The organism is Oscillatoria sp. HE19RPO (assembly GCF_024220515.1).
GTDB lineage: Bacteria > Cyanobacteriota > Cyanobacteriia > Cyanobacteriales > Laspinemataceae > Laspinema.
The window spans coordinates 1-57,671 of the sequence record NZ_JAMXOT010000019.1 but is presented as its reverse complement, the minus strand read 5'-3'; the positions used below and the strand labels follow the sequence as shown (position 1 = coordinate 57,671).

Genomic DNA, 57,671 nt, shown 5'->3' with positions numbered 1-57,671 from the left:
GGGCCGTCGTTGCCCGCACGGAAATTCTCGGCAAAGAAGCGGGTGAAATTCGTGGGATTCGCGAAGGGGCAGAAGCCATTCGCCGGGTGCTGGTGGTCCGGGATGATGATGTGATGACCGTGGACACGGCGGAAGAACCCGCCGTCAAAGTGGGGGATTTTGTGGTGGAAAACACCGAAGTCGCCCCCGGGTTGCGGATACCGGATTCAGGTCAGGTCGTCGAAGTGACTGCCCTGGAGCCTTCCGATGACTCCGCCTTGTCCCAGGGGAATTACCGCATGAAGTTGCGACTGGCGCGTCCTTACCGGGTGTCCCCAGGGGCCGTGCTTCATGTGGATGATGGCTCCTTGGTGCAGCGGGGGGATAACCTGGTGCTGCTGGTGTTTGAGCGCACCAAGACTGGGGATATTATTCAAGGGTTGCCTCGGATTGAGGAATTGCTGGAGGCCCGTAAGCCGAAAGAGGGCTGCATTTTGGCCGCGTTGCCCGGGGTGGCCCAGGTGGTTTATGGGGATGATGATACGGTCATTTTGAAGGTGGTGGAAGAGGACGGGGCCGTTACGGATTATGAGCTTGGCCCTGGTCAGACCCTGCTGGTGAGTGATGGTCAACGGGTAAAAGCCGGGGAACCGCTCACCGATGGACCGAGCAATCCTCATGAGATTTTGGAGATTTTCTTCAATCTGCCCGGGGAACGGAATTATGAGCATACGCTGTTGAGTTTCCAGCAGGTGCAAACGTTCTTAGTGAGTGAGGTGCAGTCTGTATATCTGTCCCAAGGGATTGATATTAGTGATAAGCACATTGAAGTGATTGTGCGTCAGATGACGAACAAGGTGCGAATCGATGATGGCGGAGATACAACCATGTTGCCTGGGGAGTTGATTGAACTGCAACAGGTGGAACGGGTGAATGAGGCGATGTCGATTACCGGCGGTGCGCCTGCGAAATATACTCCGCTGTTGTTGGGGATTACTAAGGCGTCGTTGAATACGGACAGCTTTATTTCGGCGGCTTCTTTCCAGGAGACCACTCGGGTGCTGACTGAAGCGGCGATCGAGGGCAAATCCGACTGGTTGCGCGGGTTGAAGGAGAACGTGATTATCGGACGTCTGATTCCTGCCGGGACTGGGTTTAATGCCTATGAGGATATGATGCTGCTTCCGGATGATAGTGCTTATGATGGGGTGCTAGAGGAGGAAGAGGAGGAGTTTCCTGATGTGGTCCTGGATGACCATACGGCCCGGGCTTACCGGAATACGGGGATGGAGTTAGAGGAGGAGATTTTGACTCCTGATGATGAAGAGACGGACGATGAGTTTGCTCTACCGGATTTGGGGGTGAAGGCAAGCAAAGATGTGCGATCGATTTCTATCCTTGAGGAAGATTTCGAGGATGATGATGATTTTGATGATGATGATGACATTGATGATGATTTTGAGTAGGGGAGACCTCTCCCCCCTAGCCCCCCTCTCCTAAGAGGTGAGGGGGGGATAAGAGGACCTCTCCCCCCTAGCCCCCCTCTCCTAAGAGGTGAGGGGGGGACCGGAAGTTTTGACCCCCCTGGAGAGGCGATTCTCGAATCGCCCCTCCAGGGGGGTTTTTTTAGCTAGGCATCCGGTTTTAACCGAATGATTGATTCCAAATCCGGTGATCAACAGTCGGGTTTCTCTCGAAGAAAAGCGCTTCTTGGGGTACGTCCGCAAACGCTTTAGCCCTTAAGGATACGGGTTTTTACTGGGGCTATTTATCTGCCGAATGGTGAACCTTGAGGCATTTGACGCTCACCCTTGACAACTCAAAACGAGCTACGTTAGAATCGATTCACCTAAGATGCAGATGTTGCGAAGCAATTCTGAAAACGTCAGCGTTGAGCACTTGCGGAGTAAGTCTGAATTGCCAAAAAGCAGGCGCTTAGAGCGGTAAGGCTTATTATCCCTTGCTCGCTCTCCTTACCTCTGATTGCCTTTGGGCGTTTAACACATGAGTAGAAATGCCTGGAATCATCGTTTTCAGGTATTTCCCTTGTCAGTTTCCTTTTAAAAAAATATGTTGCGAAGTAAATCTGATAAGCAAAACGATCCGGTGCTAGAGTCGCGTTTTGGAGTCCAGGGAGTCGGGGGAGAGTTATGGCCGAGTGATAGCAATTACGGGTTCTACTCCGCCTTGATTCATCAAATCCCAGAACTGCGGCAGCTTGACCACTGGGGTTTGCTGACGATTCCAGGCATTCCAGAACAACGAGGAAAGATTCTACTGACAGAGCGATCGCATTTTCGGATCCGAATGCGTGCCTCTCAAAGTCATCTGGTGTATCAGCTTGCCGGGAAAATCCTGCGGGTTGGGAAACATCAAATGCGCGTAGGGATTCCCACCCGAACACTGCTGCAACCGGCATCGACCCTCAAGGCGCGAATTGTCACCATTAAAAATGGCATCGATGTCGAGTCGTTTTTAAACACAGCGCGACGGCAACTGGAGGCTTTAGGGGTGAAAGGCAAACTCTCGGTAGTAACGGATCAAGATGGAACCCCCAGTCGCAAAACTATCAAAATTCAGCGATTTACCATCGTCGGTTTTACGACCCTCGTCACCGGATTAAGTGACGAAGACTCCTTGATATTACAAGAGGAAGGAATTGGGGGCCGTCGTCACATGGGTTGTGGGTACTTTTTACCAGCAACGCGATAGATCGGGTCATTCATTGGTATCGAAGGAGAATCATGTTACAAAATCATGGTGAACTCTCGGTTCTGCGTCGCCTGCATCGAGAGAATCAGATCATTATCGATTTAATTGAAGCTGAACAAGAACACAATGCCGTTCAAGATCAGCAGATTAATGCCTTAGAGCAGAAATTTTCGAGGCTAGGTCACTGGTTGCAAATCCAGCAAAATCGAGATTTCGATGTTCAAGAGCGGGTAGAGGCTGTGGAAGCACAAGTGCGAATTGTTACTCATACCCAGGCGGATAAAATTGCCGAACTTGAGTGTTTGGTGCATCCTGATTCCTTGGATGGGGATGCCGTTTGCAATTTTGAGGATTCGCGTTAGAGGCAAATGATGAAATCTCATGAATTTCCCAAACTGCTGGCAAAGTCATTGCCGAAGCAGAAAGAGCGGCATCCGAAAGTTGAAGGTGCCGCTACCTATACAGGTCACATTCATGCAGTGTTCAAGTCTGCTGAGGTGCTGGTCGAGAAATTAGGAGCCAGGATTTTAGAACAATTAGATTTGAACGACATTGAACCAGACCGCTTTGCAGCGACGGTGAAATTAGGCGCTTATCTGCATGACTGGGGGAAGGCGAATCAGCATTTTCAGGAAATGGTGCATCTGAAATCAGAAGATGACAAAATTCCCCAGGGTCGAAAGCAACTCCTAAAGGCATGGAAAGAACATGGGGAAAGACAAATGATTCGCCATGAAGTGATTAGTGGCATTTTGGCGCTGCAAGTGGAGGGTTTTCGAGACTGGTTAAATCATTGTCCGAATGCTGATTTGCGTCTGGCGGTTTGGGCGGCAATGGGACATCATCTGAAAATGGGGGGTCAGGTTACCGAAATTCGAGAGGAAACTGGAGATGGCTTAAAAATTTACACCCATCACCCTGATTTTAAAAAAGTCTTAATGATGGGCCATAAGTTTCTAGGATTGCCAAAAAGTTGTAAAAAACCACCCCCGGAATATTGGTCAATTTCTCAACTGCAAGAGGCATTAAATACGCTAGTTAGGGACTTTGGTGAAGCTGAAGAACAAATGGACTGGCAGCAGCATAAGTTTATTGCGGCAGTGAAAGCGACTGTTCTAGCGGCTGATGTTGCCGGTTCAGCATTAGCGGGGGGAAACTATGAAATTGAGCAGTGGGTTGAAGAAGTCTTATCCCGGGTTTTGTCTGAGGAAGAGTTGCAAAATGTCCTGACCGATCGCCTGGAGGGTCAGGAGTTACGAGAGTTTCAAAAGAAAATTGCTGCACCGGGTAGCCGGATTAAACTGGTAAAAGCCGGATGCGGAACGGGTAAAACCATTGGCGCTTATGCTTGGGCGAAAACCCGAGCATTAAACCACAAACTCTTTTTCTGCTATCCCACGATGGGAACTGCCTCTCAAGGGTATTTAGATTATGCCCACGATAGCCAGATTGAGGCGACTTTAATCCATTCTCATGCGGATATTGATTTAGAGGAACTCTTAACCACGAATGAAATAGAGGAAACCGAGGAGGAAAAACAAAAGAATGAAGAATTTCGGGAGGCTCAGGCTCGATTAAGTTCGTTGTTGGCTTGGCAAAATAAACTGATGGTTTGTACGGTAGATACGGTTTTGGGTTTAATGCAAAATAACCGAAAACCTTTATATTCGTGGCCTGCGATTAGTCTAGGGTCGTTTGTGTTTGATGAGGTTCATGCGTATGACCCGATGTTATTTGGGACGTTGTTAAGATTTCTCAAAACGTTTTCTCGGTCCGAAATTTTATTAATGAGTGCCAGCATAACCCGAGAACAAGAACAAGCCATTCGCCAAGTGGTAGAAGATGAGTTGGGAGAAGAGATTACCGTTATTCACGGACCCCAAGAACTGGAAGAACTGAAACGATATCGGTTACAGTATCTTCCCCAGGTATCAGATTTAGAAACAGCGCCGGAAGTTTGGGATTCGATTTTAAAGACATTGCATCAGGGGAAAAAAGTGCTATGGGTCACTAATTCGGTGCAAAGTTGTATTGATTTATATCGGTTAGCCGAAAATCAACTGACGCAACATCTGCCTGGAGTGGCAGTGAAGCGATTGATTTATCACAGTCGGTTTCGCTATAAAGATCGCAAAGTGAAACATCAAGAGGTGATCGAGGCATTTCAGGGAAGCGATCCGGTGTTGGCAATTACTACCCAAGTGTGCGAGATGTCGCTGGATCTGAGTGCTGATCTGCTGGTGTCGGCGATCGCACCGGCACCGGCTTTAATCCAACGTCTGGGACGTCTTAACCGGCGAGTGAGGCAAGATGAAACGACGGGAGAATATCACCTAGTTTCGGGTCAAGTGTGCGATGGAATCATTTATGCTTGGGATGCAAAGCAACCCTATAAACAGTCTGAACTGGAGACGGGAAAGCAGTTACTCGATCGCCTCGCCGGAGAGGAAATTTCCCAGGCGGATCTATCCCGCGTGGCGGCAGAACTCGGATCGATGACTTACTCACCTGTTGACTGTGAGTGGTTGGATGGCATCTGGTGTACTCAACCCGGTAATTTACGGGAGGCGGGTTATACGATTACGGTTTTACTAGCAGATGACATCCCCGCTATTCAAAAAGCGGCGAAACAAAGCGATCGCTCGTTTATGAAAGAGGCTCAAAATTGGGCCATATCCATACGAGCAACTCCAGGATTTCAGAAATGGAAGCGCAAGAAGTTTTATCGTTGCGCACCCTCTGATGTCATTCAATATAGCGAAGAAACCGGGGCAGAACCATGCAAACCATCACCTTAAATTTGGGTAATCCCCACCTCACTGGGTTGCATCGGGCGGGAATGGCGGGATTATGGATGACTTTACAGCAGTTAGGCAAAGATATCCCCAAAGGCGATCGGCCCGGTCAACTGGATTGGCAACTCAATCCTCGTCAGATTTTAATCAATTGGCAAGGCCATGATTTTGAAGTATTGGATTGGTTATTGAAACAATCTTTTCAAACCAGTCCAGAGGGATTTATCAGTTTGCGAGGATTGAATTCAGACACCTTACCACCGGACCAAAAATGGGTGCTGCATCAAGGAATGCTGCGAACCTTTTTGCAACATACCAGCACTCACAAGTCTGATGGAAAAGTCTCAATCGTATTTACAATAGATGAGGTAGAAATTCCTCTTTCTTACAAATCTATCAAAAGTTATGCTCATCAGGACTTTGCCAAGAATCTCTGTGATAAACAGGGCAACCTGTTGAATAAAACGATTGGCGTGGCGGGTTGGTTGAATCCTGGGGCCGTGGTGCGACATACGGCCTTTAGTTCCTCCACCAGTTTTGAAGAAAATCCCACGGATGCTTTGCTGTTGCTATTTGCCCCGGTTGCTTGCTATTATTTTTTGCTTCGCTCAAAATTGCGAGATAAACGGGCGCAATATGCTTTAGTCGTTCCCGAAATTGTGGATTTAGAAGCATTTGCTAGAATCCGACAACATCGAGAGTGGAGAAAATCCGGCTATAAAGATTTCTGTGCAACGGGGTTGGGGGATGCGGGATTACAGTTTTTAACCCATGAATCCGTTGCTCAAACTGCTCAACAGTATCAAGTGAAGTCCTGCCAGGTGATTACCTTTGGCTCAGTTGCTTGGTCCAGTCAGCAGATGACACGAACGGAATTGCATCTCATTGAAGCCAGCGATCGCGCTTGTGAAAACTACCAGATTTTGCGTCAGATTCCTTTTTTTAAAAACCGAGTCAGACCCGGAGATAAAGGCGGATTTATTACTGTCAGTTTTGCCCGGGAGTTGATTACGGAAAATCTGGCTCACTCGCACGAGTGGTATCAAGGCTTTTCCACAAAAGTCAAGAGCTGGGAATTGTTTCAAAAATTAACCTACGACCGAGAAGGATTGTACCAAATGGTTCAAAAATCGAAATGGGATACCGAGTCTAAACAGTTATTTGTTCAAGCCTGTCATCAAGCCATTGGCAATACTTATGGAAAAGCGGCAGGACGGGCAGAAGATAGCAAGAAAGAACCAGATTTTGACCGAATTAATGTCAAAATCCGGAGCAAGTTAGGACGGTGCAAAAATGCGGCATCTTTCCGAGCTTTTATTACAGATTTTTGGTGGAGGGCAGGAAAGGTCAGCCTCGTCCAAGACAATTGGAGAGAGTTAATGGAGTTAATTACCGGGGAAGATAACTGGAAATTAGGCCGAGATTTGTTTTTGTTAGCCCTAGCCAGCTATAAGAGTTCTAAGAAAAAAAGCTCAGAGCTAGAAGAAGACATGGAAGAAGATGACATGACTGGTACTGATGCTTATGAACCGGAGGAAGAAATCGATGAAGAAGAGGAATTTAATTTTGAGGAGTAAATACGGGTTAATCGTCTAAGTTTGTCACTTGTCTACTTGTTGTCATTATTTTGAGGAAATTTAATCATGTCTTTTCACTTGTTTGGAAACATTTTAACTGCCTACGGTACAGCAGCCAACAATCGCGGTGAAAATGAAGGGAATATCACCACCCTGCAAAAGTTGTTCTGGAAAGGAGATGTTCATACGACCGTTTCAGCAGAAGCCATTCGCTGGGCATTACGCTATTACTGGCAAACCTGCGGAAATGGCTATCAGGTCAATCGTCAATGGAATGATGCTAAAAATGATAATATTTGGCAGAATGATAATTTTGATGAGGAAACCTATATTGATGATGATGTCTTGGGATATATGAAAGCAGAGGCAGCCAAGTCAGAAGGGTCTGATGAACCCAAAAAAGGGAAAAAGCGAGAGAAGGGAACCACCACAGCAAAACGAGGAGTGTTAGAAGTGACTCGGGCCGTTTCAATGGTTCCTTTTGAAGGGGATATTACCTTTAATGCCAAAAGTGGTCAAAAAGGAACAACCTCATTGTATGGAACCGAAGTTCATGCGACTCGTTATCAATATGGGTTTGCTTTAACCCCCGATCGCCTCACAGATAAATCCCGGATTATCGGGGTTTTAGATGGATTAACCTCGATTGGAGAAGTGGGGGGGAATCAAGCGCGGTTTTTGTATGATTTCTCGCCAGAAAGTTTAGTGTTGCGCTGGACCCATGATTTTTCTCCTCGGTTTTTATATTGCTTCCAAGAAGAGGATGGGGAGATTTCCATACCGGATTTATTGCGCCGGGTTCAGGCGGGAGATATTGAGGCGAATGAGTTATGGATTGCCGGTGCGATCGCCCAATCAGATGCGGGAGAAATGCTAGAAGAATTGGGGGCCAATGTATTTGTAGGCCTTAAAACCGCTGTTCAAAATGTGAAACGAGTCATTGCCGAAGATTTGGATCTGGAGGATTTAGCATGACGATCGCCTTACAAGTAGAAGTCCCGATCGCCTGCTTTCGCCAATCTCGGGCGCGGGAATATGCCGAAACCTATCCCGTCCCTCCACCATCGACCGTCTATGGAATGTTACTCTCAATGGTGGGCGAAACCGATCGCTATCAACATTGCGGCATTCAATTGGCGATCGGCCTTTTGTCTCACCCCCAAAAATCCCGAGTCATTCGCACGTTTCGCCGATTCAAGAAAAAAGATATCCATGACCCCAGCAATGCCAGACCTGACTATCAAGAACTCCTGACGGATATTCAGTTTATCGTCTGGATTGCTACGGGTAAAGATAAAGCCAAGCCTACCTTAACCGAACGCCTCCAACAAGCCCTTGCCAACCCCCAGGCCATCACCCGCTTTGGTGGATTATGCTTAGGAGAAAGTCGGGATTTAGTCAATGCAGTGACTTTATTACCCCCAGACTATACCGGCGAGTCTTTATCCTGGATTGTCCTAGATGAAAATGGCTTGCTCACTTTACCCTATTGGGTCGATCATCTAGGGTCTCGGGGAACGCGCTGGCAGAATTATCGACTACTCGACCCCTCCCAACAATGGGAACCTCCCGATTTAGCTTGGACTGTCATCAAGTCAGATTGAATCGATAAAGCAGGTTCGGAAGCGATTAAGCATTAACGGTCGAGCAAGTCGTCCTGTTTAACCTCAGATGCCGTTAGGCGTTGAAAACTAAATTTCATCTCAACTTATCGGCATCTTTACTATGCAATTAATCGACAATAATCCTGTAACTCAATCAGAAACCCTGCGCGTTTCTGCCCTCCATGCCCTTGCCTATTGTCCTCGCCTTTTCTATCTGGAAGAAGTGGAGGAACTCTATACCCAAAATGCTGCTGTGTTTGCTGGACGAAGACTGCACGCGGAACTGGAAAAACAGGAGGATGAAACCTGGGAAGAATTGTTTCTGGAATCCGCAGAATTGGGATTGCGCGGGGCGGTGGATGCTTTGCGGACTCGGGATGGGGAGACGATTCCCTATGAACATAAGCGGGGACGTTGTAATCGGGATGCTGACAAAAAACCCATTCCCTGGGAGAGCGATCGCCTGCAAGTCCTCGCCTACGCCTATCTCATCGAATCCGCCCTCAAAATTCCCGTCAAAGAAGGACGGATTCGCTACCATGCCGATAACGTCCTGGTTCATGTTCCCCTGGATGATGCCGGACGTCAAACGGTTCGGGATGCCATCCACCGGGCGCGAATCCTGCGGGTCTCCCCTCAGCGTCCTCCTGTCACCGAAAACGAGCGGTTATGTGCCCGATGTTCCCTGGCCCCGGTCTGTTTACCGGAAGAAGCAAGGCTCGCACATAACCGCGAATGGCAACCGATTCGCCTCTTTCCCGAAGATGATGACCGCCAAGTGCTGCATATTCTCGAACCGGGTACGGCGGTAGGGCGCACCGGAGAACAACTGAAAATTACCCGCCGGGGTCAATCTCCAGAAACCCTGCCGGTGCAGCAAGTCGGGCAACTGGTGATGCATAGTTTCTCACAATTGTCAACTCAAGCCCTGCATTTTTGCGCCCATCATGGCATTGGGGTACATTTTGTCTCTGGGGGTGGCCGGTATATTGGCAGTTTCGACAGCCGTCAGGGCAGTATCCAGCGGCGGATTCGCCAGTATAGCGCCTTATCCGATGGGGGATTTTGTCTGGAATTGGCCCGGAAACTGGTGCTGTGTCGGGCTCAAGGACAGCGTAAATTTTTGATGCGCGGGAAACGGGGTTTAAAGCAACCTGCCGCGCGGTTGAATGAGACCATCATTCAGATGAAGAAAGTCCTCAAGCAAGTTCCCCAGGCGACTTCCCTAGAATCCCTGCTGGGGTTAGAGGGGAACTTAGCCGCCCTTTATTTTGGGGCCTTACCTTGCCTGATTTCCACGGAAGCGCCTGCAGAAATGGGGTTTTCCGGGCGCAACCGTCGTCCGCCCAAGGATCGGTTTAATGCTTTGCTCAGTTTTGGGTATGCGTTACTGATGAAAGATGTGATGAATGCCATCCTCACCGTCGGGTTAGAACCGGCCCTGGGATTTTACCATCAACCGCGCACCCAAGCGCCGCCCCTGGCCCTGGATTTGATGGAGATTTTTCGGGTGCCCTTGGTGGATATGCCGGTGATGGCATCGGTGAATCGCCAGCAGTGGGAGGTGCGAGAAGACTTTGAGGTGCGCGGGGAGCAAGTGTGGTTGAGCGATTCCGGACGGCGCAAGTTGGTGAATCTGTACGAACGGCGCAAGGAAGAAACTTGGAAACATCCGGTAACGGGGTATTCCCTCACCTATCGGCGGTTGTTGGAGTTAGAGGTGCGACTTTTGGAAAAAGAGTGGTGCGGGGAAGGGGGGTTATTTGGTCAATTGGTGTTGCGTTGAGGTGTGGCGATGAGTGAGGCTCACAATTGGTATTTGGTTTGTTATGACATCCGGAATCCGAAGCGTTGGCGGAAGGCATATAAGCTGTTACAAGGCTATGGGGAACGGATCCAATATTCGATGTTTCGCTGTTGGTTGAATCAACGGGGACGGGAGAAATTGCGCTGGGAGTTAGAGAAGGTGTTGGCAGAGGAGGATAGTTTGCTGTTGATCCGGTTACCGAACCAGTGCGTGCAGGGCCTTGCCGCTTATAACCGTCCTGGCTCCTGGCCCTTGCCGGAGGAGTCCCATCGGGTGATTTGATGCAAGCACCTGGGGTTGTGACCGGGTGTTGTCTGCTGGGATGCGGTGAAAGACTGATGGGGTTTAGATTGGGAGGTGGTTTCAGGGTGGTGATGATGCTTGAATTTGGGTAGAATGAAGGGAGGGTAAGGGTTTGAGGGATGGGTGAACACAGAGGTTCGAGGGATGGAGGTGAAGGGATGATGATTCAGTCCAGGGTGCGTGTAAAATCGACTCAGAGCAATGTCCATCTGAGGACTCTGGGGCGCGCCCCGCTCGAACCTCTGATGCCGCAAGGCGTTGAGCACTGGTACAACCCCTCTCGCCCTCTCGGATGTTCCACGACCGCTCGAACCTCTGATGCCGCAAGGCGTTGAGCACGGGTTGGCACTTACGCGGCTCCTTTGATTACTTTCCGCTCGAACCTCTGATGCCGCAAGGCGTTGAGCACTATCCCAGATGGTCAGTTCTGGGTGCATCATATTAGTCCGCTCGAACCTCTGATGCCGCAAGGCGTTGAGCACATGAATTTTTATGAGTTGGGTTGGCAAATCGGAGAGGCCGCTCGAACCTCTGATGCCGCAAGGCGTTGAGCACATAAACTGCTAAAGGGGACTAAAAAAGACCCGTCAACCACCGCTCGAACCTCTGATGCCGCAAGGCGTTGAGCACATAGCGGTTTACGTTTCTGCTAAAAATCACTGCTACCGCTCGAACCTCTGATGCCGCAAGGCGTTGAGCACAGGAATGATTTTGCGGAAGCCTTCCTCATTGCGGTCCGCTCGAACCTCTGATGCCGCAAGGCGTTGAGCACTTTGTAAATCCGGCATTGGACTAGATACAATCCTAAACCGCTCGAACCTCTGATGCCGCAAGGCGTTGAGCACGTTCCAGAACGCTCTAGATCTTATAGATCTTAAAGACCCGCTCGAACCTCTGATGCCGCAAGGCGTTGAGCACATCACAGAGTGCGATCGTGCGATCGCATCGCGTGACCGCTCGAACCTCTGATGCCGCAAGGCGTTGAGCACTGGGAATCAGGGCGACACAGCGCCAATGGCCTTTATACCGCTCGAACCTCTGATGCCGCAAGGCGTTGAGCACTAATTCAATTATGTCACAAAGCAATGCATTCTACCAACCGCTCGAACCTCTGATGCCGCAAGGCGTTGAGCACTGATTGTAACTGAGACCCCAAATAATCCGGGGATGTCCGCTCGAACCTCTGATGCCGCAAGGCGTTGAGCACGTTTCAACCGCCCCAACACTTCCCGAGATTTGGGAAGACCGCTCGAACCTCTGATGCCGCAAGGCGTTGAGCACATTACTTGCGATCGCAATGGCTGGAGTATGGACACCCGCTCGAACCTCTGATGCCGCAAGGCGTTGAGCACCGTCGTCACCGGGTGAACCTGACAGTTTCTAGCTCCGCTCGAACCTCTGATGCCGCAAGGCGTTGAGCACCAACCCAATTTAATATTTCTTTACAATATTTTTAACCGCTCGAACCTCTGATGCCGCAAGGCGTTGAGCACCGAGATTTGGAAGAATCAGCATCAGGAACTCAGTCCCGCTCGAACCTCTGATGCCGCAAGGCGTTGAGCACCGGTAGAGGCTGCTGAGAAAAACGTTGATAGCATTCCGCTCGAACCTCTGATGCCGCAAGGCGTTGAGCACATTATAGCGAAGTTGAACGTGCTACCGAGTTCGACCCGCTCGAACCTCTGATGCCGCAAGGCGTTGAGCACTCTGGATTCTCCGAATGGATAGCGGGTCAACTGCCTCCGCTCGAACCTCTGATGCCGCAAGGCGTTGAGCACTTCGTGAGCATCGTTAGCGACACCTTCACAATCAAAGCCGCTCGAACCTCTGATGCCGCAAGGCGTTGAGCACTTGAATAAAACGCTCTCCACAAGCGCTATCAACACCGCTCGAACCTCTGATGCCGCAAGGCGTTGAGCACGAGTTAATCGTATTTCGGGCTGATAATTCGATACTATCCGCTCGAACCTCTGATGCCGCAAGGCGTTGAGCACATCCTCAAACCAGACCCTAGCACTCGTTTGACTAAACCGCTCGAACCTCTGATGCCGCAAGGCGTTGAGCACGCGAGAGGGTCCCGGGTTTCCGGTCAACTCACCAAATTCGACCGCTCGAACCTCTGATGCCGCAAGGCGTTGAGCACGCCCCGCGATCGCAATATGCAGCCAGAAGAAAAGAGCCGCTCGAACCTCTGATGCCGCAAGGCGTTGAGCACATTCTCTCTCGCCGGAGGGTGATTCGGCTCATCACCGCTCGAACCTCTGATGCCGCAAGGCGTTGAGCACACTTCTTACAACGAATACACTTTTGTTATAACCGCCGCTCGAACCTCTGATGCCGCAAGGCGTTGAGCACTTCCGATCATCCTGCTGATCGCGGCGGTAGAACCTACACCGCTCGAACCTCTGATGCCGCAAGGCGTTGAGCACCCAACCTGCGAACGGCACAAGCCGCAGGGCGATATCCCGCTCGAACCTCTGATGCCGCAAGGCGTTGAGCACACAAACTTCGCGCCATGCTTGTCAGCATGATTGACCGCTCGAACCTCTGATGCCGCAAGGCGTTGAGCACGTAACTGATTTTTAGTGTTGACGATTACGAAAATTCCCGCTCGAACCTCTGATGCCGCAAGGCGTTGAGCACGTAGATAAAGGGATGGAGATTGCGGGCAAATATTTCCGCTCGAACCTCTGATGCCGCAAGGCGTTGAGCACTCCCTCGGGCAATGATGCAATTCCCGCCTGGTTGCCGCTCGAACCTCTGATGCCGCAAGGCGTTGAGCACTTTCTCAATCAGTTCCTTGATGGCGTCGGGGATCCCCCCGCTCGAACCTCTGATGCCGCAAGGCGTTGAGCACTTTCCCAGTCGTTGCGCTGAGGCATTCCCAGCGACCGCTCGAACCTCTGATGCCGCAAGGCGTTGAGCACAAGATATCCGTAAAAAGCAAGAGACGCTTATGGGTCAGACCGCTCGAACCTCTGATGCCGCAAGGCGTTGAGCACATTGCGTTGCAAGCAAGTCTACTGCAAGCAATCCGCCGCTCGAACCTCTGATGCCGCAAGGCGTTGAGCACATAAGATTGCCTCTTTTTACCGAGTATTCTGAACTCCCGCTCGAACCTCTGATGCCGCAAGGCGTTGAGCACACCGATGAAACTGACTATCAATTCAGGGTTAGAAAAACCGCTCGAACCTCTGATGCCGCAAGGCGTTGAGCACTGTTGACCCGTCAAGAGCGTATCTTGGCTGATATCTCCGCTCGAACCTCTGATGCCGCAAGGCGTTGAGCACGACCGGCGGTCAGCCTGAGTACACGGCGGGTATATACCGCTCGAACCTCTGATGCCGCAAGGCGTTGAGCACACTCAGGTATTTCAATGTAAAACCCGCTTTTCCGCCCGCTCGAACCTCTGATGCCGCAAGGCGTTGAGCACCCATGCTTTCAGCATTGGTTAGTACCGTATCGCTCCCGCTCGAACCTCTGATGCCGCAAGGCGTTGAGCACCTCCGGATCTGCTCCGGGTCCGCGCGCTTTCCCAGACCGCTCGAACCTCTGATGCCGCAAGGCGTTGAGCACGTTAGTCAACAATGATTGATGCCGATCGCCCATAAATCCGCTCGAACCTCTGATGCCGCAAGGCGTTGAGCACTGTTACTTCCCCTGATTATTACTTCGTCGCCACCCCGCTCGAACCTCTGATGCCGCAAGGCGTTGAGCACCTCAGGAGGCACGCCAGCGGTATCCCGAAGGTATTCCGCTCGAACCTCTGATGCCGCAAGGCGTTGAGCACCACCCAGTAGCCGGACAAATTAGCTACCACTATGAGGACACCGCTCGAACCTCTGATGCCGCAAGGCGTTGAGCACAGATACATAGATGAGATACCAGGGATAGGAATATCCCGCTCGAACCTCTGATGCCGCAAGGCGTTGAGCACGCTCTAGTAGTGTAGCAGCAGGGAAAGGGAGAGAATCCGCTCGAACCTCTGATGCCGCAAGGCGTTGAGCACAATACGGGGAAGCACCCCAGATACCAGATAAACCCCGCTCGAACCTCTGATGCCGCAAGGCGTTGAGCACAACTGGGTAGTTTTCAGGATTGGCCCAAGCAAACCCGCTCGAACCTCTGATGCCGCAAGGCGTTGAGCACTGTTAGGTCGTTGTTCATATCCGATCCGCATGGCCCCCGCTCGAACCTCTGATGCCGCAAGGCGTTGAGCACTATCCCGGGAAGTGGCAAGAAGCGGCGCTGGCTTCCCCGCTCGAACCTCTGATGCCGCAAGGCGTTGAGCACGATATCAAAGAAATTATCAGTTCCGCGTCTGTGGTCCCGCTCGAACCTCTGATGCCGCAAGGCGTTGAGCACTCCAAGCATTGCCCACCCTCTCGTTCTGGAACGGCCGCTCGAACCTCTGATGCCGCAAGGCGTTGAGCACGTAAATAAGCTGGTAATTTCCCCAATGCTAATTCCCCCGCTCGAACCTCTGATGCCGCAAGGCGTTGAGCACGAAAACCCGTGATTCTCTGAGATCACGGGTTTAGGACCGCTCGAACCTCTGATGCCGCAAGGCGTTGAGCACGTAACGAATGCAGTTAAGGCGTACCGCGAGACGATCCCGCTCGAACCTCTGATGCCGCAAGGCGTTGAGCACTATGTTTCGGCAGACTTCGATTACGACGCGATCGTTCCGCTCGAACCTCTGATGCCGCAAGGCGTTGAGCACCAGCACCCGGGATAACTCGGCGAGAACCTAGCTCTCCGCTCGAACCTCTGATGCCGCAAGGCGTTGAGCACGGTTTTTTTATGGGAGTCTGCACAACCGCACTAACCGCTCGAACCTCTGATGCCGCAAGGCGTTGAGCACTCTACAGTGCCGCTCAAAGTGCGGCGGGTGTTGTAGCCGCTCGAACCTCTGATGCCGCAAGGCGTTGAGCACGTGGTGTCGGAACCGGACCGGACGGCCCCAGCAATCCCGCTCGAACCTCTGATGCCGCAAGGCGTTGAGCACGGATGCGCTACCCCGACCTTATTAATGCTTACAAAGGCCGCTCGAACCTCTGATGCCGCAAGGCGTTGAGCACGGTCCAAATATACTGGGTTCTCCACGAAGCATCCCCGCTCGAACCTCTGATGCCGCAAGGCGTTGAGCACGGAACCAATGGACCCAAGTTCATCAAGGCATCGTACCCCGCTCGAACCTCTGATGCCGCAAGGCGTTGAGCACACGGGTTTATATGTTGACCACAGGTAGCGCTTGGAAGCTCCGCTCGAACCTCTGATGCCGCAAGGCGTTGAGCACAGCGGAAAATTAGATTCTGTGGGATTGACGCTCCTGACCGCTCGAACCTCTGATGCCGCAAGGCGTTGAACACCGACTACAAAACCAGATGTGGCGACACATCAAGTCCAACCGCTCGAACCTCTGATGCCGCAAGGCGTTGAGCACAACTGGATCGAACGGTCTCACGATGTTCTAAACCCACCGTTTGAACCTCTGATGCCGCAAGGCGTTGAGTACCTGGGGCTGGTCATTGGTCATTGGCTATTAGTCATTTGTTAATACTTGTGCTGAGGGGGGGTGTGAGTTGCCCTCTGGTTTTGCTATGCTCAGTTTCGAGAGTTGTGGGGGGGAACTGAGGCTTTTGTATAAAATTTAACCTGGATGAAACCTGAATCTTATTTGAGCAGTATTGTGATTGAACGAATATACTTTACACCTATCTGATGGCCTGAGTTTCAACTCATCTCATGCGGACATCAGGTGTTCCATCGCTTCGATTTGAATTTTGACGCCGGTTTCTCCGTCGGGGATGTGCCGCCAACTGCCGAAGGGAATCTGTTTGAGGCTGTCGGATGAGAAGATTCCGGCACTGACTAAGGCATCGCACACACTGCCGATCGCATTGTCCCCATCTCCTCTATGTTTACCCCGTAAGATAATCCGCACGGCTGCTCGTTCAAGAGGTAACTGCGGTAACGGATTCATCTGATGCACTTGCATGATGATCTCCCCTTCCGCACGCAGTCTCCATTCCCGATATCGCTTGGGTAAATAGGTGCCGTTGGCAGTTACCCGAGGACGCGCTTTGGGAATGACGGGCCCGGGAATCCACAAGGTCAAGGTTTTCCGGATATTTACACTCTCCGGTTGCGTCTCTTTCTGGACTTCACTGGGTTTAGCTTTTCTCGGTTCGGTTCGCAAAATTCGCGATCGCCCTTCCGGTTTGGAGCGTTGGAGAAGGGACACAAAAGTGAGCCGCTGTGCTGTCTCTGACATCAGTTGAGCATTCACGATTAAAGGCGGTTCTAACTCTTCTTGCCTGAATTCGCCCCGGGTTTGTGAATCTTCAGTTTCCTGGGTTTCCTCTGCGATCGCGTCAATTTCCCGTCTGGGAGCGATCGCCGGGTCGTCTTTCACGGAGGGCCATCCCTGAGCCATTTCCATATAGGTTTGTGCGGTGGCCTCGGGAACGTTACAATAACCGGCTAACCAGACCTGCCATTTTTGCGCGGGGACCCGAAGTTTGGCCTGGATCAGCAGTTGTCCAGCGGTGCAAGCGTGCAAAAGTCCGATCGCCACCGATTGTTGACAGCGTTCGTGTTCGCGATTAATTTGGGCCGCTAGTTCTCTTAAGGGGACCATTCCTGGGGTGGATTGTCCCTGGCGATCGCCTTCTAAGGGCAGCGGTTGGCGGGTTTGCGAATCGATTCGGTGGGAGATGGAGCTTGTCGGTGGCATGAGAGAATCGCTTGGGGGTTAGGGGCATTGGTTTCCAGAGGCATCCGGATATCTTAACCTAGAGTTGAGATTCCTTTCAAAATTTAACCTCTGGAATAGGCGCGATCGTCCGGGGGACTCTGCGGGAATTGACCGGATAGACTCTGGTTTTCACGGAGTCGTTCCTTAGAAGTCTTCCACAGTTAACCTCGGGAATCCGCACAGTCTCAGGATTTATGCAGATTTTACGAATCCACCCCAAATAATGTAGAGGCGATTCGCGAATCGCCTCTACATTATTTGGGTAATATCGAGTAAAAGGTATATATAGAACGTCATAAAGAAAGCGAGCATTTTGCTCGCTTTCTCTATGACAAATTCTTCCAAAACTGGCTATATATATTTGGGCGACTTGGGGATGGGCGGAGGACCGGGGACCTGGATGCAGGATTGCCCGCCGATCGCCCTTTCAAAGCGGCACAGTCTTCTGTCCAGGTTCCCCCAAATCCAGCACTTCTCAAGGTTTTAACTCCTCTACGAAGGCGATCGCCTCTGCATTGGCATTCGCCCAGGATTCGCGATCGCGCCGGATCTCCACTAAGTGTTCCTCGACATTTTCTGGGGTCAGCAAGGGTCCGAAATCCGGGGGAACTGAGGCGGGTTCATAGTCAAACAGGCGATTGAGGATGAGATTGCCGACTTCTTGTCGATAATGGGAACTGTCCCAATAATAAGTCATCTTTTCGCTGATGGGTTCCGTGGAAATGGAATGATAGCCGGAAAAATCCCAAACTGGAGCAATGGCAACCAGTTCCCGTTTCCACTGTTCAAACTCCTCCCAATGTCCCGCCATCCGTAAGGCTTCCCATTGGGTGGCATGAGAGGGGGAAATAAATATTTTTAAGTCGATATTTCGGCTTTGACAAATGGCGACTAACTCTCGCAAGTCATTTAAAAACCCTTGGGATAATTTGAACTGAGGATAATATCCTTCTTCTCGGAAAAATCCATGAATCATGTTTTTAAATTCCTGGGGCAGGGGATTGTCCGGTTCGTTATTATGAACGTAGCGAAAGCCATTGTCATGGTAGAGAAAATTCGCTTGCGATCGCCAGCTATTTTTGATTGTCCCTAAACTGGACCGCGTTGCTCCTAAAGATAGGGTAACATTCAGCAATTCTTGGGGGGTGAGAGTCTCTCGTTCTAAGCGGGCTTCTTCAAAGTCCGCTGGATGGGTTTTATATTCATTGAACATGAAGAAATCCACCCCCAGAACCACCGTTTGCAACTCCGGTTGAATGGCGAGGGCATGGTCAAAATAGCGTTTGACTTCATACATATTCGGACCCACCAGCCCTAAATTGTAGGCGGGTTTTCCTTCAGCCAAGGCCGGATGTTTCGGGTCCAGTCCTAAATCGGTGCGGGATGAGCCTAATAATACAGTTTTCGGGGCGATGCGCGTGACTGAAGTGGCTTTAAACAGGCGAACATGATTAAATTGTTCGGTTCTTAAGCGATTCAGCCGCCATTGAGGACTATTCATCACCCCGTAGGGATCAACGCCAACATTGAATAAGCCAACGGCTAATAATCCGGGTATGGTGAGGCCAAAAAAGGCGCGGTTAAATCGACGATAGGTTTTCATGAGAAGCCCCCTGGATTAAAACTGGAAGTAGAGAAATTCAGAAATTCGGTTTAGGGAAAGTAGACAGGCGATCGCCACTGCACTGAGTCCCATAGCCCAGGCGGTAGTTGGTTTAAAGCGTTCAACTATTTGTTGGGTATTGGGTAACAAAACCGCTCCCATTAATACTACTGCCAAAATTACAAAGCTTTGGCGGTAATTGGGTGGGAGTGCAGGGAGTTGCGCGACTTCCCGAAACTGGACAACGGATTGAGGTAACCAGCCTAAGAGGGGTTGAAAATCTGGGGTTAAAACAATTCCTTTTAAGCCCACGGCGGCTTGGATAAGTTGTCCAGCTTGGGTGATATTTTCAGCCCGAAATACGACCCAACTCAACACCACGGCGATAAAGGTAATTGCCCAGGCGATCGCCCCGGGCATTTTCAGTCCCAAGCGTCGCCACCCGTGATTGATGACGAGGAAACTGCCATGCAACCAGCCCCAGAGAATATAGGTCCATCCCGCCCCATGCCACAATCCACCGAGTAGCATGGTGAGCAGCAGATTGATATATCGGCGTACTTCTCCTCGACGACTGCCCCCGAGAGAAATGTAGAGGTAATCTCGCAGAAAGAAAGATAAGGTAATGTGCCACCGTCGCCAGAAGTCTACGATGGAGGTGGATTTATAGGGAGAATCAAAGTTGATGGGGAGGCGGAAGTTGAACATCCATCCTAATCCGATCGCCATATCGGAATAGCCCGAAAAATCAAAATACAGTTGGAGGGTATAAGCGATCGCCCCCACCCAAGCTTCGATAAAGGTGACTGAATCCGCTTGAGCAAACACGGTTCCCACCCAAGGGGATACGGTATCGGCAATCAGCACTTTTTTACCCAATCCTAGGATGAAAAAGCTTAAGCCAATGGCAAAATTTTTATGAGAAAATACGAACTTGCGGAGTTTTTTAAATTGTGGAATGAGTTCGTTATGTCGTAAAATCGGCCCCGCAATCAGTTGGGGAAAGAAGGTGACAAATAGGCTATAGGACGCCAAGTCATATTGATAATCTTTGGTTTGTCCCCGATAAGCATCGACGATATAGGCAATTTGAGTGAAGCTGTAGAAGGAAATTCCTAACGGCAATTCAATGTCAGGAACGGGAAACTGAGTCTGAAATAGTCCATTGATAGAGGCTATCAAAAACCCTGCATATTTGTAATATCCCAGAATTCCTAAATTAAAGAGAATTCCGCCCCATAATAAGGTTTTGGCTTTTGGAGTTCCAGGTTGTACCCCGTCTATCCACCGCCCAAAGTAATAGTTACCCAGGACAGAAATCACCAATAGGGGAATGTAATTGATTCGCCAGTATCCATAAAACACGAGGGAGGCTAAGAGGAGCCAGAGGGTTGCAGCCTTGACCTGACGATAGGCGCTTAAACCGAAGAAAACAATCAGAGCAAGGGGTAAAAAGATAAAAATGAATTCGTAAGAGTTGAATAACAAGGTTTTTTCCGATGTTTTTTTTCAACAGGTTTATTGTGTCTGAAATTATTTAGATCGTCATCCGCTCTCAGGGGTTGTTTGGTTGGAAAGTTTGGAGTAAACTATTAGTTTTGGGGGGAGCATCTCAATTTTGCCTAAAAGGGGAATTGACAGGTCTTGCTCCCCCTGACCTCGTAGGGAAGGGGGTTGGGGGGTTAGGTCTCTTGAACAAATTGAGATGCTCCCGTTTTGGGGCTTTAACCGGATCTAGCAAGTCTTGCAGCAGTCTGACTACAGAATTGAGGAGTGGGAGCATCTTACTCCCGACTAGCAGTAGGGAGCAAGATGCTCCCACTCCGCCATGAGGAATTGTCCAATTGATTTAGATTCGCAATTGTTTGTTGCTGAAGCTACAAAACACCAGGGGATTGATTAAACGAGGATGAAATCATCAGGGTTAATCATGGTGGCATCGATGTCGAGGAGGAGTGCTAGGGATTCCCCGGTATCGGCGATCGCAATTTGAGTCTGATTGGCATCACTCCCGGGAGAAATCAGAAGCTGCTCAAACTCTAATCCGTCCGATAGTCCGATGCGATCGATGCCGGTTTCAAAATCAGCGATCGTATTCGTTCCTTCCCCGGACGCTAAAATAAAGGTATCTTCACCAGCATCCCCGAGCAACCAGTCATTCCCCTCACCACCTCGGATGACATTGGATTGGTTATCGCCGATGAGGGTATCATCATAAGCGGAACCGATGATATTTTGAACATCGGTGAGGGTCTCTTCACCGCTCGGTAACATCCGAATCTCGGAATACCATTCATCCGCTAGTTTATCATACCCACTAGCTTTTAGGTGAATGCCATCGTTGGCATAGTCTCCAGCAACGAACGGCAGATTAAATATATCTACAAACCGGATGTTCGGGTTAGTATTGGCTCGGGGTGTTACAACAATTTCTTCCACTTGTTCACTAAACTCGGTGGTTCGTTGTTGTCGAGCTACATTACTAGACGTATTGGGAATAATCGAACTAACTAGCACTTGTGTATCTGGCATAGTTGCAACAATCCGATCTACCAAAATTCCCAAATCGGTGAGGGCTGTTTCTACAGGTTTATTCTGTAGAATATCATTGGTCCCCGCCATCAATAAAACGGCATCGGGTTGAGCATAATTTAATACATCTTCTATGGTCGTGTAAAGAGGTGCTGTAGGCTGATTATAGCCGGAAAATTTTTCGCTATTATCAATGAGTTCCGTGATGGTAAAGCCACCTCTGCCTTCATGGTCTCTATCAATATCTCCCGGTCCACTTTGAGCTTGACCTACAAAGTCAATATTAAACCCATTATCTTCCACTAATCTTTCCCACAAACGGGTTCGATATCCTCCAATACTCGCCTGATTCGGAAAACCCCTGGTATTGGAATCTCCTAAAGGCAAAATCTTAAAAGGAACATCCGCATCGGTGGTAAATAAACGGGTCACACTCCCTTCTGACAGGTTGGCAATAATCCCACTCGTAGCATCAGAATAATTCACGGTGACGCTGATTTGACTGTCATCACCACTACTATCTTCCCCGTCCTCATCCAGCGGTTCATCTTCTATTTCACCACTATTATCATCCCCCTGTACATCTTCAATAGGGGGAGTTTCATCCTCGTCAGGGATGGGTTCTTCTGCATCCTCCTCCTCTTCTTCTGTTTCCGTTTCTGGAGGAACATCCGGTTCCAACAAATCTGAGGGTTCCTCTTCTTCTGTTTCTGAGGGAACATCCGGTTCCAACAAATCCGAGGTTTCCTCTTCCTCTTCTTCTTCTTCTGTTTCGGTTTCCGGAGGAACATCCGGTTGCAAATCCGAGGGTTCCTCTTCTTCGGTTTCTGGAGGAACATCCGGTTCCAACAAATCCGAGGGTTCCTCTTCTTCGGTTTCTGGAGGAACATCCGGTTGCAAATCCGAGGGTTCCTCTTCTTCGGTTTCTATTTCTATTTCTATTTTTGTTTCGGTTTCTGAAAGAACATCCGGTTGCAAATCCGAGGGTTCCTCTTCTTCGGTTTCTGTCTCCAGAGGAACATCCGGTTGCAAATCCGAGGGTTTTTCTTCTTCGGTTTCAGGAGGAACATCCGGTTGCAACAAATTCGACGATTCCTCTTCTTCGGTTTCTATTTCTATTTCTATTTCTATTTTTGTTTCGGTTTCTGAAAGAACATCCGGTTGCAAATCGGAGGGTTCCTCTTCTTCGGTTTCTGTCTCCGGAGGAACATCCGGTTGCGAATCTGAGGGTTCTTCTTCGGTTTCAGGAGGAACATCCGGTTGCAAATTGGAGGGTTCCTCTTCTTCTGTTTCACTCAAGTTGTCGTCAGGGAAGATAATCGAGTCGGGTTTTTGCTGTTCTGGGAGGGTGCCAAAAATGGGATGATTTAGAGCAATTTGAACCCGAGAAACTTGTTCTTGAAACGGAGAAGTATCCTCCACAGTTGCAGGGGGGTTAATCGGCGGATTCGGAGGGGGTACTGAGGGGAGGGGGGGTTGAGAAGTTGGCCAAAAATTATCTCGGACGATCGCCTCGGGAGAGATATTTTTGACAATGGCTAAATACTCTTGAGTAATTGTATCTTGAATGATAGTATCCCCGGCGTTTTCTCCGGTTCCGGCGAAAATATTCAATTCATCAAAGCTGAGTCCCCCCTGCAGTCCAATTAAGTCTTGACCCGGGGTAAAATCCATAATCCAGTCTGCATCAGCTAGGGTCGGTCCTCCTGTACTGAGAAATCCAGGAACAGCGAAACGTCTGCCGATTTGAAAGCGATTTTGTCCTTCACCTCCCCAGAGGGTATCGCTTCCTAAGTCACCAAAGAGGACATCATTTCCGCCATTTCCCGATAAGAAATCCCTATCTTTACCGCCATACAGAGTATCGTCTCCATCACCGCCATAGAGGGTATCATCCGCTTGATTTCCAAAGATTAAATCTTCTCCCAAACCCCCTACTAAAAAGTCCTGTCCTTCCCAATCTTCGACGATTATATGACCTGTTCCTCCAAACAGGGTGTTATTTCCTGCTCCCCCATAAATGGTATCGTTGCCGATATCACCAATTAATAGGTCATTCTCAGGACCTCCCAATAGCAAATCATGGCTTGATTCACCGCCGATCGCCTCTTGGGTTTCCACTCCGATTTGGATAGACTTCCCGACTAGCGATCGCAAGATATCTGCTTGAGACAGTCCCGCTAGAATTTGATAAATTGATGAATCGAGGCTCCATACCATCCTAATTGTCTCCCGGTTATTTCAAGTAGTGGTTTTAACAGATAAGTGTGAAAATTTAATAGTCTGTCATTTTTTATAACAAACTATCAACTTGAGCTAGGTAGATTTAATTTAGAGGGAAATTAGATTTCCCGGTTGAGTTGCCCGTCTATGCTTTTCCATGTAAACCCATATAGAATTAGTCTGTATCTATCTATCGAAAGATTGCTAAAAATCGCCTAACAACATTTCCCCTTGAAGTCGGAAAAAGCCGATTGGCTCAATCATCACGAAAGATTGCCATGAATCAACCGACTAGCCTTATCTGGCGGTTTTTAATTAGTTATCAATTTGAGAGATATTTTATATAAATTTTTGATAAAGTTTAAGATGAATTTTTTAAATTTTTGGTGAATGGAGGAAAATCCGCCCGGAATAGCGAAAAAAAAAGTTTTTGTTTACAGCATTTATCAACAACAGGCGGCAATTCAAGAAAAGGGAATGGAGAGAGGGGATCCGGTTAAAACCTAGAGAATTCGAGGGTTTTGGCCCGATCGCAAAGGATAAATTCCTCCAAATCCCAGGGATTGCATCGATCAAAAGGAGTAAAATCCTGAAAAATTGCGGCGATCGCCCCTGGATCACAAACCCGAAAGCGTCACCCTCGGATATTGCCTCCCTGTTTTTACGTCCATAATAGGGAGTCAAGATTGAGAAAAATCATAACCTTTAGCAATGATACCTATTGATGATAATCTCCCCAATCGTTATCCCCCCTTGGCAACCTACGGCCTGATTGGGTTAAATCTGGCCCTGTTTGTGATGGAACTCAAATTAGAGGCAACGGGCCAACTCGGGGCCTTTTTGCAAAGTTGGGGGGTCGTCAGCGATCGCATGACTTCGGTTGTCACTGATGCGATTCGCAATCCTAGTCCTGCCGCCTGGGTTGCCTTAATTGTCATGTCTGCCGGTCCCTTACTCTTCTCCATGTTTCTCCACAGCAGTTTTAGTCAAATTTTGGGGAATATGCTGTTTTTGTGGGTGTTTGGCAAGCGGATTGAAGAGATTCTCGGACATGGCCGGTTTTTCCTGTTTTATCTCGTCTGTGGCATTCTCACGGCGATCGCCCAGGTGGCGATCGCCCCGAACTTAGGGGTCCCCGTTATCGGGGCCAATGGGGCTATTTCTGCCATTCTGGGCGCTTATTTGTTGAACTTTCCCAAAGCTAAAATTGAAACTCTCTTACCCTTACTCATCCTATTTATTCCCATCGAAGTTCCCGCCTTGTTTTATCTAATGTGGTGGTTTATTCAACAGGCATTTTATGGCATTGGTCAACTCACGGTCCTGAGAATGGTCAATCCCACCAGCTTGGGTTATTGGGCGAATGGAGTCGGATTATTCATCGGAGCGGGATTAGTTTCCCTGTTGGTTAAATATAAACCCAAGACCGCTATTTATTAAACAAAAAATTGACTAAACTGACCGGGAATGCCGGAAAACAAAAGGAGGATGGGCAATCCTTATCCTCCTTTGAGATATAAACCGATTTAAAAGTTGGAGAATTTATGGCTTTTTAAAGTTGGCTGATTCAAAGGTTTTGTCTGAAGATTTAACCGGAAATCTGGGCAACTTTCCGAATTGGGACCTTGGGGATGGACGGCACAGAGTAAGTGTGGATCTCCCGAGTAAAAGTGACAGCGATCGCACTCTGTTAGTTGTCCGGATAAGTCCCCTTGTTGGAACTGCCAAGACTTACCCCGATAGGTTCCGGAAATTTCCCCCGGTGGTGTTTTCACCGGAGGAGTTAAATCATAGCTGACACCACGATAATAAAGTTTCATCAATCTCACCTGTTAGCGATCGAGCATTTCATGAATTCCTAGGCAAATGATTCTTCAACCCAACTCTACCCAATGGTAGATGTCAAAAAATTGGAATTGAGGTAAACTGCCTAAATCTGCAACTCATTTCTTCATATCCTCGATCCTGACATCAGGAAACTGGCGATCGCACCGATCCCCAGTATGAGTTTCACTCAACTTTTTGGAAAAATTGCCACCAATCCCGGAATTTTTGCTCATCCCGGGTGCGACGGGTCCCGAAGTCAGTGCATTCTCAATCCAGAATGCACCGAATGACCCAGAACCCTCAAAATAGCACCGTCATTAAATTCCGGCGATAAACCTTCGTCAGAGGATGGTCATTTCCCAATAAGTCAAAAATAGACAACATCGCCTTTCTCCCGCCATCCTTTTTATAACTGCGATCGCTTTCCACAATCTTGAGGAAAAGTTGCAACGCTTCCTCATAATTCCCCGCTACCGCCAAACAAGATGCCTGAGTAAACATCTGGTCCAATTCACCCTCTCCTGACGGATGATTGCATTCCCTCTTAAACTCAAGTAACGCCTTCACCGCTTGCGCTTCGGCAAAAAATTCCGGTTCATCTGCTTGAATGACCCCTAAAAGTTCCTCAACTTTTGCGAATTCATCCTCACTGATATAAAACTTGGCCGCTTCTAATCGCAACCGTCTATTCTCTGGATATTTTGTTAGTAGGGATGCAAACATCGCCTCAGCTTCGGCGTGCTTTTCTCCTAAAAGTGCCTGACGAATTGCCTCCAACCCTTCATCTAAACCGGACTTAATATCACAATTTGCCAAAAATTCTCGCAGTTGCGGTTCGGGTAACACCCCCACAAACCCATCCAACACTTCCCCATTCCGGATAATTTTCACATCCGGAACTCCCTCAACCCGAAAGGCTTGTGCTAAATATTGATTTTCATCAATATTCACCTTCGCCACTACACAATCATATTCTAGGGCGACCTTTTCCAACATCGGTTTTAACATCTGACAAGGACCGCACCAAACCGCATAAAAGTCTACGATCGCCGGAATTTCATAAGACTTTTCTAAGACTTCTTGCTCAAAGTTGTGGTCATAGACCTCAATCGAATATCCCATCGTCTCTTCTGAAGTTGCTAAACTGCCAATCTTCCCATTGTAGTGAAACCCGGGAAAGCAGCAAAGCAACTCGCCACCCTCGGCGCCAGTCCTAACATTCAATCAAACAAAAAGCGGGCGATGGGACTCGAACCCACGACGTCCAGCTTGGGAAGCTGACATTCTACCACTGAATTACGCCCGCATCTCAGTCCTCGTTACAACCTGTGCTCTTCGGCACTTAACGGATAACGATGAGACTAGAGAACTATTATATAACTCCTGTCCCGGGGTTTGTCAAGGGGTCAGTGAAATTTTTCCTCCCAGATACCGCCCAGTCCAACCCGAGGCCCTCCCCTGTTCACCGTCCCGACTGAAGTCGTTCCCCAATGTTTGTAGTAACGACTTCAGTCGTTCCCCCCCACTTCGCCGTTTTAAAGTTCATCCAACATCAGAATTAGGGAACTCCAAAAAATAAAATCTCCAAAACGTTCGTTCGTAGTGAATGCTCAACGGAATAGCACCGTCAATGTAGGGGCGTATTGCATACGCCCCAGGGCGCAAGCATTTACTCCGACAGATACCTTTCTTTCAGTTGAACGGTTGGATGATTTATATTTTGCAATCCCCTTATAACTGTCATCAACTGAACACCTTAATCCGCTCTAATCCCCTCAGCATAATCGGCATCAGTTGACACCCTGCTTGCCTAATTATATCGGTATTCAAACTCTAAATTTTTATCACAAATAGGGCCTATATGGGCGCAAAGTTTTTATTATTTATATTGTAGGGCAAATCCCAGAAAAAGTTAAGAGCAATCGCGTTTTTTTTTTACAAAGTTAGAGAACAATGATGAAAGGGGACTGCCTCTGATGCCTACCCTTTCCCTAACTCAATTCCCAGGAAAATAGGGCCAGGACTACTCATTTTGGGGACCTCCACAGGAACGGCCATCCCTTGATAGATTCTGTTATCTCCGCTCACCGATCGCCCCGGAATGTTAATCAACCCGGGAGTAACAGCCCGTCATCATCAAACCTATCTTTCACGGGGTTAGTCAGCAGTTAAAACCTAAAAATTATAGACTGAACCCGTCAAGACATATTTCCCCCATCTCCCCCATCTTCGCCATTGATAGGCGGTGCAGTCGCCCATCCGGAGGCCAAGGAGGGATGAAGGGAGTTGATGGCGATCGCCCGCCCTCAATGATGGCGAAATTTATTGCAAAAAAAACGACAACTCAACCCATCAAATCAAGGCCGTGAATCCCTTGTCAATAGTGAATCCTTCCTTTGGTAGATGTAAACTTCCCCAAAAAAATGTACACCCAAGATTAGCAGATCAACGACGATTAGCAAGTGAGCGAGTCTGAACACCCAAACCACCAGGACCTCTGTAAATGATGGAACAGCAACCAGCCAAGCGGAAGAACAAGACAGAACAATTGGGATGGACAGGTAGCGCGGATCTGGACCGCCTCAAAAAGGTTCGTGACTGGTCCAGCACAGTTCTGGGTGCAATGGAGACTTGGGAACCCAGTTGGCGTACAGCGGTGAGTTTGGGTCTAGCGTCCCAATTTCCGACCCTGCTCTGGTGGGGTCCAGAACTGCTCCTCATTTACAACGAGGCGGCCCTCGGGTGGGTGGGTGACGCCAATTATCCCGATTCCCTGGGTCAACCGGGACGAGAGGTCCTCAACCGGGAAACCTGGGAGGTCCTCTCTCCAATGTTAGAAGCAGTGTTCAGCAGTGGAGAAGGCAGAGGGATAGAGAATTGTCGGTTGGTGTTCGATCGCCCGGGGTCGGAGGTGGTGGGGTGGTTTAATTTGTCTCACAGTCCGATATATACGGAAGACCATCAAGTTTGTGGGGTCTTGACGACAGCGATCGCCCTGCCGACGGCCCGGAATGACCCCCCTGAACACGAGGAACAACTCCCCGAATCATTAGAGGTTCGCGAGAGGGAGTCTGCACCCCCGGCGCGGATCTTGCTGGTGGATGAGAACGAGGTCCGCCGGGATTATCTGGAGTCCCAACTGGTCCGCCAAGGGTATCAAGTCAAAACTGCCGGCGATCGCACAACTGCCTTAGATGCCGCCCAGGATTTCTACCCCTGCGCGATTCTCACCGAGGCGATCGCCCCAGAAATCGAGGACTTAGAGTGGGTACAGCAATTAAGGGCGAAAGTGAATGGAAAAGATATCCCGGTGATCCGGTTTCCCAACCCAGTCATCGAAGGGGACTCTGTGGAAGTGAGGGCAGAAAGCGACTGGGACCCAGAGTTTTTCCACCACTCATCCTCTCTCCATGAATTGCTGACTCGGGTCAGCACTCACTTAGAGATTGCTGAACTGACGGAAGAATCCGAACCCCGGAAACAGACCCGACCCCAATTAACCACAACGCCTCCAGAGGAAACCCTAACCCTCCTCGACAGCATCAGCGATGGGTTGGCCTGTTTTGACCGCCAGGGTCGCTATACTTATATTAATCCAGCCGGGGCGAAACTACTCAATCACCGGGTGGAAAATCTGGTGGGACAGTATCTGTGGGATGTCTTTCCCGAAAGCGTGGGGAGTTCTTTTTATCGCGGGTATCATCGAGCCTTGGTAGAGGGAAGAACCATCGGACTGGAAGCAGATTATCCCCCGTTACAGAAACGGTTTGAAGTGCGGTTCTATCCTCACCAAGAAGGGCTTTGTGCTTATTTTCGAGACCGGAGTGAGAGTGCGGAATCAGCGAGAATGGAACTTCATCAAGAACGAGATTTTTTGGCGGCAGTGGTGAATGCGATTCCCAATTTAGTGGTGATTCTCGATCGCCAAGGTCGGATTGTGAGTTTCAACCAAGCGTGCGAAACCACCACGGGTTATTCCTTTGCGGAAGTGCAGGGTCTGTATGTTTGGGAGCGGTTGGTGGTTCCCGAAGAAATCGAATCCATCAAAGGAGTATTTGAAAACCTGCGCTCAACGGCGACGCCTCTGGAGTATATCAACGACTGGGTAACCAAAGAGGGGGACCGACGAGCGATCGCCTGGTCGAATACGGTCCTGCGCGATGCTCAAGGGGAGATGGAGTATATCATCGGCACCGGCATTGATATCAGCGATCGCTATGCTGCGGAAGCGGCCTTGCGCCAATCCACGGAACGGTTTCGGATTGCAGCGGAAAACACCAGCGATCTGATCTATGAATGGGAGATTGCCACGGGACGAGTGGAATGGTTTGGGAACATTGACGAACAACTCGGATATCAGGAGGGAGGATTTGCCCGCACTCGCCAAGCTTGGCTCGATCGCCTCCATCCGAGCGATCGCGAGCGAGTCGAAAATGCCATAGACCGGCATTTGCAGACGAGAGAACCTTTTGATGAAGAGTACCAAATCCAGCGTGGCGATGGGATTTATCTTTATTGGAGCGATCGGGGAACCGCCCTATGGGATGACCAGGGACGACCTTATAAATGGATCGGGGCTACAACGGATATCACGTTGCGGCAGTGGGCGCAAACTGAAATTATCAAGCTGAATCGCACCTTGAAGCGCCGGGTTAAAGAGTTACAAACCCTCCTCAAGTTTATCCCGATTGGCATTGCCATTTCCGAAGATCCGCACTGTGAAAGGATCCGGTTTAATTCGGTTTTGGCTCACAATTTGGGGATTTCCTCCCCGGTTCTGCCCCATTTTAATCCGCTACCTGAAGCTAGGGCCGATGGATTTAAGCTTTATCACAATGGCCGGGAACTCGCTCCCGAAGAGTTCCCCATGCGCTATGCAGCTACACATCAGGTAGAAGTGCTAGAGTTTGAAGTGGATGCTATCTATGAAGATGGGAGAACGATCGAGTTCCTGACTTATGCTGCGCCAATCCTTGATGAAGAGGGACAAACCCGAGGCGCGGTGGGAGCTTTTGTGGATATTACCCACCGCAAACAGATCGAAGAAGCCCTCCGCCACAGCGAAGAACTGTATCGATCCCTGGCGGAAGCGCTCCCCCAAATGATATTTTTATGTACCCGTGGGGGAAAGCTGGAATATTGCAATCCCAGCGCGGTGAATTATATTGGGCTAAATTTAGAGCAAATTTTACGCCGATCGCCCCTAGAGTGGATTCATCCAAGCGATCGCGCAGAAGCGCTCGTCCATTGGCGCAACGCCATCGCCACGGAAACCGCCTACGAAATCGAGGTGCGCTTGCAGAGGTCCGATGGACTCTACCGTTGGCACAGTCTGCGTATGAATCCGATCGCCGGAATGGGCGATCGCCTGCTCAAGTGGTTAGGAACAGCCACAGATATTGACGATCGCAAGCGATCGCGAGAGCAAGAGCGGTTTTTAGCCAGGGCGAGTAGTGTTCTGGCGAATTCCCTCGATTACCAAACCACCTTGGATAGTCTGGCTCATCTCACGGTTCCCAGTATAGCAGACTGGTGTGCGATCGATGTGGTGGAAAAAGATGGAACAATTGAGCGGCTGGCGGTAGCTCACACTGACCCAGCCAAAGAAGAACTCGCCCAAGAACTGCATCGCCGCTATCCCCCGAAAAAAGAGGCGACAATGGGACAAGCTAACGTCTTGCGTACAGGACAATCGGAACTGTATCCTCATATTCCCGACTCGGTGTTGGTGGAGGCCGCCGCCGATGCCGAACATTTGCAAATTTTGCGCGAGTTGCGCCTCAATAGCGGAATGTGTGTGCCGCTCAAAGCCCGAGGACGAACCCTCGGAACGATCGCGTTTGTGCTAGAGGCAGGCAGTCGTTGTTACGATCGCACGGACCTGATGTTAGCCGAAAAACTGGCGCATCGGGCGGCGATCGCCTTAGATAATGCCCGTCTCTATCGGGAAGCCCAAGATGCCAACCGGCTCAAAGATGAGTTTTTGGCGACCCTTTCTCACGAGTTGCGAACCCCCCTCAATTCCATTCTGGGATGGGCGCAGATTTTACGCAATCGCAGACTGTCTGAGGAAAAAATGGGATTAGCCTTGGAAACCATCGAACGCAACTCCCGATTACAGTTTCAACTGATCGAGGATTTGCTGGATGTATCCCGGATCATTACGGGTAAATTACGCCTGAATGTAACTTCGGTTTCCCTGCTCAAGGCGATCGAAGAGGCGATCGAGTCGGTTCGTCCTGCGGCAGAGGCTAAACATATTCAACTGAAGACGGAACTGGATCGCCATGCGGGTCCTGTTTCTGGCGATCGCGATCGCTTGCAGCAAATGGTCTGGAACTTACTCTCCAATGCCATTAAATTTACCCCCCCGGAAGGCTGCGTCACGGTGATTTTGGAGCAGTTCCAGACTTCTATACAAATCCGGGTTAGAGATACAGGTCAAGGGATTAAACCGGAATTTATACCCTATGTTTTTGACCGCTTCCGGCAGGCGGACAGTTCTAGCACCCGCGCCTATAATGGACTCGGACTCGGACTGGCGATCGTGCGACACCTCACGGAGCTCCACGGGGGTACCGTGTCGGCGGATAGTCCTGGATTGGGGCAAGGTGCGATATTTACGGTGGAACTGCCTCTGATGCCTCGGTGTGAGCTTCCGGACCGAGCCGAATCTCATGTTCTGAATGTAGAGCCTTTCCCGGAGTTAAACCCGATGACTTCTCTGGAGGGAGTGAGAGTGCTAGTGGTGGATGATGAAGCCGATACTCGGGGTCTACTCACTCTCGTCCTGGAAGAGTGCGGTGCACAGGTCCAGGCAGCGGCGTCGGTCCGCCAAGCCCTGATTGCCATTCCCCAATTTTACCCCCAAGTGCTGATTTCCGACATTGCCATGCCGGAAGAAGATGGATATACCCTGATTCATCACATTAGGAAGATGGAATTATCCGAAGGGGGATATTTACCTGCTGCTGCCGTCACCGCTTATGCACGCTCAGAAGACCGCACCCGCGCCCTCAAAGCCGGATATGATATCCACCTCCCGAAACCTGTGGATACAGCGGAGTTAATCGCTGTAGTTGAACGTCTGGCAGCGCGATCGCGTCAGACCCCCTAATCCGGGTTAGACTTACCGATAGCAGGCTAATCGCTGTTGCACTTGGGTTTGCAGAGTCGGACTTTCCAGCGATCGCACCACCTGCATCGCCGAATGATATTCCCCCAATTGCCCGTACCGGATAGCGATTTCTTCATACAAACTCCCGCGATCCATCGGGTCCTCTACTTCTGTATAACCAAACCAATTCCCCTCGGCATCCCACTGTCCCCCAAATCTCATAATATTAGATTCTTCCCCAGGAATGGTCTGTGCCCTATCAAAGGCTTTTTCTAAAGCTTCCCGGGCAACCTCTCGCTCTCCCGCCTTCAGATTTTTATCGGCTATGACGAGTAAATTCCTGACTTTTTCCGCCGGTGATTTCAACCATTCTATCACCTGATAGGCTTGTTCAATTTGTCTTTCTTGGATGAACGTCTCCACCAACCGATCAATTAAGGTGCTTTGGAAATATTCATCCTGTATGGTGCGGACTAGCTGCAAGGCAAAGTCGTTACGTCCACCCTCCACAAGCCGATCAAACACCGTGACCCAGATATAAGAATTTTCTTGAACCTGGTTGCTCATTAATAAGGCTTGGGCAAAGAATTCTTCCGCTTTAGCCTGTTGTCCAGCTTTGGCATATTCCACCGCAATCGCGGCGAACACTTCAAATTTTTGCTCGTTAGTTTCTAGGGATTCAACTGCTTTCATCCCTCGGGTTAAGAGTTCAGTTCCCCGTTCAGTTTGGCCGATATTTTGGTAGACAAAAGCGATTGCCACTAAGTTAATCGGCATGATTTCAGCAGCCTTCACCGCAATTTCATCATCCCCTCGGGTTGCGGCTTCAGTTGCCAAGGCTAACAAAAGCTCCTGTTTTTTTTCAGCAGAGGGAATTTGTTGAGCCGCTTGAACCCCTACCTCATAAAGCCCCATCCGAGTATAATCTCGAACCATATCCACCAGGAGAATTTCTTGTTCATAGGTTTCAGGAATTGTTCCTACGATTTCTAACGCTTGTCCGGCAATGGTGGAGGCTTGCTCCCGTTGTCCTTGGGTGGCATATTCAATCGCAATGGCATTGAGGACTTTAGCTTTGATTTCTGACATTTCTAGGGGGGCAATTTCCTGTAAAGCTCGGTCCGGATATCCAGCCTCGGCATAGCGGATTAAGATGAGGGAAAGGGCTATCATCCGCAGGTTTTGATCCGAGATTAAATTAGCCTGACGCAACGCCTCCGTAAATAAAGGAATCACGCGATCGCTTTGTCCCTGTTTGGCCGATCGCCACCCAATTTCGGCTAAAACTTTGGCTTTAAGTTCCGTGTCACTGACGCGATCCAAAACAAGTTTATGGGCGCGTTCAATGTTACCTTGGTCCGCCAAATTTTTAGCAATATCTGCAAAAGTCTCACTGCGATAATAATCCGCAGAAATCGTCCCGGCAATCTCTAAAGCTTTATCCAGTTGTCCCACTTGACCATAATAAATGGCGAGGGGTTGGAAATCCCAAGCTTGATTGTAGACATCCTGATAGACAATGGATTGGGCATAATGGAGCGATCGCCCCAGCATTTGTGAGGCTTGAATGGTATCTCCTAAAGCAATATAAGTGCGAGCAATTTCCGTTAATCCCTTGGTTTTAAAGGCCGCACCTCGGATCCCCGTTTCTGCTAGAATAGCACGGGCGAGGGTTGACCGGGCGCGATCGCGCTGACCCGTTTGGATATACATCCGCGCAATTCCGGCCAAAGTCCGAGTTTTGCCATAGCTATATCCAGTATCCAAGCAATGACTCACTTCCGCTGCTGCATCCAGGACTGACTCTGCCTGAGAACCCTCTCCCTGTTCCACCAGGCGATTAACTAGGATGTCTAACAGTCCCCCTTGTCCCTGAGTGCCATTGACAATTTCAATCAGCATCAGGACTGTATCTCGATTAGGACTGACCCCTTGCATCCCTTGAAATAGCTCAATCAGGTCCTCCGTTGCCCGATCCAGTTTACCGAAGTGGTGGATATGATCTTGAGCGCGATCGCGTAATTGAAACAGGCGGTTTTGACTGGCTTGATTCTGTTCCTGCTGACAACTCACCCCCTGGGCGATCGCCAACGGTTCCAACAGCTTACAGCCACTCATGAACACCATCATCCCTAACCCCAATCCCACGGTCCCAACGACTGATTTTTTCATAGATTTATCTAGGCTAGTTATCGGTTCCTTCGTCCGATTCAGAAGTATTTTTAGGAAACTCATTCTCTAGATAGTCTTGACTCGAAACCTGTTCCGAATGTTCGGAAGATTTCGGCTGTTTCTCCCCCCATTCTGAGGCCCGTTCCGCCGCTTTTTTCCTCGGGGCTTTACCCACCCCATAAATCGGCGTCGGTGCGGGAGTCGGCGGCGAGGAACCCGGTAGGATTGTTAACTGCTGGGGTTTTGACCCCGGCGGTTCCGGTCGAGTTTGAGGATTTTGGGGCCTGGGTTCAGTCATCCCACGCCGCCGTTTCGAGGTCCCTTCCTCTGCAGTATCTTCTGCCACCACTTCATACAAAATTGCTCGTTTATTTTTCTGGGTTCCTTTGCGTAAAATTCGACCTAATCGTTGAATATACTCCCTCGTTGAACCCGTTCCCGATAGCAAGATTGCCACTCTTGCATCTGGCACATCTACTCCTTCATTTAAAACATGAGATGCGATAATCGTTTTATAAATTCCTTCTTTAAATCGGGTCAGAATTTCATGACGTTCTTTCACCGGGGTTTGATGGGTCAAGGCGGGAATTAAAAAATCCTGAGAAATGCGATAAACTGTAGCATTATCTGCGGTAAAAATCAGGATGCGTTCGGGGGAATGTTGGGCCAATAAATCCGCGAGAATCCGCATTTTGCCATCGGTTCCTAGGGCGATTTCCTTGGCTTCCCGGTGCGCTAACATCGCCCGACGTCCCGCAGGCGATCGCGCGGAAGCTTGCACAAAGTGCTGCCATCCTTGGAGGCTGCCCAGGGAAATGTGAGATTGCTGTAAAAATTCATTGCGAGTTTTAATTGAGCGATCGTAGCGATCGCGTTCTAACTTAGAGAGTTTCACCTTAATCTGAACAATTTCATGTTCCGCCAAAGCACCACCGGCTAAATCTTCCGCCGTTTTGCGATAGACTTCCGGACCGATTAACTGCGTCAAATCCGCGTGTTTCCCATCCGATCGCTCAGGAGTTGCCGTTAACCCCAACCGATAAGGTGCGATCGAATATTCCGCGATCGCCCGATTAAAATCCGTCGGCAAGTGATGACACTCATCAAACACAATCGACGCATAGCGATTCCCCAACGCCTCCGCATGGATCGCCGCACTGTCATACGTTGCCACCAAAATCGGACTTTTATCCCGAGAACCGCCCCCCAATAACCCCACTTCCACATCAGGAAACGCCGCTGCCAGATGTGCGTACCACTGATGCATCAAATCCAACGTCGGCACCACAATCAGGGTCGTGCGCGGAGTCGCCTGCATCGCCAACTGCGCCAAATAGGTCTTCCCTGCCGCAGTCGGCAACACCACCACTCCCCATCGTCCCCCCTGTTTCCATGCCGTCAGCGCCTCTTCCTGATGTTGATAAGGCGGCATTTCAAAGCTCGGGACCAACTCCAATGGTCCAAACCCCTTCGCCTCATCAATAAATTCTGTCCCCTCCGCTTTGAGCGTCTCAATCAAGGGACGATAGTCGATCGCACGCACGCGAAACTTTTCCACCCGTTCATCCCAAGCAGCAAAATCAATCCACCCTTTCCCTCGCGGGGGTGGATGCAGCAACAAAGTTCCCCGGTCAAATGTAATCGTTGGTATGCGGCCCATCAGTTCATCACTTGTTCAATCCCTTACCTATTGTACTACAGCGTCGGTCTCGGATGATGTATGCGGACAATGTAGAGTTGATTCGCGAATCAACTCTACATTTCGTCCAGAAACTCGGTTTTTTATCCTCAAAAGCGAATGCTGTGCCGATGCGCTAATCTTCTAATTTATACCCCAATTCAGCCAATTGAATGCGAGATTGCCGCCAATTCGGTTGGACTTTGACAAAGATTTCTAAATAAACTTTACCCTCAATGAGTTTTTGCATTTGTTCTCGGGCCGCCGATCCGATCGCTTTGAGCATTTGTCCACCTTTGCCGATAATAATTCCTTTTTGAGAGGGACGTTCTACATAAATGGTTGCTAAAATTCGGGTTAAATCCTTTGTTTCTTCCATGAGATCCAGGCTAATGGCAACAGAATGGGGGACTTCTTCTCGGGTTAAATAGAGAATTTGCTCCCGAATCAGTTCGCCAATGATAAAGCGTTCTGGGCGATCGGTGACTAAATCTGGGGGATAGTAATAAGGGCCGGGTTCTAAGCGATCGCCCAGTAAGGTTAATAAATCTGGCAGTCCTTCCCCAGTGGTGGCTGAGAATCTGGCGACTGGCCACTTAAGATTTTCCGCGAGTTCTTGATAGCTGCGGTCAATCACCTCTACATCTCGCGGACGGGATAAACTCGACCGTAAGTCGATTTTATTTAGACCTAGAATAACCGGCGTTTTGGTTTGGGTAAGCATTTCCGTAATAAAGCGATCGCCACCCCCCGCCTCCACCGAACCATCCACCATTAACAGCAGAATATCTACGGTAGAAATCGCCCCAATCGCATTTTTTACCAACACCTTTCCCAGTTGGTGATGGGGTTTGTGAATCCCGGGAGTATCCACAAAAATAAATTGTGCTTCCGGGGTGGTTAAAATTCCCCGTAAACGGTTTCGGGTCGTCTGTGCCACCGGGGAAGTAATCGCAATTTTTTGTCCCACCAGGTGATTCATCAGGGTAGACTTGCCCACATTGGGCCGTCCAATAATCCCGATAAATCCGGATTTAAACCCGGCAGGGGGTTCGGGAATGACAGAAAAATCTGAGGGATTCAGGGTCCTACCTCCTAAAAAAATAAAACAGTTTCTTTCTATTTTAATTCATTTTCAGAAAAGCTAGACATTTTTTTGGGTATCCTATGTACAGTTCAACGGTTAATCTCCCGGTTTAGTGCAGAATCAACCCCAGGAGATCGGCCCACCGGACTTCGTTACTTTTTGCAAACGACTGTTAAGAATTTGCAATAATCCCTGACAATCCAGAACCGAGATGCTAAAATCCAAAAATAAAAGCCAAAGCCTTACCTGACAGGAAGTATCATGAATTACTTTTCAGTGTTGGTTAAACTGCTTCAAGACCGCCAATCCTTTCTGGAAGAAATCCACAAAGGCATAAAGCTCAACAACAAAATTGTTGCTTTACTGATATCCAGTGCCGTTTTTTTTGGAGTTTATGGGGCAATTATCGGAGCATCTCATAGTTGGATGCAAGTCATTTCTTCATTCTTTAAATTACCGGCGCTTTATCTGCTGACCCTGCTGATTTGCTTTCCTACGTTATACATTTTCAGTATTATTTTTGGGTCAAAACGGAGCTTTACCCAGTATTTAACCTTACTGATGACTGCGGAAGCAATTATGAGCGCCATCCTCTTTGGATTTGCGCCAATCACCCTATTTTTCCTGATTAGTACCCAAAGTTATGACTTTTTTCTGTTGCTGAATGTCGCCATTTTAGGGTTAGCTGGATTTTTGGGCATCAAATTCTTTTATGAAGGGATGCAGCTACTCGCCGAACCGGAAATAAGCGGGCAGAATACGCGAACTAAACTGCTCCAATTTTGGTTACTGCTCTATGCCTTTGTGGGGACCCAAATGGCTTGGACTCTAAGACCCTTTTTTGGAACTTCCGGAGATTTTCAACTGTTTAGAGATTTAGAAGGCAACTTTTATGTGAATGTCTTGCAAATTGTGGGGCGGTTATTGGGTTATTAAGACAAGGGCGATCGCCGGGGACAACCCTTGACAAAATTAGGAGAAAATAGGAGGATGAAATAGTTTATGCGCCCCGATTTAGAAAATGCCATCGTCACCGAAAGCGAACTAGAGGCGATCGCTGGGGTGGATGTGAACGATATTGGGTTAAGTCTAGCTTTCCGCCTGTCTTTCCTCCAAAATTTGAACAAACTGATATCCTTTGCGATCGCCCAGTTGTTTATCTTGGGTCTCTTCTTCATTTTACTCACCCCTCTTGGCATTTTAATGGTTCGCAATTCCGGACTCTCTGGGCAAGAAATGGCGACAACGTTTTATTTTCTCTTATTCAGCGGTGGAATCGCTAGTGTCGCCTCCCTCTCCCTCAACTTTTTTTTATGGAGGCGCGCCCAAAAATTCCAGACCTTTTTAACCCTGATTGATGAAATCCAAAAATATAACGAAGTGGTGCGATCGCTCGATATTTTAGATAAAATAGAAGCAGCCGGGGGCGAAATCCAACTCAGCGATCGCCAGGAAGTAATCGAAGCCCTCAGCATTACCCGAGAGAGTTTACTCGCCAGCTTACGAACCGATCGAATCCTCCGAGAAAATCAAGACCTCATCGACCGTCGCTATGAATTATTTGCTAAAATAGAAAATAATCTAGCCACCTTAAACCACTTAAAAATTAGCGACGAAGCCACCGAATATGGGCGACTGCTCAATCAAGCCCTCAAAATCGGCGTCAGCGTTGATCGCGAAATTCGTCGCCTGCAAAATCGTACTTTGAATTAATCGGGCTGGGGAACATCTCAATTTGTCCAAGAGACCTAACCCCCCAACCCCCTTCCCTACGAGGTCAGGGGGAGCAAGAGGTGTAAATTCCCCTTTTAGGCAAAATTGAGATGCTCCCATTGGGCTGCGTCCCTAGTTGCCCAAAAAATGCATCAAATCCTGTTCTTTTTATACAGAAAATAGGGGCAATTTATCAATCGCCCCTACATCGGATTTATTGAAATTTCATGACCCCAATTAGAGGGACTCTAAATCGATTCCCTTCTCCCGGAGTCGGGCTTTAAGTGCCTCCAATTCCGAGCGAGCTTCCTCAGCTCGTTGTGCTTCATTTTCAGCTCGTTGTGCTTCATTTTCAGCCCGTTGTGCTTCATTTTCAGCCCGTTGGCGTTCAATTTTAGCCAGTTCTTCGGGCAACAGAATCAAATTTCCCTCGGCATCAAAAAACCTTAACCAAGTTGCTGTTTCCTGTTGCAATGTTCCCTCCCAAGTTCCCAACCAGAACCCGAGAGAATCGCACCATAACCAGCCGCGATCGTCCTTCGTTAACTCCTCATACCTTTGTCCCTTTAACCGCCATCCCCGCAATGAATCTGGGGCAAAGGGGTCATAGACAAAATACTCAGGAAGTCTAAATGTCCGTTCATAAACGTCCTTTTTGTTGCCGAGATCCTCGTGGGCTGTAGAGGGGGACAGGAACTCTACAATCACATTGGGATACTGTCCTTCTTCTTTCCAAACGACCCAACCTTGCCGTTCCTTTGTCCCATCAACATTGAGGGCAACAAAGAAATCCGGGCCTTTAAAATCCCGATTTAGGGCTTGTTCGCTACTAAAATAAACGAACATATTGCCCCCCGTAAAATAGTCTTGCCGCCCAGCAAAGGCTTCATGTACTGCGGCAATCAGCACATTCATGGCAATGCGGTGACGATTACTTTCCAAGGGTTCTCCATCATCAAAAATTAAATCCGTAGGTGGCATCGGCGGAGTCCATTCATCCTCCACCCATATCGGAGTTTGCAGTTCTGGGGTGAGTTCAGCTTTCGTCATAAAATTCCCCACCAATTATTAAATCATGATGTTTTTCACTGACCCGAGGGACAGGGTAGGGACAAGGCACTGCCCTATCTTCCCCTATTCTCCCCCGGCTCAATCTATTGTAACCGATATCGCTTCTGGATTCGCCCTGAAAATCAGCAATTTTAGCTTTTTTTAAGCCTCCCTAAAATCCTCGGTGAGTCCTTCAAACGTTTTTGAAGTCGGAAACAGAATTATCAAGCTGCTCTTGCCATCTTAAAACCGCTTCTTTGAACTCCTGGAGAGAAATCGTTTCGATGGGTTCGGCGTCCACCAAGAGATTCTCTAGGGTCACGGTTTGGGGTGAAAAAATTAAATAGTAGGCATTTCCTGAGCGCGTCCATTCCTGAAGTTCTCCCGTCTCCAGTGCGGCTATTTGGTCTAATAACTGCTGGACCCATTCAGGGCTGTTTTGAATATCTAGAGTCAGAAACTCTAAAACCCGACGATGAGCGCTACTTTGGTCAAACCAGTCCACTTCATTACACGCTTTTTCAGTCATAATCTTGATTACCTTAACGGAAAGCCTGTATTAATTTTACCATCTCGATTGGTTGCCCCAGCAATTCGATAAGAACTGCCATTATTTGCGCTACAAAACCGAGTTTGCTGGCTGCTGTCTGTTGGCGCATTCAATCCGCACCAAGCCCAATTCGGTGCGCCGTTCGGACATTGTACCCGATTCGCTTCTGCATAAGCAATGGAATTGAGCACTTGTTCTGTAGTACAGCGATCGGGAAACATGGTTGAGAATTTGGTTCCGCCTCCGGAGGTATGAGTCCATTCTCCCCCGTAAATCCCCTGATTATTCACGGATTGGGTGACTCTAAATTGTCGGACGGTAGAGGGGTTTTGTCCTCGGGGTCGCGCATGAAATCCCACCAAGCGCCCCTCTCGATTCACCTCCCCACAAAAAATGTGAGCGTGATTCACCTGCTGATTATTATAAGCGGTTACCCAATGGGATGAACTCCCACAATTGATGCCTTGGCCTTGTGCTATCCCCTGACACAAAGCCACTAGCAAACAGACGACTGCGCCTATCCCGATTTGACGGAGGGTTCTCCCGTTCAATAGTTGTCCAAATCTGCGGTTCATTGGTGCGTTTAGCCTCCGGATTTTACCTATGTTTTGAAATTGAATCTCACTTTATCATACGGGTTCTCTCCAGGCAATCCGCAACTTTGCTAGAGATGAATGGGCAAAGCTTGATAAAAAGTGAGTTTTTTGAAGTGAGGTTAGGTAATGCCCAAGTTTTCAAGACTTACTCAATCTTTCAAGTTAAGCCCTAAATGTAGAGGTGATTCGCGAATCACCTCTACATTTAGGGTTTGTTTTCAAAAGCGATCAATCGCCACCGGCGGCTAATAGTCTGACGATTTGATAGGATGAATCTTCAAGGCTTATGCTATCCTCTGTCTCGAAACCTGCACCTCCTTCATCCCTCCCTATGCTAAGAACTCCCCGTTTGACTGCTGCTGTATTGGTCACCCTCTCGGCACTCATGACTGCCTGCAATCCTTCAGAAACCGCCCAAACTGAAGTCCCCCCGGCAGAAGCCTCAGTGACAGAAATTGCAACTCCCGAACCCCCACAAACGCCGAAGATCGCCCCCTTAGATAATCCCGACCCCACGGTTACTGCTGCGATCGCCCAATATATCAACAGCCTCTCCTCCCAAGGATTTGCCTCGGAAAATCAAGGCATCTGGATGCAAACTGGGGACACCCTCCTCGCCCAACATCAAGGCACAACCCCCCTACCTGCTGCTTCTCTCACTAAAATCGCCACCTCCCTGGTTGCTTTGCAAACCTACGGTCCCGATCGCGAATTCGTCACCGAAATTGGGGCAACCGGACCCATCGAAAATGGCGAATTACAGGGGGATTTAGTCATCCAAGGAGAAGGCGACCCCCTATTTGTTTGGGAAGAAGCAATGGCGATCGGCAATCGCCTCAATGAAATGGGAATTCAACGGGTGACAGGGGATTTGGTGATTCTGGACAAATTTTATATGAACTTCGAGACCGATCCAACCATCGCCGGGAACCTCTTTTTTGAAGGCATCAATGGGCAAATTTGGCCCGGGGAAGCAGAAACCCAATATCAAACCTTACCCCCCGGTACTCCCAGACCCCAAGTGGCGATCGCTGGTACAGTCCGAGTCGCTGCTGCACCCCCTGCGGAACTTCAACCCCTGGTACGCCATTATTCCCTTCCCGTGGTGGAACTCCTCAAACGGATGAATCAATACAGCAACAACCCAATGGCAGAAATGTTTGCTGACGCCGTGGGAGGTGCCCAAGTCGTCGCCCAAAAAGCGGCAGTTGCTGCGGGAGTTCCCTCCCAAGAAATCCAACTGATCAACGGGTCCGGATTAGGGGAAGAAAATATCATGTCCCCTCGCGCCGCTTGTGGTCTATTTTTGGCCTTAGAACGGGAATTACAACCCCATAACCTGACCATTGGAGATGCGATCGCCATTGTCGGACAAGATGAAGGCATCCTCAACCAACGGCAAATTCCCCGCTTCTCCGTCGTCAAATCCGGCAGTCTTAACTATGTGAGTGCCTTAGCTGGTGCATTACCCACCCAAACCCAGGGTTCCGTCTGGTTTGTGATTATGAATGGCGGCAGTAACCTGGAGGGATTCCGCCTGCAACAAGAAGCGCTACTCACTCAATTTGTCAGCCAATGGGGTTCCGTCACCGCCCTTCCTCCGGAACTAAGCCCAAATCCCCTGCGAAAAACCAAAACCTCCCGCAGTGAAATCGTTAAACAATAGGGGAACGCTCACTGTCTTAAGTCAAACAAGAAGAAACCGGGTTTCTGACCGTAATGGATGGTGAATCAGCAACAATTTGGGCAAGAAACCCGGTTTCTAACTCCTCCTGAACACAAATCCGGTTGTAAACAGTCGGTTTTCTATCTTAGCCCGCATAGGTGAGGCTCCGTCCTGTGAGCCTTTACCCTTGAGGGTGTGGGGTTTTTGCTTAATTTCAGAAAGTTTCAAGCCCGTAAAAAGGTACAATAAAGAAGGGCTAAAAACCACTCGCGAAAAGTGTTTCTACTCTCGCCTGAGTTATTTCTAGCAATACCCCACCTCGAACTGTGAGAGGAAACTGTTCCTATGACTTACCGGATCTCTCGGGTCGCCGCTGCCTTTGTCATCCTCATGGGAGCCATCCATTTGCTGGGTTGGCATTTTCATCCGGAATGGTTTATCAACGGTTTTCTGGGCAACCCCTACAGCATGAGACCCAATGCCGCTTTGTGCTTTGTGCTCAGTGGGATTGCTCTGGGATTGTTACAACGACAGCGACTTCCTCGACGGTGGCAACGGATAGTTCGGGGATTGGCCGGGTTCGTGATTGCGATCGCCACTCTCACCTTACTCCAGTATCTTTTTCGCTGGAACTTCGGCATTGATGAACTCCTGGTTCCAGATCTTAGGGCCTCCGTCACAGTCCCTTATCCCGGAAGGATGAGCGCAAGCGTTGCGGTGAATTTTATCTTGAGCGGCATTTCCCTGTTGCTGTTGGCCCAGCAAACCCCGCAAAAGGACAAGGACCGACTCGCTCAGATCGTGAGTCTGGTGGTGGCTTTGATTGCATTAGTGGGTCTCTCCTGTTACTTGTTTAATGCTCAGGTGTTATATGAGTTATGGGTGCCGACAACTACCACGGCCTTCAGTACCGCAGTCACATTTCTCGTCCTGAGCCTCGGGATATTATTTAGTCGTCCAGAACAGGGGCTGATGCCGACGATCCTCAGTCCTCTACTCGGAGGAATGATGGCGCGGCGAGTTTTGCCTTGGGCGATCGCCCTGCCTTTGGTCCTGGGTTGGTTGCTCTTTCAGGGTCATCAACGGGACTGGTATGACGAACCCACCGCCTATGCCATTCTGATGATCGGCGAGGTTACCCTCTTCTCCACAGGGATTTATATCCTGGCACAATTGCTCAATCGCATCGAGGGCGATCGCCAGGAGTCACAGCGCTGGTTCCAATCTGCCATTATGAATTCCCCAGTCCCGATCATGCTGCACGCCGAAGATGGAGAAGTGCTGCAACTTAATCTCGCTTGGTCCAGGATTAGTGGCTATCAGCTTGCGGATATTCCCACCCTCAACGACTGGACTGAAAAAGCCGATCTGGAAAGAACTCAACCCTTCAGAAAACCTATCCAGAATATTGACGCCTTAGAAGCAAGCCAGGTCCTGGAAAAAGAGAAAACCATTCGCACAAAAATCGGCGAAAACCGTGTTTGGTACTTCTATGCGGTGAGGTTAGAAAAAACGGGCGATCGCCGAAGACTTACGATGACTACCGCCGTTGATATCACCGATCGCAGGCAAGCCGAGCAAGCCCTTCGGGAATTAAATCAAACTTTAGAACATCGCATCGCCGAGCGAACAGTTGAACTCGAACAAGAATTGCACCAGCGACAGCAAATCGAGGCTAAATTAAGAAGCAATCAAGCACTTTTGAATAGTTTGATAGAATGCACCCCCGACATTATTGCCGCGATGGATACAAATTTCACTTGTATGGTGGCGAATGAGACGGCTAAACGCGAATTTAGCAAACTGTTTGGCAGCCGCTTTGAAGTGGGGGATAACCTGATTGAAGCCTTATCCCATTTACCCAGGGAACAGGCTAATGCTAGAGAAGTTTGGGGACGAGCATTTCGAGGCGAACATTTTAGCCTGATTCTGGAATTAGGAGCATTAAACCAGGACCGTCACTATTATGAAATGAACTACAGTTCAATGCGAGATCCCAGTGGAAAAATCTTGGGTGCATCTCTCATGGGTAGAGATGTAAATAATCGCATTAAAGCCGATCAAGCTTTGCGCGAAAGCGAAGCCAGATTTCAGGCATTTATGAACCACAGTCCGGCCCTTGCCTGGATTAGCGATCGCGATGGCAAAATCGTTTACTGCAATCAGAACGTGGCGAATGTATTCCTTCAGCCTGTGGATGAGTTGCTGGGTAAAACCCCCTTTGACCTCCACCCCCGGGAGATAGCCGAACAGCACATTGCCAACACTCGCTTAGTGGCTGATGGCGGTGAAGTCGTCGAGGCGATCGAATCCGCATTTCGTTCCCATGGTTCCCTCGGTGAGTTTTTGGTCTATAAATTTCCCATAGAAATAGACGGAGGAGAGCATTTAGTTGGAGGAGTTGGACTCGACATTACCAACCAAATTCAAGCCGAGAAAGCTTTGCGAGAAAGTGAAGCGAAGCTAAAAGCCATTTTAGATAATGCTCCAGCGGGAATTTATTTGCAAGACCTGGAAGGCAAATTTTTATTAGTCAATCAGTATTTCCTGGATTTATTACAGGTTTCAGAACAGCAGTGTCTCGGTAAAACCTTTGCCGAATTCTTCCCCGGAGAGTTTGCCGAACAAGTTGAGGCCAATGAACGAAACCTGGTCGAAAAGGGAGTGCCTTATTATTTTGAAGAAGACATCCCCCTGCCCGATGGCATTCATCCTTTTTATACGGTCAAGTTAATCCTCCAAGATTTGAGCGGTCAACCCTACGCTTTATGTGGAATTTCCACGGATATCAGCGATCGCAAGCGGGCTGAAATAGCCTTACTAGAAGCGAAAGAAGTGGCGGAAGCAGCCAACATGACTAAAAGCGCTTTTCTGGCCAATATGAGCCATGAACTGCGAACCCCTCTGAATGCGATTTTGGGCTTTACCCAAATCTTAGCTCAGGACTCGTCTTTAAATCCCCAACAACAAGAACAAATTGCCATTATCAATAGTAGTGGGGAGCATCTGCTGAATTTGATTAACGATGTCCTGGAAATCTCCAAAATCGAAGCGGGGCGATCGGCCCTTCATCTCAGCAATTTTGACTTCTATGCTCTACTCACCGCCTTAGAAGCCATGTTCCAACTCAAAGCGGCTTCTAAAGGGTTACAGATGATTTTTGACCCAGATAAGGTCCCCCAATATATCACCACCGATGAGAGCAAATTGCGCCAAGTTTTGACCAATTTGGTAGGAAATGCCATCAAATTTACTCGCGAAGGTGGGGTATCCCTGCGAGTCAGAGCGAGGGAACTCAAAGAGGCCAATTTAGAACCCGCCTCTCGGTTCTGTTTCTACTTTGAAATCGAAGATACAGGCATGGGAATCGCTGAGGAGGAGTTGCCGGGATTATTTATGCCCTTTCATCAAACCGCCACCGGCAAAACCGCCTCAGAAGGAACGGGTTTAGGATTGAGCATTAGCCGTAAATTCGTACAAATGATGGGCGGTGATATCGAGGTGAGCAGCCGCCTTGATGTGGGGACCTTGGTTAAATTTACCCTTCAAGTCTCCGTTGCTCAAGCGAGTGACCTCACAACCGCCCGACAGGTTCAGCGCATTATCGGATTAGAACCCGATCAGCCCACCTATCGGATTCTGGTAGCGGACGATCGCCCTGAAAGTCGCCGCTTAATTCGCTGCTACCTCGAACCCCTGGGATTTGAGGTTCGGGAAGCGGAAAATGGCAAACAAGCGTTAGAAGTCTGGGAAAATTGGGAACCCCATTTAATAGTAATGGATATGCAAATGCCTGTGATGAATGGTTACGAAGCCACTCGACAGATCAAATGTCATGTAAAGGGTCAGGCGACGGTGGTGATTGCATTAACGGCGAGTGCCTTTGAGGAAAATCGCAGCTTGATTTTGTCCGCTGGTTGTGATGATTTCTTACGAAAGCCTTGCCGACAAGAGGTACTCTTGGAAACCTTTGCTCAACACTTAGGGGTACGCTATCAATATCAAGATCTGGAGTCGGCAATAGAAGACAGGGGTGATTCACGGGATGCCGCCTTTATTCCAGGCCCTGCGGCGCTGCAAGGGATGGCACTCACTTGGATTGGTGCGTTACACAATGCTGCCCTAGCGGCGGATAGTGAAGCCATTGAGGAACTCATTCAGGAAATTCCGGAAGGTTCGAGGGCGATCGCGCACTGTCTCCAAGACTGGACCGATAACTTCCGATTTGACAAAATTACCGAACTGACCCAGGAACTGCTTTATGAATAGCGCTCAACCTCTCGGAAATTTAGCCGATATTTTAATTGTGGACGATGAACCGAATAATTTACGGGTGTTGTCGAATTTGCTAAAAAAACACGGCTATAAGGTCCGCGCCGTCCTCTCGGGAGATAGGGCTTTAGCGGCTGCTAGATCAACGCCACCGGATTTGATTTTGCTCGATATCATGATGCCTGAGATGGATGGGTATCAAGTTTGTCACCAGTTAAAACATGAATCAGCCACTTGTCAAATTCCGGTGATTTTTGTGAGCGCCAAGGACCAAGGATTTGACAAGGTAAAGGCTTTTGCGGTTGGCGGAGTAGACTATATTACCAAGCCGTTTCAAGTCGAAGAGGTTTTTGCCCGCATCGACTGTCATCTGAAACTGAATTACTTGCAAATGAAGCTAGAGAAACAAAACTATCAATTGCAAGCAGAAATTTGTCAGCGCAACGCTGCTGAAAAAGCCCTACAGGAGCAGAATGAACAGCTAAGGCGGGAAATTGAACGACGGCAACTCACAGAACTCGCCCTGGAAAAAGCCAACCAAGAACTCGCTCGCTCTAATGCGGATTTAGAACAATTTGCCGGAATTGCTTCTCACGACTTGCGCTCACCGTTAGCCACCATCAATGGCTATGCCCAACTCTTGCAAATGTGTGGAAAGGAACAACTGGATGATAAATGTAACGATTTTGTGAAGCAAATTTTAAAGCTTTGCGATCGCACCGATTTATTAATTGGAGAGTTACTCTCCTATGCTCGGTTGAATCAGGTGCAGGAGCCGTTACAACTCCTATCGTGCGATCGGCTTGTCCAGCAGGCCCTGGAAAATCTAGGGACGGAGATTTATCAAAATCAAGCTCAGGTGACTTATGACCCGTTACCGGAAATCATCGGCACTGAATCTCAATTCGTCCAACTCTTCCAAAATTTAATCGGAAATGCTATTAAATACCGTCGGGAAGAGTCGCCCAGAATTCATCTGAGTGCGGTACTCCAAGACAATCATTATTTATTTTCAATTCAAGATAACGGCATTGGGATTGATGAAGAATATTCCCAGTATATTTTTCAAATCTTTAAACGCTTACACAGCCAAGACTATCCCGGGACCGGCATCGGATTAGCCACTTGCCGCAAAATTGTCGAACGGCATGGGGGTTCCATCTGGATCAAATCTCAAGTCGGTCAGGGGTCCACATTTTATTTTACGGTACCCACAGAGCAGAGGGTAGTGGAGCGACAGATGATAGAGGCGATCGGCCATCCCAACTGAACCACTCCAGGACTTACGCATATTTTCCCAGTGAGTCCGAAATGTAGAGGCGATTCGCGAATCGCCTCTACATTTCGGGTAGATTCTCAAGATCTACGTCAGTCCTGCACTCCATCAAAAAAATAAGCCCACTGCCGTGGACTTATCCGGTAGAGTGGCAAAATATAATATTCTGCCACTCTGGTATTAATTCCCCAAGGGAAAATCTTACTTGATGCTGACTTTTCCGCCTGCTTCTTCCAGTTGCTTCTTAGCATCTTCCGCTGCATCTTTGGCGATGCCTTCTTTAATCGGTTTCGGTGCAGATTCCACCATATCTTTGGCTTCTTTCAGACCTAATCCGGTTAAAGCACGGACAACTTTGAGCACGGCAATCTTCTTGTCTGCCGGAACTTCTTCGAGAATGACATCAAATTCAGTCTTCTCTTCGACTTCTTCAGCAGCAGCCGCAGCGCCAGGAGCCATCATCATCATGCCGCCTGCGGGTGCAGCAGCGCTCACGCCAAAGGCTTCTTCAATTTGTTTGACCAGTTCAGAAGCTTCCAACAAGGTCAGGGATTTTAGCTTTTCGAGAATTTCATCAGTTGCTGCAGACATGGATTGACTCCTATCAAATATATAAATGGAATAGACAAGGGTTGTCATTTGTCATTTGTCATTTGTCATTTGTCATTTGTTGTTTGACTAACGACCAACGACCAACGACCAATGACCAATGACCAACGACCAATGACCAACGACCAATGACCAACGACCCTAGGCCGCTTGGTCTTCGTCGCTGGTGCTGCCGTCTTTGTCGGCGTAGGCTTGGAGACCTCGGGCCAGACCCGAAGGAACTTCTTTGATACCCACAGCAATCTTGGTGACCACTGCATTGAGGGCACCGGCGATTTGCGCCATGAGTTCTTCTTTGGAGGGAAGATCTCCGATCGCCTTCACTTGCTCGAAAGTCAGCGCCTTTCCTTCTAATACACCACCACGAAGTTCACTCTTCTTGGTCGCTTTTTGGAAGTCTTGATACGCCTTAATCGGACCATTCAGGTCATCTTTCAGGAACAAAAAGGCAGAGGAATCTTTCAGGAATTCCCCTAAAGATTGCCAGTTTTCGTCGCCATCAACAGCCCGTCGCATCAGGGTGTTTTTAGCAACGGCACAGGTTGCACCGCTTTCGCGTAGACGCCGACGTAAATCGGTAATCTCCGCCACGGTTAACCCTTTGTAATCAATCACAAGCGTCATCTGGGACTTGCTCAACTCTTGTTTGAGCTCCGTCACCATCGCTTGTTTATCGGCTAGCGTTTTACCCACTCGTTTTCACCTCCTGATTGGGATGAAGATTAAGAATTTAGAGACATTTGGGAGCATTCATCCCCTGGGAATAGGATACGGAATCCGATTGTAAACAGTCAGTTTTCCCTCTTAGCCCGCGCAGGCGGGCTTCGTTTGTGTAGCCCCAGGCTTCAGCCTGTGGGTTTTTATTCCCTGCTCCCCTATCCCCGACCCAATCAAAAACCCCAGCAGGGTAGCCGGGGTTTTGTCAGATCCCGATGGCAATCTTGTCAACTCATGACAAGACCAGCACAAGGGGAACGATAACGCAAACCTAGGTAGGAAATTAAGCCCTGTTGGACACCTACTGTCTCCGGCTACTGTGCTATTTAATTGTGGGGTTTGAAGGGATGAATTTTGAGTTGCCTCAAAATTTGAACTCGCCCTTAGGCGATTTCTGTCAGCTTGAGATCTCGCAAGGCACTGATATCGACTTCAATGGAGGGACCCATCGTAGAAGCGACATACACACTGCGCCAGTAGCGGCCTTTAGCACCGGAAGGACGGTTGCGGTCAATGCTTTCTTGCAACGCCTTGAGGTTAACTAGGAGATCTTCAGTTGGAAAAGCGGCTTTCCCAAACATGACATGGACGATGCCCGTGCGATCGGCCCGAAATTCTAGTTTACCGGCTTTGAACTCGTTAATTGCTTGACCGAGGTCAAAGGTTACTGTACCACCTTTTGGCGAAGGCATCAACCCCCGGGGACCGAGGAGTTTACCTAATTTGGCCACTTGGGGCATCATGTCCGGGGTGGCAATCAGTTTATCGAAGTCCATCCGGCCTTGTTGGATTTCGGCAATCAAGTCTTCAGACCCGGCCAAATCTGCACCGCCATTGGTGGCTTCGGTCACTTTTTCCCCCCGAGCAATTACCGCCACGCGGACGGTTTGACCCGTTCCTTTGGGGAGGGCTACGGTGGTCCGCAGTTGTTGGTCGGTGTACTTGGGATCGATGCCTAAGCGAATATGAGCTTCGGCGGATTCAGGAAATTTAGCTGTAGCGGTCTCTTTTAAAAGGTTGAGGGCCTCTAAGGGTTGATAAGGGCGCTCTTCAACCTTTTTAGTGAGTTCTTGTAATCTACGCGAGATTTTTTTGGGCATTTTTCTCTCCTGGGGTCATAACGAGGCGATGCCTCTGCCCCTTGTTATGGGTCATGCGGTTGAGATTTTTTTGGAAATCTCATTGAGCTCAATCCAGAGATTTCAAACCCCAGTTCCTAGAATCTTAAGAGAATTCTAAAAATCTAAACTCTAAAATCTCCAATCGGTTCCTAATCGGCGACGGTCACACCCATATTCCGGGCGGTCCCTTCGACAATTTTCATGGCCGCTTCAATGTCATTGGCATTGAGGTCAGGCATTTTAGTTTGGGCGATCTCGCGGAGTTGATCCCGGGAGATTTCGGCCACTTTCTTGCGATTGGGTTCCCCTGAACCTCTTTCAATCCCTGCTGCCTTGCGAATCAAGACAGAGGCGGGAGGGGTTTTGAGAATGAAGGTGAAACTGCGGTCTTCAAAGACGGAAATTTCTACCGGCACTACGAGACCCGCTTGATCGGCAGTTCTGGCGTTGTATTCTTTACAGAACATCATGATGTTCACGCCATGCTGACCGAGCGCTGGCCCGATCGGGGGTGCGGGGTTGGCTTTTCCGGCATTAATCGCCAACTTAATCACCGCAACTACTTTTTTTGCCATTTGCTGTGTTAGCTGCTTTAACTCAATTTGCGGACTTGATTAAACTCCAGTTCGACGGGCGTATCTCGTCCGAAGATAGACAGGAGTGCTTTGAGCTTACTGCGCTCTGGGCTCACTTCTATGACTTCCCCATCAAAATCTTTAAAGGGTCCAGAGACCACTTCAATTTTTTCTCCGGGAGTCAGATAAGTTTTTGCTACTGGCTCTGCTTCGTCCCGTTGCCTGAATATCCGTTGAACTTCCGAATAACTCAGGGGCATGGGTTTGACGTGACCGCGTCCGCGTCCGTAACGGCGTTTTTGTTCTGCCCCCACAAAGTTAATCACATGGGGGGTGTTTTTGACAACCTGCCAGCTTTCATCGTCCATGTCCATTTGGACGAGGACGTAACCGGGGAAGATTTTTTCATCCGTTTGCTGTCTGCTTCCATCCTTGCGGATTTTAAATGCAGCAGCTTGGGGAATCTCAACCTGAAAAATCCGATCGCCCATATCAAGGGTTTGAATTCGCTGTTCTAGGGTCGCTTTGACGCGCTTTTCACAGCCCGAGGCAACTTGAACGGCAAACCAACGGCCCGTTGATTTGGTTTCTTCCGCTTCGTCGGTTTCTGACGGTTGAGTTGGATATTGAGAGTCGTCGTCCGATGCAAACATCATCCGAACACCTGTGTAGCTGCCCAACCAAAAAATTTATCGATGAAATAGATTAAGCTGGCAATCAAGGCGACCATCGAGAGGACGGCCAAGGATTCACTAATCACCTGCTGCCGAGATGGCCAAACTACCTTCGCCAGTTCTTCTTTTGTTTCCTGGAAAAACTCTGCGGGATTGAAACCGCTTGCTGTTTCTTGGTTTGCTTCGTTGTTTTTTGCCACAATTGTTTTCCCTCTCCCACTGAACGCAACAACAGGTAGTTTTTTCTTGGCAACAGCTTTCATGCGATCGCCAGTGAATTACGCCACTCCAGATTGGGTGGCTGCACTCGTCGCCGTTCTAGCTTAAACTTTTTCTTGTTCTTGCAATACTTGGTACGAACCACCCAGATAATAATTCTACCCGAAAGTTTTTAGGTTGTTTGCTGTTTTTGCAGCAGACATACTTTCGGGCAGATATCTTTCGGAAGATGGTTCAGCGCGCCCTGGAGGACTTGAACCCCCGACATCAGGTTTTGGAGACCTGCGTTCTACCAACTGAACTAAGAGCGCACGGGTTGAATCTGCTGGTTAGAGCGATTCACCCATTTCCTATCCTATACCTAAGATTGCGATCGCGTCAACCCACCCGGGGCAATTTTTTTGGATTGGTCTTAGATAGGGCGGTCAAACCGTTGTTTGATGCGGGTGGCTTTACCCACGCGATCGCGCAGATAGTACAGCTTCGCCCGTCGCGCTTTACCCCGACGCAATACTTTGATGCTCTCAATCCGGGGGGAGTGCAGCAAAAAGACTCGTTCCACCCCAACTCCTTGGAACACGCGGCGCACGGTAATGGTTTCGTTAATCCCACCATTGCGCATGGCAATCACCACGCCTTCGTAAGGCTGGGTTCTTTCTTTGCCCGCTTCTCTAATTCTGACGCCCACTCTTACGCTGTCACCGACGTAAATCTGCGGGAGGTCCGTTTTTAACTGTTCCGCTTCAATGTCACGGATAATCTGTTCAGCCTTCATAGTTATGGTTTTTAACTCACAATCTCCCATCATACCCCTCAATTGGCATTTCAGTCTAGCCAAATCTCTAGGAGTTTTTTTCCCCCTCTCTTGCCCGGGATTTGTCCGCGAATTCTACCTAGATAAGCGGGCCCAGCAGCATCTCAAAACTGAATCCCGCCTCATCCTCAGTTTCTTGTAGGGGCATATTGCATACGCCCTCTTTATCCGGCAATGGAATCCCGCCTCATCCTCAGTTTCTTGTAGGGGCGCAATGCGCAGGCCCTCTTTATCCGGCAATGAAATCCCGCCTCATCCTCAGTTTCTTGTAGGGGCGCAATGCTTGCGCCCAAGAGGGCGTATGCAATACGCCCCTACAAGAAATAGCGATTTTTCGTCATTAAATTTACCACCTTGACCGGGTTAATGCTTAAACCTCCAAGATTGTTTGAGGTGGCGAGCGCCTCAGAAGAACCCCACCTGACGCCTCCCCAAGACATCGGGGAGGGGACCGCAAGTGCAGTTAAGCGTAAGCAACCTACCCTTGTCAGACCCTGCTATTGTCGGCATTTCAGCCCTTCCCATCCGCTCTTTCTAGAGTCCTACTGCTCAAGAAAGAGCTTTACACTCCTGAAAAGCCGAAAAAATGCCAAAAAAGTCGATAACCCTATATGTTCTAAGCCTCAAGACCGAAATAACCTCAAAAATCTCAATTTTAAGATTTCAGCCCGGGAATTTTAGTGCTAGAATGTATTCAAAATGTTGTCTTCTCAAGAGAGGTTGCATAACAACGTTGAAACTCTTTGCTCTAACTGGCTACCCTTGGCGTGGCCTTTGGTATCTGGATATGCAGTTGAAGCGTAAACGGCATTGCGACCCGGCGCTGTCCTGGACTGATCGATGTGAAGCGCCTAGTATGGTCCGATCGGCCTGTTAGATAAGGTTTGCGCTCGGTACTTCTGAAGCTTCTTGTAAGCTGCTGTTAAGACCCTAAGACTTGAGGGGTCCGCAAACTAGGTCGATCGGGGTTATAGACCCACAAAATTTTGACAAGGAGACGGCATTCCGATAACCGTCTCTAAACAAGCTGGATTTTTCCTGCCTTAGCTCTATCAAAAAGGGAGCGGATTCATGACAGAGAAACTCGCATCAGACGAACGAAACATCTGTCAGATCCACTCATTAAGCATCATGCTTGCGCGATAGAGCGTCCGGTTGAGATCTTTCAGCTACTGCCTAGGGATGAGGTAGGTTCCCACGAACCTGACCCAATCCTTCACCTCCGGCAGCGATGTCAATCAACTTAAATATTCATGATTGAACATAGTCAATCGCCTTAGGGGCTTGGTCTGCTAAGGCTACTATGCCCTGTATTTCAACCGTTTGGAGTGGAAAAATGTCTCAAATGATAGATCGCAAAATTGCCCCCGCCCCCATGACCGAGAACGTGAGCGTCGTGGACTTAATTGATGGTTACTTCACCGCTTATAATTCCGCTCGGTTGCGGGAAATCTGTCACCTGCTGACCCAAAAGGTGATGCGGGAAGGAGTGACTGTGGGACTGAGCCTATCTGGGGCCATGACTCCGGCGGGATTTGGGGTGTCAGCCTTAGCACCGCTGATCCGCAACGGCTTTATTGATTACATCATCAGTACCGGCGCAAATCTGTATCACGATATCCATTACGGACTGGGATTAAACCTCTATGCGGGAAATCCGTTCGTGGATGATATCAAACTGCGCGAAGACGGTCATATTCGGATCTATGACATCATTTTTGACTACGATGTCTTGTTAGAAACCGATGCCTTTATTCGGACGATTTTGCGCGCCGAACCCTTTCAGAAGCGGATGGGAACGGCAGAATTTCATTATCTGCTGGGCAAATATGTCCGGGAAATTGAGAAGCAGCGCGGGGTAGAGCATTCTTGCTTGCTGGCAACGGCGTATGAGTGCGGGGTGCCGATTTATACCTCGTCGCCGGGAGATAGCTCGATCGGGATGAATGTGGCGGCGCTTGCCTTAGAAGGGTCGCAATTAATCATTGATCCGGCGATCGATGTCAACGAAACAGCGGCGATCGCCTATGGTGCCCGGGACCCCAACCAAGACTTCCCCGGAGAAAGTGCCGCCTTCATTCTCGGTGGCGGTTCTCCCAAAAACTTCCTCCTGCAAACCCAACCCCAAATTCACGAGGTCCTGGGTTTAGAAGAACGGGGACATGACTATTTCATCCAGATTACCGATGCCCGTCCCGATACCGGCGGTTTATCTGGGGCCACCCCCGCTGAAGCAGTAAGCTGGGGCAAAGTCGATCCCAATGAACTGCCCAATACCGTGGTTTGCTATACCGACAGCACGATCGCCCTGCCAATTCTCACCGCTTATGTGATGAATCAGTGTCCCGCGCGTTCCCTCAAGCGATTGTACGATCGCCGTCAGGAAATGCTGACTAAACTGCAATTAGACTACCAATTGGCGCAAGCGAAAAAATCCGAACGCACCGCCCCCCCGGTTTCTGAAAGACCCGAACCTGTTGCCACTTATCCCTGTGGTACGCCCATCCGGAACGGGCGTGGTTAGCGGTTAATACTCTATCCGGTGGCGATCGGGTTGTAAAATCCCGCAGGCTGAAGCCTGGGGCTATACGGACAAAGCCCGCCTGCGCGGGCTAATGGAGAAAGACCACTTAAGACAACCGGATTTGCTATAAATTAGTCTTCCCCGGATTTAAACCCTCTGAGTTTCAGAAACTCGGAGGGTTTTGTCTTGCCCTGTTTTCTACCAAATCTGATTGTTAAAAGTCAATTTTCTGTATGAGCCCGCGCAGGCGGGCTTCGTCCGTATAGCCCCACCCTTTAGGGTGCGGGCGAAAGCAGACCTTTGACAACCGGATTCCGTATTAAAAGTTAATTTTCTGTATGAGCCCGCGCAGGCGGGCTTTGTCCGTATAGCCTCCGGGCTAAAGCCTGCGGGCTTAAACCAGACCTGATTATTCCCATCAACATCCAGACTAGATTTTGTCGGCAAATACAACAGTCTTCTTACGGTTTGCCCCCCTGAGCGTCAACCTAGATTTTCCTATCCTAGAGTCATGGTCAAACCGGAAAGAGGATTTAAAACTTTTCGCCCATCGGCGGCAAATACAACAGTCTTCTTACGGTTTACCCCCTGGTAAATAGAGTGTCAGTTCGCTTACATTAGAAAGAAGTAACCCCTCGAAATAGGCAACATAATTACCCTAAAAATAGGGAGGAAACATTTTAGTTTCCCGAGGTTACATAAAAAATTATCGGTGTTTTAATCGCCCACTGGTTCGATAAAACCCGATTCTGCCCACTCTACCGATTTCAGAATTCACTCTTTTTTTGGAGAGGAAACCCGATGAGAACATTAATGAATTTGGACCTGTTACGCGAGGTCGATGCCTGGGGACGTCAATTTGAACAACTCTTAACTGAACAACCCCCGTGCCAACGTCCCGAAATGGGTAGAGTGTGGCAACCGGCGATCGAACTGGAAGAAACTGAAAATAGCTTTGTATTGCGGGTGGAACTGCCCGGGTTAACTGGAGAGGAGATTGATGTGCAAGCGAGTCGCTTTCAAGTGGCGATCGCCGCCCACCGTCAGACCCCCAATCCCGTGAGTCAGAACAGCGGTTACCTCCGTTCCGAACTCCGTTATGGCAAGTTAAAGCGGGTCGTCCCCTTGCCGAAACCCATTGTGCCGGACCGCATCGAAGCTCAGTTAAACGATGGCATTCTCACCTTAACCTTGCCGAAATTTTCCGCCCAACAACCCCAAGTGGTCAAGGTGCGGTTGGATGAGCTCAAATCCGAGGTTAACCCCGTGATGCCGGTAGAACAGAAATCGGATCTAACCCCACAGAAAACTGAGGAAAAAATCGCTCCCACCGAGGGTGAAGTGTTAACCGACTTATGGGCAACTCAAGGGTAAATCTGCTTAGGGAACTCCAAAAAATAAAACCTTCAAAAAACCCGCAGGCTCAAGCCTGGGGCTACACGGACAAAGCCCGCCTGCGCGGGCTAAAAGAGCCTTGTTAGGTGCGATCGCATCAAAGCAAGGATGATTTATTTGTTGG

General features: G+C 49.2%; 37 protein-coding genes, 2 tRNA genes, 1 CRISPR repeat array and 1 other annotated feature (1 of these 41 running past the window's edge). Of the genes, 18 read left to right on the top strand and 21 right to left on the bottom strand.

Going from position 1 to position 57,671, the window contains the following annotated elements; genetic code table 11:
• The 9 genes from NG833_RS02460 to cas2 all read left to right on the top strand — a co-directional run.
• A protein-coding gene (locus NG833_RS02460; protein WP_254563750.1) for a DNA-directed RNA polymerase subunit beta' crosses the window boundary here: on the top strand, positions 1 to 1,445 show its 3' end. 2,629 nt of this gene lie to the left of the window's left edge; 1,445 of the gene's 4,074 nt are visible here — the last part of the coding sequence; its start codon lies off the left edge, out of view; the stop codon is at positions 1,443 to 1,445.
• Positions 1,446 to 2,049: 604 nt separating this feature from the next.
• The gene (gene cas6 / locus NG833_RS02455; RefSeq protein ID WP_254563749.1) at positions 2,050 to 2,691 is read left to right on the top strand and encodes a type I-MYXAN CRISPR-associated protein Cas6/Cmx6; all 642 of its coding nucleotides are present in this window, start codon (positions 2,050 to 2,052) and stop codon (positions 2,689 to 2,691) included.
• Between the two features lie 32 nt (positions 2,692 to 2,723).
• Positions 2,724 to 3,053, top strand: coding sequence for a hypothetical protein (locus tag NG833_RS02450; RefSeq protein WP_254563748.1), 330 nt, complete (start codon positions 2,724 to 2,726; stop codon positions 3,051 to 3,053).
• 6 nt (positions 3,054 to 3,059) lie between these two features.
• A complete protein-coding gene (cas3, locus tag NG833_RS02445) occupies positions 3,060 to 5,489 on the top strand; it encodes a CRISPR-associated helicase Cas3' (protein ID WP_254563747.1) in 2,430 nt (809 codons plus the stop codon).
• A complete protein-coding gene (gene cas8a1, locus NG833_RS02440; protein WP_254563746.1) occupies positions 5,471 to 7,063 on the top strand; it encodes a type I-MYXAN CRISPR-associated Cas8a1/Cmx1 in 1,593 nt (530 codons plus the stop codon). Before cas3 ends, cas8a1 begins: the two co-directional genes overlap by 19 nt.
• A 66-nt stretch (positions 7,064 to 7,129) precedes the next feature.
• Positions 7,130 to 8,038, top strand: a complete 909-nt coding sequence (gene cas7i / locus NG833_RS02435) for a type I-B CRISPR-associated protein Cas7/Cst2/DevR (protein WP_254563745.1) — start codon at positions 7,130 to 7,132, stop codon at positions 8,036 to 8,038.
• A complete protein-coding gene (cas5, locus tag NG833_RS02430; protein WP_254563744.1) occupies positions 8,035 to 8,667 on the top strand; it encodes a type I-MYXAN CRISPR-associated protein Cas5/Cmx5/DevS in 633 nt (210 codons plus the stop codon). The genes cas7i and cas5 overlap by 4 nt, the downstream gene beginning before the upstream one ends.
• A 121-nt stretch (positions 8,668 to 8,788) precedes the next feature.
• Positions 8,789 to 10,453: a type I-MYXAN CRISPR-associated endonuclease Cas4/Cas1 gene (locus NG833_RS02425; protein ID WP_254563743.1), complete on the top strand. Its 1,665-nt coding sequence runs from the start codon at positions 8,789 to 8,791 to the stop codon at positions 10,451 to 10,453.
• 9 nt (positions 10,454 to 10,462) lie between these two features.
• Complete coding sequence (gene cas2, locus NG833_RS02420) at positions 10,463 to 10,756, top strand: CRISPR-associated endonuclease Cas2 (protein WP_254563742.1); 294 nt, start codon at positions 10,463 to 10,465, stop codon at positions 10,754 to 10,756.
• 251 nt (positions 10,757 to 11,007) lie between these two features.
• Positions 11,008 to 16,295: direct repeats of the CRISPR family, unit length 36 nt; unit sequence CCGCTCGAACCTCTGATGCCGCAAGGCGTTGAGCAC.
• A gap of 228 nt (positions 16,296 to 16,523) precedes the next feature.
• On the opposite strand, the gene NG833_RS02415 is transcribed toward cas2, so the two are convergent.
• The 4 genes from NG833_RS02415 to NG833_RS02400 form a co-directional block, all read right to left on the bottom strand.
• A complete protein-coding gene (locus tag NG833_RS02415) occupies positions 16,524 to 17,516 on the bottom strand; it encodes a RusA family crossover junction endodeoxyribonuclease (protein WP_254563741.1) in 993 nt (330 codons plus the stop codon).
• Between the two features lie 496 nt (positions 17,517 to 18,012).
• Entirely contained in the window at positions 18,013 to 19,140 is a 1,128-nt protein-coding gene (locus NG833_RS02410) for a hypothetical protein (protein ID WP_254563740.1), read from the bottom strand.
• A 15-nt stretch (positions 19,141 to 19,155) separates the two neighbouring features.
• The gene (locus NG833_RS02405) at positions 19,156 to 20,628 is read right to left on the bottom strand and encodes an MBOAT family protein (RefSeq protein WP_254563739.1); all 1,473 of its coding nucleotides are present in this window, start codon (positions 20,626 to 20,628) and stop codon (positions 19,156 to 19,158) included.
• Positions 20,629 to 21,039: 411 nt separating this feature from the next.
• On the bottom strand, positions 21,040 to 23,892 hold the full coding sequence (locus NG833_RS02400) for an SGNH/GDSL hydrolase family protein (RefSeq protein WP_254563738.1): 2,853 nt from the start codon (positions 23,890 to 23,892) through the stop codon (positions 21,040 to 21,042).
• Between the two features lie 714 nt (positions 23,893 to 24,606).
• Between NG833_RS02400 and NG833_RS02395 the strand changes: the two genes are divergently transcribed.
• On the top strand, positions 24,607 to 25,335 hold the full coding sequence (locus NG833_RS02395; protein WP_254563737.1) for a rhomboid family intramembrane serine protease: 729 nt from the start codon (positions 24,607 to 24,609) through the stop codon (positions 25,333 to 25,335).
• Positions 25,336 to 25,421: 86 nt separating this feature from the next.
• Here NG833_RS02395 and NG833_RS02390 read toward each other — a convergent pair whose 3' ends face one another.
• The 3 genes from NG833_RS02390 to NG833_RS02380 form a co-directional block, all read right to left on the bottom strand.
• Positions 25,422 to 25,715, bottom strand: coding sequence for a DUF4278 domain-containing protein (locus tag NG833_RS02390; protein ID WP_254563736.1), 294 nt, complete (start codon positions 25,713 to 25,715; stop codon positions 25,422 to 25,424).
• A 307-nt stretch (positions 25,716 to 26,022) separates the two neighbouring features.
• A complete protein-coding gene (locus NG833_RS02385) occupies positions 26,023 to 26,844 on the bottom strand; it encodes a tetratricopeptide repeat protein (protein ID WP_254563735.1) in 822 nt (273 codons plus the stop codon).
• Positions 26,845 to 26,956: 112 nt separating this feature from the next.
• A tRNA-Gly gene (locus NG833_RS02380) sits at positions 26,957 to 27,028 on the bottom strand.
• Positions 27,029 to 28,225: 1,197 nt separating this feature from the next.
• Between NG833_RS02380 and NG833_RS02375 the strand changes: the two genes are divergently transcribed.
• Positions 28,226 to 32,839: a PAS domain S-box protein gene (locus NG833_RS02375; protein ID WP_254563734.1), complete on the top strand. Its 4,614-nt coding sequence runs from the start codon at positions 28,226 to 28,228 to the stop codon at positions 32,837 to 32,839.
• 12 nt (positions 32,840 to 32,851) lie between these two features.
• Here the strand turns inward: NG833_RS02375 and NG833_RS02370 are convergent, their stop codons facing one another.
• From NG833_RS02370 to era, 3 genes are all read right to left on the bottom strand, one after another.
• Entirely contained in the window at positions 32,852 to 35,011 is a 2,160-nt protein-coding gene (locus NG833_RS02370; RefSeq protein ID WP_254563733.1) for a lipopolysaccharide assembly protein LapB, read from the bottom strand.
• Positions 35,012 to 35,024: 13 nt separating this feature from the next.
• Positions 35,025 to 36,671: a DEAD/DEAH box helicase gene (locus tag NG833_RS02365; RefSeq protein ID WP_254563732.1), complete on the bottom strand. Its 1,647-nt coding sequence runs from the start codon at positions 36,669 to 36,671 to the stop codon at positions 35,025 to 35,027.
• 154 nt (positions 36,672 to 36,825) lie between these two features.
• Positions 36,826 to 37,773, bottom strand: a complete 948-nt coding sequence (gene era, locus NG833_RS02360; protein ID WP_254563765.1) for a GTPase Era — start codon at positions 37,771 to 37,773, stop codon at positions 36,826 to 36,828.
• Positions 37,774 to 38,037: 264 nt separating this feature from the next.
• Here era and NG833_RS02355 point away from each other — a divergent pair, with 264 nt between their 5' ends.
• Both NG833_RS02355 and NG833_RS02350 read left to right on the top strand, forming a co-directional pair.
• Positions 38,038 to 38,712 (top strand): actin-binding WH2 domain-containing protein, encoded by a 675-nt coding sequence (locus NG833_RS02355; protein WP_254563731.1) that lies wholly within the window; start codon positions 38,038 to 38,040, stop codon positions 38,710 to 38,712.
• A gap of 66 nt (positions 38,713 to 38,778) precedes the next feature.
• On the top strand, positions 38,779 to 39,489 hold the full coding sequence (locus NG833_RS02350) for a hypothetical protein (RefSeq protein WP_254563730.1): 711 nt from the start codon (positions 38,779 to 38,781) through the stop codon (positions 39,487 to 39,489).
• Between the two features lie 237 nt (positions 39,490 to 39,726).
• Here the strand turns inward: NG833_RS02350 and NG833_RS02345 are convergent, their stop codons facing one another.
• The 3 genes from NG833_RS02345 to NG833_RS02335 all read right to left on the bottom strand — a co-directional run bounded on the left by NG833_RS02345 (position 39,727) and on the right by NG833_RS02335 (position 41,664).
• Positions 39,727 to 40,539: a Uma2 family endonuclease gene (locus tag NG833_RS02345; RefSeq protein ID WP_254563729.1), complete on the bottom strand. Its 813-nt coding sequence runs from the start codon at positions 40,537 to 40,539 to the stop codon at positions 39,727 to 39,729.
• Between the two features lie 193 nt (positions 40,540 to 40,732).
• The gene (locus tag NG833_RS02340) at positions 40,733 to 41,068 is read right to left on the bottom strand and encodes a YacL family protein (RefSeq protein WP_254563728.1); all 336 of its coding nucleotides are present in this window, start codon (positions 41,066 to 41,068) and stop codon (positions 40,733 to 40,735) included.
• Between the two features lie 8 nt (positions 41,069 to 41,076).
• Positions 41,077 to 41,664: an EndoU domain-containing protein gene (locus NG833_RS02335; protein WP_254563727.1), complete on the bottom strand. Its 588-nt coding sequence runs from the start codon at positions 41,662 to 41,664 to the stop codon at positions 41,077 to 41,079.
• A gap of 352 nt (positions 41,665 to 42,016) precedes the next feature.
• Here NG833_RS02335 and NG833_RS02330 point away from each other — a divergent pair, with 352 nt between their 5' ends.
• The 3 genes from NG833_RS02330 (at position 42,017) to NG833_RS02320 (ending at position 48,893) form a co-directional block, all read left to right on the top strand.
• Positions 42,017 to 43,351 carry a D-alanyl-D-alanine carboxypeptidase gene (locus NG833_RS02330; protein ID WP_254563726.1) on the top strand — a complete coding sequence of 445 codons (1,335 nt, stop codon included), beginning with the start codon at positions 42,017 to 42,019 and terminating at the stop codon, positions 43,349 to 43,351.
• Positions 43,352 to 43,696: 345 nt separating this feature from the next.
• Entirely contained in the window at positions 43,697 to 47,620 is a 3,924-nt protein-coding gene (locus NG833_RS02325) for a PAS domain S-box protein (RefSeq protein ID WP_254563725.1), read from the top strand.
• Complete coding sequence (locus tag NG833_RS02320) at positions 47,613 to 48,893, top strand: response regulator (RefSeq protein ID WP_254563724.1); 1,281 nt, start codon at positions 47,613 to 47,615, stop codon at positions 48,891 to 48,893. The genes NG833_RS02325 and NG833_RS02320 overlap by 8 nt, the downstream gene beginning before the upstream one ends.
• 207 nt (positions 48,894 to 49,100) lie before the next feature.
• Here the strand turns inward: NG833_RS02320 and rplL are convergent, their stop codons facing one another.
• The 8 genes from rplL to rplS form a co-directional block, all read right to left on the bottom strand.
• A complete protein-coding gene (rplL, locus tag NG833_RS02315; RefSeq protein WP_254563723.1) occupies positions 49,101 to 49,490 on the bottom strand; it encodes a 50S ribosomal protein L7/L12 in 390 nt (129 codons plus the stop codon).
• 159 nt (positions 49,491 to 49,649) lie between these two features.
• Entirely contained in the window at positions 49,650 to 50,201 is a 552-nt protein-coding gene (gene rplJ / locus NG833_RS02310; protein WP_254563722.1) for a 50S ribosomal protein L10, read from the bottom strand.
• 189 nt (positions 50,202 to 50,390) lie between these two features.
• Positions 50,391 to 50,557, bottom strand: a sequence feature (ribosomal protein L10 leader region).
• 51 nt (positions 50,558 to 50,608) lie between these two features.
• Positions 50,609 to 51,325 (bottom strand): 50S ribosomal protein L1, encoded by a 717-nt coding sequence (gene rplA / locus NG833_RS02305; RefSeq protein WP_254563721.1) that lies wholly within the window; start codon positions 51,323 to 51,325, stop codon positions 50,609 to 50,611.
• 170 nt (positions 51,326 to 51,495) lie between these two features.
• Entirely contained in the window at positions 51,496 to 51,921 is a 426-nt protein-coding gene (gene rplK, locus NG833_RS02300; RefSeq protein ID WP_254563720.1) for a 50S ribosomal protein L11, read from the bottom strand.
• Between the two features lie 17 nt (positions 51,922 to 51,938).
• On the bottom strand, positions 51,939 to 52,577 hold the full coding sequence (gene nusG / locus NG833_RS02295; RefSeq protein ID WP_254563719.1) for a transcription termination/antitermination protein NusG: 639 nt from the start codon (positions 52,575 to 52,577) through the stop codon (positions 51,939 to 51,941).
• The gene (secE, locus tag NG833_RS02290) at positions 52,574 to 52,795 is read right to left on the bottom strand and encodes a preprotein translocase subunit SecE (protein ID WP_254563764.1); all 222 of its coding nucleotides are present in this window, start codon (positions 52,793 to 52,795) and stop codon (positions 52,574 to 52,576) included. The genes nusG and secE overlap by 4 nt, the downstream gene beginning before the upstream one ends.
• Before the next feature lie 257 nt (positions 52,796 to 53,052).
• Positions 53,053 to 53,125 (bottom strand) — tRNA-Trp (locus NG833_RS02285).
• Positions 53,126 to 53,226: 101 nt separating this feature from the next.
• Entirely contained in the window at positions 53,227 to 53,589 is a 363-nt protein-coding gene (rplS, locus tag NG833_RS02280; protein ID WP_254563718.1) for a 50S ribosomal protein L19, read from the bottom strand.
• A gap of 1,375 nt (positions 53,590 to 54,964) precedes the next feature.
• Between rplS and speY the strand changes: the two genes are divergently transcribed.
• Both speY and NG833_RS02270 read left to right on the top strand, forming a co-directional pair.
• The gene (gene speY, locus NG833_RS02275) at positions 54,965 to 56,152 is read left to right on the top strand and encodes a deoxyhypusine synthase (protein ID WP_254563717.1); all 1,188 of its coding nucleotides are present in this window, start codon (positions 54,965 to 54,967) and stop codon (positions 56,150 to 56,152) included.
• 801 nt (positions 56,153 to 56,953) lie between these two features.
• Positions 56,954 to 57,526: an Hsp20/alpha crystallin family protein gene (locus NG833_RS02270; protein WP_254563716.1), complete on the top strand. Its 573-nt coding sequence runs from the start codon at positions 56,954 to 56,956 to the stop codon at positions 57,524 to 57,526.
• Positions 57,527 to 57,671: the final 145 nt, after the last annotated feature.

Bases quoted from the DNA above. Each gene is read 5' to 3' on its own strand.
- cas6 (WP_254563749.1), top strand. From the start codon at position 2,050: ATGTTGCGAAGTAAATCTGATAAGCAAAACGATCCGGTGCTAGAGTCG.
- NG833_RS02450 (WP_254563748.1), top strand. From the start codon at position 2,724: ATGTTACAAAATCATGGTGAACTCTCGGTTCTGCGTCGCCTGCATCGA.
- cas3 (WP_254563747.1), top strand. From the start codon at position 3,060: ATGATGAAATCTCATGAATTTCCCAAACTGCTGGCAAAGTCATTGCCG.
- cas8a1 (WP_254563746.1), top strand. From the start codon at position 5,471: ATGCAAACCATCACCTTAAATTTGGGTAATCCCCACCTCACTGGGTTG.
- cas7i (WP_254563745.1), top strand. From the start codon at position 7,130: ATGTCTTTTCACTTGTTTGGAAACATTTTAACTGCCTACGGTACAGCA.
- cas5 (WP_254563744.1), top strand. From the start codon at position 8,035: ATGACGATCGCCTTACAAGTAGAAGTCCCGATCGCCTGCTTTCGCCAA.
- NG833_RS02425 (WP_254563743.1), top strand. From the start codon at position 8,789: ATGCAATTAATCGACAATAATCCTGTAACTCAATCAGAAACCCTGCGC.
- cas2 (WP_254563742.1), top strand. From the start codon at position 10,463: ATGAGTGAGGCTCACAATTGGTATTTGGTTTGTTATGACATCCGGAAT.
- NG833_RS02415 (WP_254563741.1), bottom strand. From the start codon at position 17,516: ATGCCACCGACAAGCTCCATCTCCCACCGAATCGATTCGCAAACCCGC.
- NG833_RS02410 (WP_254563740.1), bottom strand. From the start codon at position 19,140: ATGAAAACCTATCGTCGATTTAACCGCGCCTTTTTTGGCCTCACCATA.
- NG833_RS02400 (WP_254563738.1), bottom strand. From the start codon at position 23,892: ATGGTATGGAGCCTCGATTCATCAATTTATCAAATTCTAGCGGGACTG.
- NG833_RS02395 (WP_254563737.1), top strand. From the start codon at position 24,607: ATGATACCTATTGATGATAATCTCCCCAATCGTTATCCCCCCTTGGCA.
- NG833_RS02390 (WP_254563736.1), bottom strand. From the start codon at position 25,715: ATGAAACTTTATTATCGTGGTGTCAGCTATGATTTAACTCCTCCGGTG.
- NG833_RS02385 (WP_254563735.1), bottom strand. From the start codon at position 26,844: ATGGGATATTCGATTGAGGTCTATGACCACAACTTTGAGCAAGAAGTC.
- NG833_RS02375 (WP_254563734.1), top strand. From the start codon at position 28,226: ATGATGGAACAGCAACCAGCCAAGCGGAAGAACAAGACAGAACAATTG.
- NG833_RS02370 (WP_254563733.1), bottom strand. From the start codon at position 35,011: ATGAAAAAATCAGTCGTTGGGACCGTGGGATTGGGGTTAGGGATGATG.
- NG833_RS02365 (WP_254563732.1), bottom strand. From the start codon at position 36,671: ATGGGCCGCATACCAACGATTACATTTGACCGGGGAACTTTGTTGCTG.
- NG833_RS02355 (WP_254563731.1), top strand. From the start codon at position 38,038: ATGAATTACTTTTCAGTGTTGGTTAAACTGCTTCAAGACCGCCAATCC.
- NG833_RS02350 (WP_254563730.1), top strand. From the start codon at position 38,779: ATGCGCCCCGATTTAGAAAATGCCATCGTCACCGAAAGCGAACTAGAG.
- NG833_RS02345 (WP_254563729.1), bottom strand. From the start codon at position 40,539: ATGACGAAAGCTGAACTCACCCCAGAACTGCAAACTCCGATATGGGTG.
- NG833_RS02340 (WP_254563728.1), bottom strand. From the start codon at position 41,068: ATGACTGAAAAAGCGTGTAATGAAGTGGACTGGTTTGACCAAAGTAGC.
- NG833_RS02335 (WP_254563727.1), bottom strand. From the start codon at position 41,664: ATGAACCGCAGATTTGGACAACTATTGAACGGGAGAACCCTCCGTCAA.
- NG833_RS02330 (WP_254563726.1), top strand. From the start codon at position 42,017: ATGCTAAGAACTCCCCGTTTGACTGCTGCTGTATTGGTCACCCTCTCG.
- NG833_RS02325 (WP_254563725.1), top strand. From the start codon at position 43,697: ATGACTTACCGGATCTCTCGGGTCGCCGCTGCCTTTGTCATCCTCATG.
- NG833_RS02320 (WP_254563724.1), top strand. From the start codon at position 47,613: ATGAATAGCGCTCAACCTCTCGGAAATTTAGCCGATATTTTAATTGTG.
- rplL (WP_254563723.1), bottom strand. From the start codon at position 49,490: ATGTCTGCAGCAACTGATGAAATTCTCGAAAAGCTAAAATCCCTGACC.
- rplA (WP_254563721.1), bottom strand. From the start codon at position 51,325: ATGCCCAAAAAAATCTCGCGTAGATTACAAGAACTCACTAAAAAGGTT.
- rplK (WP_254563720.1), bottom strand. From the start codon at position 51,921: ATGGCAAAAAAAGTAGTTGCGGTGATTAAGTTGGCGATTAATGCCGGA.
- nusG (WP_254563719.1), bottom strand. From the start codon at position 52,577: ATGATGTTTGCATCGGACGACGACTCTCAATATCCAACTCAACCGTCA.
- rplS (WP_254563718.1), bottom strand. From the start codon at position 53,589: ATGAAGGCTGAACAGATTATCCGTGACATTGAAGCGGAACAGTTAAAA.
- speY (WP_254563717.1), top strand. From the start codon at position 54,965: ATGTCTCAAATGATAGATCGCAAAATTGCCCCCGCCCCCATGACCGAG.
- NG833_RS02270 (WP_254563716.1), top strand. From the start codon at position 56,954: ATGAGAACATTAATGAATTTGGACCTGTTACGCGAGGTCGATGCCTGG.